The sequence below is a fragment of the Aquimarina longa SW024 genome (assembly GCF_001401755.1).
GTDB lineage: Bacteria > Bacteroidota > Bacteroidia > Flavobacteriales > Flavobacteriaceae > Aquimarina > Aquimarina longa.
In genome coordinates this window covers 1-57,671 of sequence record NZ_KQ474100.1, presented here as the reverse complement: position 1 = coordinate 57,671, position 57,671 = coordinate 1, and the positions used below count along the sequence as shown (strand labels likewise).

Below are 57,671 nucleotides of genomic sequence, written 5' to 3'. Positions count from 1 at the left end.
ATATCATTGATGAGGTTCATATGTTATCACAAGCAGCTTTTAATGCTTTTCTAAAAACATTAGAAGAACCTCCTAAACATGCTATTTTTATTCTGGCAACTACCGAGAAGCATAAAATTATACCTACCATATTATCACGCTGTCAGATATTTGATTTTAAACGCATCACAGTAACCGATGCTAAAAATCATTTAATGCAGGTGGCTACTCAAGAAGGAATTACTGCAGATGAAGATGCTTTACAAATTATCGCACAAAAAGCAGATGGTGCTATGCGAGATGCATTATCAATATTTGACCGAGTAGTAAGTTTTAGTGGAAAAAATCTTACACGCCAAGCTGTTACTGAAAATCTTAACGTACTAGATTACGAAACATATTTTAAAACTACAGATTTAGTACTAGAAAACAATATCCCTCAATTACTTTTAGAATTTAATGAGATTCTAGCACAAGGGTTTGATGGTCATCACTATATTTCTGGTCTGGCATCACATTTTAGAGACTTGCTAGTTTGTAAAAATCAAGCAACTATTAATTTACTTGAAGTAGGGGAACAAACAAAATCGAAATATTTAGAACAATCTAAGAAAGCACCTCATAGTTTTCTCATTAAAGGTATAGAACTCGCTAATGATTGTGATCTAAAGTATAAAACTAGTCGTAATCAACGACTCCTCGTAGAGTTATCATTAATGCAGCTTGCCTCTATCCTTATCGATGGAGAAAAAAAAAATGACAGACCGTACATAATTCCTCCTTCATATTTTAAAGATAAAGGTATTGAAGCCGTTACAATTTCATCAGAGGTAAAAGAAAAAGCAACAAAAAAAGTTGAATTAAGACAACAAGATCATAATTCACAACAAGCTAAAGAGCATCCTCAATCCCCTCCTTCCGCTACCAATACTAGTACTAAAACTACTGAAACCAAAGAAAACCTCCCACAAAAAGAGATTCCACCTCCTGTAGTCCTAGATAAAAAAACAAGCAGTATTCTTAATAAAAAACGACATACTTCTGGGTTATCTTTGAGCAGTATTAGAAAGAAAAAAGAACACGAAGAAAATAAAGAAGAGAAAATTGTCGATCCTCAAAATTTACCCAGAGAAGAATTTACAGAAGCACAAATACAAGAAGCTTGGATAGCATATGGTAAGATGCAGGATAAAAAAGGAGAACGTATTATTGGATCTATGTTTGCCATGAATATCCCAAAACTGAATAAAGAAACTATCTTATTAGAATTACCTAACCAATCAATGAAAGTAGATCTTGAAGCTGCGCAATCAGGATTACTACAATTCTTATACAAAAAATTAAACAATTATAGTATACAGCTTACTATTACTGTAAATGAAGAGGCTTCAAAAAAATATGCCTTTACACCACAAGACAAATACGATAAATTAAGAGAAAAAAACCCGCTTATAGATAAATTGCGTTCTTCTTTTGACTTAGATATATAAGTCAATAACCTTAGGGAAAACCTACGAAATATAAAAAAGAAAAAACTTTAACCATTTTGATACAAACATCGAACAATTAAACACGCTAGTGGGATTAGCACCAAATTAGTGAATATAGGAGTTAATTCTTTCCCTTTTTAGAAGGTCTTTTAAAACGGTTTCTATCTTTAATTTTGTTGTATAAAACTACAATAACCACAAATAAACCTAGCAATAACATTCCTCCTCTTCCTGTTAAGTAATCAAATATTTCCATTAAAAATTCTATTTTTCGAATTAGTAGCCTTTAAAAAAGAAAACTTACAATTCTAACTACTTATCATAAAATAATAAATGTTAGAATACCTTTATAGCATACCTTCATCTATTTAATCCGTGTTATGTAATAGAAAATCTAGTGTGTCTGAAATTGTTGCAAACACCATCGCTTTACTAAATTTTCAAGCGTTATAACTAAGTTGTATTACATCATTCGGGTTTACTCTATTTTGCCTACTATTCATAAAATTAATTGATTTTATGAATAGTATTAAAAAGATCAGTCTTACTTCTATATATTTGTGTAATTTTTTTTAAGAACCTTATAAAAGAAGATGTATGTTAGGCCTTAAACTCCCTACAGATCCTAGATGGGTAAATATCGTAGAAAAAAACATTGAAGAAATACTTACGGATCATGCTTATTGTGAGCAAAAAGCTACTTCGACTGCAATATCTCTTATTGTTAGTTTTCCAGAATATACAGAGCTAGTACAGGAGATGATTAAACTTGTAAAAGAAGAGGTTAGTCATTTTAAAATGGTACATGATAAAATCATAGAACGAGGTTGGGTTCTGGGAAGAGATAGAAAAGATGACTATGTAGTTCAATTAATTACTTTTTTTCCTAAAGGAGGAAGTAGAACTACCCAATTAGTACATCGGCTATTATATGCAGCATTGATTGAAGCTAGAAGTTGTGAGCGTTTTAAATTACTTTCTGAGGAATTAGAAGATAAGGAACTAGCTGATTTTTATAGAAGCTTAATGATTAGTGAAGCTAATCATTATACTATGTTTTTAAATTTTGCACGTACATACGGGGATCGCAATGAAGTTGATAAAAAATGGGAGGATTTACTAGTTTATGAAGCAAAAATCATGAAAGATCTTGGTAATAAAGAAACTATACACGGTTAATTTTAGTTTCTCTATTATTTTCTAGTCATCTAAAAACATTACTTATATAATATAGAATAAGGCTGTCAAAAGACAGCCTTATTCATTACATCACATATAGATTTACTAAAATCTGAACTGTGAAAACGGATTATTATACCGAATAATTTTCTAAAAACAACCTAAAAGAAAAAACATATTGATTAGTTCTAATTATTCATAAACCATATGTTGATGCATAGGTAATAAGTAACAGTTATCGTTCTATAGTGGTATAAAAGCAGATACTTTATAAAATTCGTCTGATGCACCTACATCAGTAACCAAGTTTGCTCCTCCAGAAAACCTAAAGGCAATACCATTATCTAATTTTACTTTAACAGATGCTCCCAGAAAACGATATACCTGAATACTTTTATTAACATCATCATTTTCTAAATTCATAAAAGCTAATTCTTCAAAAAACCCACCTACGACAAGGCGTTTACTAACATTTATACCTGGTGCTGCCCAGAAAAGAAAAAGATCTTTGCTCGAAGTATTATCAGTATCTCTGATTGATTTATAGTACGCTATGTATGCTTCTACATCAAAAATATTATCGTGATACGCTACAAATGTATTAGGTATTATTGATTCGCCTACTTTGGTTCCTTTTGCATCAGAAAAGAATTTACCGTGCCCAAATCCTATTCCTGGATTAAGGTACATTTTTCCATCTAATAATTTAAATCCAAGACCAACACCGGTTTCTAATAACTGATCACTACCTTTTTCTGGGTTACCAAAAGAGGTATTAGTCCAAAAAACACTATACATCGTAATATCAAAACTTTTATTGGTTTCAAAATTTCCAAAAAATATGGGCGAAAATCCTGCAACACTATTCTGTATAATCTTGGTTGCAAATGTTGTTTTCTTTTTTTCTTTTTTTTCTTGTGCCTGTACACAGTTCTGTATAAATAATGCTACTACTATTATTATTAATTTTTTCATGATTTTAGTTTATTATATGTGAGTTTACTTTTTAATAATTGGTTTATTTTTATAAATAATTTAATGTGTTTGAGTGATTTGATTTTGGTTAGAAGTATTAAAATCAGGAGCTCTTTTATCTACAAAGGCTTGCATACCTTCTTTTTGATGTTCTGTTGCAAATAATGCATGGAACGCCCTTCTCTCGAATAAAACACCTTCTCGAACTCCTAATTCTAAAGCTCTGTCTACAGTTTCTCTTGCTACCATAGTGGTTGTTTTACTATATGACGCTATAGTATGTGCACTTTCTATTGATTCTTCGAGTAATTTTTCTGAAGGAATAATACGAGCTACCAATCCTGCACGTTCTGCCTCTATAGCACCAATCATACGACCTGTAAGAATTAGATCCATTGCTTTGGTTTTACCTACAGCTCTTGTTAATCGCTGTGTACCTCCGATTCCTGGTATAACTCCTAATTTAATTTCTGGTTGTCCAAATTTTGCAGTATCTGATGCATATATAATATCACACATCATAGCGAGTTCACATCCTCCTCCTAAAGCATACCCTGATACGGCTGCTATTTTTGGTGTGCGTATTGCTGTGAATTGCTCCCATCCCGAAAAATAGTCTTCATGAAACATATCCATATAGGATTTATCTTTCATTTCTTTGATATCTGCTCCTGCAGCAAATGCTTTTTCTGATCCTGTGATCACAAAACATCCTACATCAGGATCTGTATCTAATTTCTGCATCGTAGATACTATTTCCTGCATCAATGCTCCATTGAGCGCGTTTAATGCTTTTGGTCGATTTAAAGTTATAATCACTACCCGTTTTCTTTGTTCGACTTTAATATTCATATTTCTAATTTTTATATAGTTATCCCTGTGGTATTTTCTTTATAGAAAATCCATATAGCTGTCATTCTTTTATATTTCTTAAATTGTATTCTGAAGAATTTATATTATGATGAGGTCATAACATATTTATTTTTTTAAGAATCCCATATTGCACCATATGCAGGTATGCCTCTGCTTTCCATACCATATACTACCTGCCAAGTCAGTTTTTTATTAGAAATACATATCACTGCTTCGGCATCAAAATCCTTATATGCTTTGTATGCTAACTTAACCATATCTGGTTTTCCAAATTCATCAGTATTCCAGATAATAGCTTCTGGTTGTACCTCCAAAATTTCGTCTACTAGATCATCTCCATACGTTTTTCTTGGGTTTCTGGTTGCCCAAATTAATCGTGCAGGTACTTCTTTAGAGAACAGATGAGGTAAACACGGCCCTATACCACTACCTGTTGCTACCCAAATTACTTTCTTAAAAAGCTTATCTACATTTCCTACACCAGCTGTAGTAATTCCTTTTACCCATAAATACTCTGGCATATCATCAATAAGATCTCCTGTCCAATCCCCTGCTCTAGAAATTGTTAATCTAAACCCTTCTTTTCCTGGTTCGGGTACATTCGCAAACGAATGCCACTCCATAAGAGGATCACGACTTATTGCTGTAGATGATCCTGCAAAAGGTGTATCTCCATAATTAAATCGTGCTAGAATAACATGATTAGAAGGTCTTGTAATATCTACTTTTACCTTTTTTAATCGCATCCATGGTAATGCTATACTTATTGTTATGACTACCAATAACCAAAAACTAAGAGAATTGAATACTACTTCTGAAAACTCTAAAGTTGAATTTTGAGTTCTTATAACAAGGATCATTTGTACCCAAAATAACACTAGTGCTGTCCATCCTCCAAAACGATGTGTTTTTTCAAAATTATTATGAAACTTTGCTCTTATACGTGGCAATGCCATACTGATCATAAAAATTAAAATTCCTGAAAGTAAAGAGGTTACCCATAATAGGGATATACTCTTAGGGGTATCTTTTAATTGATTAAAAAAATCATAATATAAGGATCCCATGAATACTAAAAACCAAAGTGTTCCGCTTACTGTTCCTCCAATATGAATTCCTCCAAAATGATATACTTTACCTGCTCTTCTCCTTATTGATAATGGCCAACTTGTAGGAATACTTGTTGCTAACCAAAACAAGAAATTAATTATATACTGCTGCCTGATAAGAATTCCAATCGTAAAATTAACTAATGTAATCTTTGATATAAGATCTAAACGTATCTGATCGCCTGACCACCAGTTACCCTCTACGATACCATAAATACCTATTCCTATATTCGCTAGTAGTAACAATGCAAATAAGCGATAATAGTGCATCAATTTTTCTCCTTTCCATGCACTGCTAAAAGATGATTTTTGTGGAGGTAATACTACTGTATCTAAGTTAGGAATTTCATTTTTTTCGATATTTTTTTGAATTATTTGTTTCACTTCTTTTGTTTGACTATCCTCTTCATTTTTTTGAGAAACCTGATCTAATAATTTTTTTTTATCTATTTTACCACGATTTGTCATAGGAAGTTCGGGCATTGCAACTACTATAGCAGGAACACAGTAATATGGTAATACTTCATCCACTTTCTTTTTAACTTCTTCTGGATCAACATTTTCTGGACTAACAAAAGAAACTAATGTTCTATTATCTTTTTTAAAAGTTATTGCTCTTTTGCATTCGGGCATTTTTTCTATAATTGAGGTTACAGAATCTAATTCTACTCTAAACCCGCATACTTTTACCTGATCATCTGTTCTTCCTAAATGTTCTAACTCTCCATCAGAAGTCCACCTTCCTAAGTCTCTAGTTCTAAACATTTTTTTACCATTTCTCAGAAAAGGATCATCAATATATCGCTCGTTCGTTAGCTTTTGATTATTAATGTACCCATGAGTGACACAATGTCCTCCTGCCCACATTTCTCCTGCTTCTCCTATCTTACAAGGTTCTAAGTTTTCATTTAAAACATATACTGTATTATTAGGAGTAGGTTTTCCTATAGAGAGTATGTCATCTGTTGGAAAAAATCGTTTTATAGTATTAACAATTGTCGTTTCTGTAGGGCCACAAGAATTATGAAAAGCACAGAATGATGCCCATTTCTCAGCCAAAACTCTAGGACAAGGCTCTCCTGCTACTATAGCAACACGTATATTTTTACAGAGCTCTACATCTAAAGAACTAAGAATAGTTGGTGTAGAAATTACTACATCTACTTTACTTACTGTCTCCTGAATATTTTTTCCTCGTATTACTAATGTAGCTCCATTTGCTAAGCTTCCTAGAATCTCCCAAACAGACATATCAAAAGCAATACTCAGAATTTGCGCTACTTTTAATCCTGGTTTCATTCCTAAGTTACCAGGTTCTGTTAGCAGTATATTACATGTATTCTCGTGTGTTACCTGAACTCCATTTGGATCTCCTGTTGTTCCTGATGTAAAAATTATATAACAAACATCTTTCTCAGAAATCGAAATATCCGGAAGGTTCACCTTTTTCTTAACATTCACGTTAGCTTTTAGAAAATCATCTATAACTATATGTTCTGTCTTATTAATATCTGGTACTAAATCTTTAAACTGAGAAAGTGTTAGTACTACATTAATAGATGCAGAATTGATAACATACCTTAACTGCTCATCTTTTGCTAATCCAATATGCTGAGGCACATAAGCAGCTCCAATTTTTAGAGTTGCTAATATTCCCACTAGCATTGGTATAGATCGTTGCACAAACAATCCTACATTATCTCCTTTTTTTACTCCTCTTTTAATTAATTCTAAAGCGAGTAAATTAGCTTGATCATCTAATGCTCTATAAGTAATAGATGTATCTAGATGATGAGCCGCAATAACGTCTGGACTAATTTTAGCATGAGCCTCAAAAGCATGATGTATACATCTGTATGGTATTCTAGTGATTGGTCCTTGTCCAAATCTTTGAAAAAGATATTGATCCGATAGTGATAAATTAGCTAATGGTACTTTTGAAAAAGTATCTCCAGGCACTATCGGTATTGGACCAAAAGTATCTCGCATTTCTGCTTCAGAAATAGCGTGATCGATTATTGTCTCCATAAGTTGATGTATTAATAGGGGCTTATTAATTGACAATAATTGAAAGATCTAATCAAATTGTTTCTAAAAACAACAAAAGGATTATACAGTGATAAATTTTGATAATTCATAATAATATATAATTAAGATTAATGAAATATTTAATAATGTCATAGCTCAAAATTATAGCAACCAAAAAAGTTTTGATATAAAAAATCTAACACAAAATCATCTATATATTACTTATCAGAAAGTCTATTTTATGGTTAACCCGTAAAAAAAATGCTTGTTAATTGGAAGAATATTATTATTAATATAACAATATTTTAACAACTACACTAGTTTATCCTTAGTTATACACATAAAAAAAAGTTAAAAAAATGAACTGGACAAGCTTAGAATTACTCAACATTCTAACAAAAAATGATATCTATATGCATAGTACATATACTCTAAATGAGTACATCGTACATAAAGAAGATATTGTGGATAATATATCTTTTATTGTAGAAGGTGTTGTAAAAGTTAGTTGTATTAATGAGAACGGACATGAAGTGATTGTAGCTATACTTCATAAAAATCAAACATTCGGAGGTAGTGAAACATTTAAAAACTCAAATGTTAGTTACAATTTTAAATCTATTGATAAAAAAACGATTATTCATAAATTTAGCATGAATAGTATTCATGAAATTATACGCCAAAATAATCATCTTCAAAAAGATTTATTTTTAATCTGGAAAGAGAAACATCGTTTATTTGAAGAACGAATTAGAGTTTTGAATATTAAATCTACTCCATTAAGATTAATAGAAGTTTTTGTAGAATTTAAAGAAAAATTCGGGCATTCGTGCCCTGACTCAGAAAATATAATAATCAATTCTCCTTTAGATCAGGAAGAACTCGCTAACTATATTAGAACATCAAGGGTAAGTGTTAATATTATTATACAAAAACTAAAATATAAATCTCTAATAAAATATCAGCAACAAAAAATCGTCTTAAAAAAAGAGTTTTTCAATTACTTATCTGTATAATATCATTTCTAAAATGAATCAGATTAGTTCTCGTTTGAATTTATCTTAAAAGAAAAAGAAAGCATTTATTGTAATAAATTAGAGTAAACAAAATATTGTATGAAACACTATTAGAACTATAACTTATTCTTATGCTAAAAAAGGTTTTTCCCTGAGCTTAAAAAGTAAAAATGATGAGTAGGTATACCTTATATACTTACTCATCATTTTGTTTTTCATTATACAATGATTTTATAATTCCATCAGACAGTCCTATTTTGGGAACATAAATTTCTCTAGCACCACTCCACTTCATAGCAGAGAGGTAGATCCGAGTTGCTGGAATAATAACGTCTGCCCTATCTTGATTTAAATTAAGTTGCCAGATTCTTTCCTCATAAGTTAGAGAATTCAGTAATTTATAATAAGAGCTTAGATACAAAAATGATAAGGTTTTACCTGTAGTTTTATTGCTATTCTTAAAAATATTATTAATGTTTCCTCCTGACCCAATTAGTGATATTGCTGTATAATTTTTTGTATTTTCTTTAATCCATTGCTCTACATCCACCCATATATCACTAGAAACCAAATTATTAAGAAGTCTCACTGTACCTAATTTAAAAGATTTAGAGACAATCGTATTTCCACTATCATAAAGAGTAAACTCAGTACTACCTCCTCCTACATCTACATATAAATAAGTAGCGTCTGTATTAACTAATTCATTAAGGTCTGTCATCGCAATTATAGCTGCTTCATCCTTTCCATCAATAATATTTATCTGAATACCTGTTTTTTCCTTTATCAGCTGAACTAACTCTTCTCCATTCTCAGCTTCTCTCATTGCTGATGTAGCACATGCTTTATATCTAACAACTTTATGTGTTTTCATTAATAGCTGATAAGCTTGCATTGCATCAATCATTCTTACAATATTTTCTGAAGAAACTCGCTTGGATTTAAAAACATCTTCTCCCAACCGTATAGGCACACGAATAAGGCTTGTTTTTTTAAACCTAGTAACCTTACCTTCTTCTTCGTGGATACTGCTTATCAATAATCTTACTGCATTAGAGCCAATATCAATAGCTCCATATTTTTCTATAGTTAACAAAATAATTAATTTCCTAGTTTTTTTAAATAATAGTTATATGTTGCTATTTGTGACCTTACTTTAGGTTTATCATTTCTAATGTACGCATTATCTTGGTTTTTAGAAAGTTTTCTAGCTTTGACATTATCACTCCAGCAAATATCAAAAGTTTCCATTAATTCTAATTTAATATCTTCATCATAGATCGGACAAGATATCTCCACTCTTCTATCTAGATTACGTGTCATCCAATCGGCTGATGATATATATACTTTTGGATCTCCTCCATTATGAAACATGTATAATCTAGGGTGTTCAAGAAATTTATCGATTATACTTATTACTCTTATATTTTCGCTCATCTCTGGAATGCCTGGAACTAAACAACAAATACCACGTATAATTAAATCTATTTTTACTCCTGCTCTGCTAGCTTCATATAACTTATCAATCATATCATAATCGCTAATACTATTCAGTTTTAGCTTAATCCATGATTCTTTACCAGCTTTAACATTATCAATCTCTTTATCTATTAGTTTTACTAAAGATGATCTCGTATAATGGGGAGAAACTAATAAATGCTTATATCGGTATACTTTATAATTTATTTCAAAAAACTTAAAGATCCTATTTGTTTCTTTTAAGATTGCTTCATTTGTGGTAAACAGTGTATAATCTGTATAGATTTTTGCTGTAGACTCATTAAAGTTTCCTGTACTTATAAAACCATACCTCTTTAATTTTCCTTTTTCTTCTCGTTCAATTACACATGCTTTGCAATGAACTTTTAACCCTGTAACACCAAAAATTAGGTTCACACCTTCTCTTTGCATTTGCTCTGCATAGCGGATATTGGCTGCTTCATCAAAACGAGCTTGTAATTCTATTTGTACAAGTACTTTTTTTCCATTCTTAGCGGCATTTATTAAAGAACTAGCTATATGTGATATGCTAGCCAATCTATATATTGTAATTTTTATACTTTTTACTTTAGGATCAATTGCAGCTTCTCTTAAAAACTTTACGGTATAAGAAAAAGTATGGTAAGGTGTATACTGTAAAAAATCTTTTTTAGCTATTTTATCGAGTAGACTACCTTGTAAAACTAATCCTGGTATTGCTAAAGGTTTTATTTGTTGATATACCAACTGTAAATCCTGTAAATCTGGAAAATTCATGTAATCTCTACGATTATGATATCTTCCTCCAGGTATTATACTATCTGTATTATCTACTCCCATTTTTTGCATTAAAAAATCAAGAGTATCTTTTTCTATAGTTTTATCATAAACAAATCGAACTGGTTCACCGTCTCTTCTAGATTTTACGCTACTAGAAATTTTTTGAATAAAACTTTTACTTAGATCATTATCAAAATCTAACTGCGCATCTCTAGTAATTTTAATCATATGAGCTGATGCGCTTATATAATCAAAAATACTAAAATTAATATGCATACAGTATCGTATTAAATCATCTAAAATGATAATGTATTGTTTCCCTTCTTTTTCTGGAAGTACTACAAATCGTTCTGTATTCTTAGGGATTTCAATCAGAGCATATATCTTCTCTTTAGTAGTTTGTTGCAATATTTTAGAAATTCTTCCTTCTTTGGGGATCATTTCTTTTAGAACAAGTTTTACTGCTAGATATGCTACACTATCTTTTAAATGAGGAAATTTTTCAAGATCATTAAGAATATAAGTTACTAGAGCTGGACTAACTTTAGTCACAAAATAATTACGGATAAAGGCATCCTGATCTGGAGTTACTTGATTTTCAGTAATAATAAAAATATTACGTTTCTCTAGTTCGTTTTTTATTTTATCAATAGTTTTAAGGCTTTCTGCTTGTTGTTTAATAACAATAGCTGTTATTTTTTCTAATAACTTACTAGCTGTTGTACCTTTTAATACATTTTTGCCATCTTTTCCTGCCAGATCAATCCTTTTAATAGTTGCATATCTAACTTTAAAAAATTCATCTAAATTATTTGAGAATATCCCAATAAAACGTAGTCTTTCTAGTAACGGCACTGTATTATCTGCAGCTTCTTGCAAGACTCTAGCATTAAATTGCAGCCAACTTAATTCTCTATTAATATACTGATTATTAACGTTTATCGACATTATCTTAAAATTTTAGGGGTAATTACTCTTAGGGTTTTTCCTACAGATATAGTACTCCATTTATCATCTTCAAATTCCATCACTACTACTCCTGTTGTAGGTAAATTATCTATATGTTTATCTCCAAAAAAATTAGCTATAGAAGTAAAGGCATGATTATGCCCGAATATCATTAAAGAATTAATCTGATCATTACATTTTTTTATGATATCAATAACCATACTTCCTTCAAAATCATATAGATTCGGTTCTAAATGAAATATACCTTCAGAAATATCTAAATGACTTGTAATTATTCTTGCAGTAGTACGTGCCCTCTCTGCTGGGCTACACAAAACCATATCTAATGATTTTATCAGTGTTTTCAGCTCTTCGCCAACTAATTCAGCATCTCTCAATCCTTTTTCATTAAGTGGTCTTTTAATATCAGGTAAATCAAATTCCCATGAGGATTTTGCATGCCTAATCATATATAAAGTTTTCATAACCCCAATACTATTTTTATAGAAACATAGTTATTTTATACAAGTTTAAGGATTCGATTTTACAAATCTTACTATTAAGTGCATAAAATATCATTTTTTGTATAAAAAATAAAATGATAATTCTTGCTTTTTAAAATCTCAAATCGTAATAAAAAGCAATTTAAAAAAAGGTAAAATAATGAAAATGAATAGAATACAACCTATGGCTTTAATCGATAAAAACAGCATTTACATCGAAAATGTGTTTTTTTTCTAACAAAATCAAATGTTAAAATATAAATTTACATACGGTTTTCCCTTAAATCATAGTGTTACCCCCAATATTATGAGTACAAACTCATAATATCGATTATTATAGGGTTATAAAAAAGCAAAAAAGTGGAAAAAGTTATTTCTAATAAAAAAAGCCTTGTATGGTTTTATAATTCATGGATAATAGTTCTTCTATATTTCCTTGGATTGTCTATGATGTATAGTCAGGTAGAAGTACCTCTTAAGAAACGTACTGAATTAACGCTTAAGGGAGATTTTAAATTTGTATCTAACACAATTTTAGGCAAAGTAAGTAATGATGATGGATCTGGCATATTCGATCCTAATAAAAGTTACAACAATGGTGGATTAAACAATCAATTTAGAATGGGGTTTATCGATATTGATAATGATCCTAGTACGTTTAATTCTAGTAGCGCAGATCTAAATATAAACTCTAAATGTAATACAATTAAACATGTAGGTCTATATTGGACCGCTGCTTATGCTGATGAAACCAGAGAACATGATATTACCTCTATAAAAATAAAATATCCTGGACAAAAATCTTATGTTACTATTAATGATGGTAAAGTAATCCATGACTATTACAAAGATGATAACTCATTGTTTCAGCAATATTCATGCTATAAAGACATTACTGCAGATGTATTAGGTCTAGAAAATCCATTAGGCACATACACTGTTGCAAATATTCCTGCTACAACATCTGCTATAAATGATGATCAATCCTTAGGTAATGGTCTAGCTGCAGGATGGACAATGGTGGTTGTTTATGAAGATGATACCAAACCTCGAAAAAGATTTTACATATATGATGGGTTTGTAAATATTGATTCCAAAGCAAAACCCGTAGCATTCTCTTTTAATAATTTTCAAACCATCCCAAAAGGAGCTGTTCATGGTAAAATAGGCGTAATTGCATATGAAGGTGATAAAGGAATTATTGGAGATCGTTTTCAGGCATTATCTAATGAAAGTAATAAATATAAAAGTCTTGCAGATGGTGTTAATCCTATGAATAACTTTTTTAATGCCAATATAACCGAAAACGGAAAAAATATTACATCTAGAGTACCTGCTAGTCAGAATACATTAGGATATGATGCTGATCTATTCGATATTAAAAATATAAGAAACAGTATCATTGGTAATAACCAAACTGAAGCTAAATTTAGATTATCAACCAACAATGATGGGTATTCTGTAATGGCAGTAGCATTTAGCATAGAAATATATGAGCCTGCTATACACATTGTAAAAAGATCAAAGCATACTGATAATAATAATTATATCAACCCCAATGATGTTTTGACTCCCAATCAAGAAATAACATACAATCTTACGGTATATAATGATGGTAATGATGACGCTAAGAATACTATTATTAAAGATATTTTACCTAAAAATGTAATCTTTTCTGAAAAATCATTAGTAGTACCAACTAAAAAAATTAAGGTAAATTTTGATAAAACTTCGAGAGTATTAAAATTTATTATACCCAATAAAATGGTAAAAAAAGATAGTGAGCCTTTTAAAATTAGTTATAATGTTATTGTTGATACTAGTTGCGAGTCAATCAACACTATAGATGACATAATGGTAGTGGATCAACCTATTACAGCTGAATTTAATGGAACATTAAATGAAACTGTTAAATACTCTAAAGGCTATAACCATATTAATTCTTGTAAGCTACCCGATTTTTATCAATTTAAATTAGCTATTGATATTAGCACATTAAACTGTCCTAATGTAGATCGTCTTGTATCTATTTCTAAAAAGAAAATCAATAATCAGTTTAATACAAATATCCCTGTAGAGACAGATAAAATAAGTAAATCTGGAAATACTAAAAGTGGAGGGATCACCTCTGAAGATATCGTACAATATCCTACTACTCCAAAATCATCCTTAAAATCAGATGTAAAATTAAACAAAACAATAAATGATCTTATAAATTTAAATGAAATTTATTTTGATTTTGATAAATGGGAAATCACTCAAAAAGCAAAAACTGAGCTTAACAAAGTGGTACGAATTATGAAAGAAGATTACCCAAACATGGTAATAAAGATAGAAACACATTCTGATAGCCGAGGAGGAGAAAGTTACAATTTAACTCTTTCACAAAAAAGAGCTAAATCAATATATAACTACCTAGTTAAATGTAATATATCTAAAAATAGAATTCTATCATATATTGGTTTTGGGGAAAGCAAACCTGTTAATAATTGTAAAGATGGTCAAAATTGTTCTGAAGATCAATATCAGAAAAATAGACGATCTAGTTTCGTAATCATGTAATACCCATCTTATCTCTATGTAGTAAGTATAACCTAAAGATTAGATTATCGTAGTATCATGGTGATAATCTTTCTTTTATCCAACTCCCTTTTTGATTAGAAAATCGAATACGATCATGTAACCGATTGGCTCTACCTTGCCAGAATTCGAACTCTATAGGTTCAATACAATATCCTCCCCAAGATTGAGGTTTTGGAATTTCTTTATCTTTGTATTCACTTTCTAGTGATTTTAATCTTTTTTCTAAATACTCTCTAGATTTGATCACATTGCTCTGATCAGAAGCCAAAGCTCCTAATTGACTTCCTCTAGGACGTGATAGAAAATAACGCAAACTAATCTCTTCTTCTATTTTTAATGCAATTCCTTTGATTATAACTTGCCGTTCTAAATTAGGCCAAAAAAAAGAAATACAAACCTTATTATTATGTGCTATAGCCTTCCCTTTTTCTGAATCATAATTGGTGTAAAACACAAAACCTTTTTCATCAAAATGCTTAAGTAATACTATTCTAGCCTTTGGATACCCATCCAATCCTGTAGTAGTAATTGTCATTGCATTAGCTTCTTCAACACCACCTGCTGCCTCTACTTGTTTAAACCAATCAGAAAAAAGTACAACAGGAGATTCCGGAAGATCTTCTTCTTCTAAAAAACTTTTTTCGTATGACTTTCTATATGCTGTAAGATCTCTATTCATAATTAAAAAATAATATGCAATTTACTTATTTTTGAAGCACAGAAAATAATAATCAGTTATTATTTTTTATCAGTATTCAATAGTTAAACACTTTACCATCATCTGCTATTTCCACGTTATCAAAAACAGTTTTAGCTTCATCCTTAAACATTTCAATCGTATTGTATCTAGTAGAATAATGCCCCAGAATTAAGGTTCCTACATTAGCTTTTTTAGCAATACTGGCCGCTTCAATAGCTGAGCTATGCCCTGTCATAGCACATAAATGTTTATGGCTTTCTAAAAAAGTGGATTCGTGATATAATACTGTAGCGTTTTTGATCAATGCTATTTTTGATTCATCATACTTCGTATCACTACAATACGCATAGCTTTTAGCAGGCTTAGGAGGACCTGTAAGCTCTTTATTAAGGATTACATTACCATTATCTAAAATAACATCTTTTCCTCTTTTAATTGACTTATAATAGGCTTTATCTATATCATAATTCAGTACTTTATCAATCAATAATGTTCGATCTCCTTGTTTTTCCTGAAACAAAAAACCATTACAATAGATTCGATGTTGTAAAGGTATTGTACGTACCACAACTTTATCATCTTCGTAAATAATTTCTGATTCCGAAGCAGTAAGTTCATGAAAATGAAGAGGGTAATCTGTCCAAGAGTTAGATAACTTTAATTGTAATGTAATTACCTCCTTAATGCCTTTAGGTCCATAAATATGAAGTGGTGTATCTCTACCAAGCATTCTAAATGTAGATACTAAACCAATCAATCCAAAGAAATGATCACCGTGTAGGTGTGAAATAAAAATATGTTGTATTCTAGAAAATCGAATTTTATTTCTTCTTAACTCTACCTGAGTTCCTTCTCCACAATCAATCAAAAAAAGATGATTATTGATATCTAGTACCTGAGATGTAGGATTCGTAAATGTTCTAGGGGTGGCAGAATAACAGCCTAAAATGGTAAGCTTCAAAATTTTTTTTTATTTATTGAATAGGTTGTGAATATAATTCAATCTTATCTGTAAATCAATCTAATACTGAAAAGAATTAAAAGAAGTTAATAAAGCTATGTAGCCATTCGCATCTAGATCTCTTCTATATCCCGTTACTCCTAATACTTCTCCTGTTTTATTTATAACTAAGATTACAGGAAAAACCCATTTCTTATTATATCTTTTAGCCAATTTCTCATTCTTCTTTTGTTGGATACGAGAAAGTCTATTTTTTTTTCGTTTTGGAAAATCAGCCTTTACCCAAATAAAGTTTTTAGCAGCAAAATCTATAAATTCTTCCTTAGAAAATATAGTCTTTTCTAGCTTAATACAAGGGGGACACCAATCTGATCCGGTAAAAAGTATTACAATATTTTGATTTGTTTCTTTTGCTATTGTTTTTGCTTGATCAAAATCATATTTCCAGTCCTGAGCAATACCATTTTGGGTAAGAACTAAAAACAATAGTACTACTGTAAAATGTATTAATCTATTCATAATACATCAGACGAAAAACACTATTCATAATTACAAAAATGGTTGGTTTTCTTATAAACCAAGATCTCTTTCTATCTCTTCCATTTCTACTAAATCATATGCTTCCTGCAATGTTGGCACAATTGTAATTTCTTCTAAAATCTCTTCATAAGAAATTTTATTGGTAACAATTACAAATGAATGTTTGGATGCTTTATGAGTATTAGAAATTCTTAAGAATTCATTAATATCATCTACTGAAACTCCTGCTAGTGAAAACAAGTTAATGATAATATTATCATTTTTCAGAGTATCATATTTATTCTCTATTCCTTTAACAAATTCAACAATTGTAGTTTTTTCTTGTGTAATTATAGTTAAAGAACCTTGCTTATTAAAAATCATAAATTATTGTTTAATTTTTGAAGCTAAAAGATATATTACAGCCATTCTCACTGCCACTCCATTCTGTACCTGATCTAATATAATGGCTTGACTAGAATCCGCTACATCACTCGTAATTTCTACTCCACGATTGATCGGACCTGGATGCATGATCACAATTTCTTTATTCAAACTGTCTAACATCTTTTTATCTACTCCAAATTGTTGTGTATATTCTCGGGTCGAAGGGAAATAACTAATTTCCATTCTTTCATTTTGTACTCGTAACATATTAGCAACATCACACCACTCTAAAGCTTTCCTAAGGTCTGTTTCGACCTGAACTCCTAATTTTTCGATATACTTAGGAATAAGAGTTTTAGGTCCACAAACCTTTACTTCAGCTCCTTGTAGTTTTAATGCAAAAATATTAGACAATGCAACTCTAGAATGTAAAATATCTCCTACTATAACAATTTTTTTTCCTTCTACTTCCCCTAATCGTTCTCGTATAGAATAAGAATCTAATAAAGCCTGAGTAGGATGTTCGTGTGCTCCATCTCCTGCATTTACAATACTAGCATCAACATGCTTAGAAAGAAAAACTCCTGCTCCTGGATTAGGATGTCTCATTACTACCATATCAACTTTCATAGAAAGAATATTATTAACGGTATCAATCAGAGTTTCACCTTTTTTTACAGAGGAAGATGCCGCAGAAAAATTAATTACATCTGCAGAAAGTCTTTTTTCTGCCAACTCAAAAGACAATCTTGTTCTTGTACTATTTTCAAAAAAAAGATTAGCTATAGTAATATCTCTAAGCGAAGGAACTTTTTTGATTGGTCGATTGATCACTTCTTTAAAGTGATCAGCCGTTTCAAAAATCAAATTTATATCTTCTTTATTTAAATATTTTATGCCCAGTAAGTGATCTACACTTAATTCGCTCATTCGCATTAATTTATATTTTTAAATATACAGTTTTTATATTAAAAAAGCCTCTAATTATCGATCAAATACACTGCATCTTCTCCTCCATTTTCTATCCAATCTACTTTTACCTTTTCTTGATTTATAGCATCAACTTGTCTACCTCTATAATTTGGTTGTATTGGTAGATGTCTACTAAAACGTCTGTCTATCAATGTCAATAATTCGATTTCTTGTGGTCTTCCAAAAGATTGCATAGCTGTTAAAGCTGCTCTAATACTTCTTCCTGTATACAACACATCATCAATAAACACTATTCGTTTATCTTCTACTATAAAATCAATATGAGTTTTATTAGCTTCTAGAGTTTTTTCTCCTCTTCTAAAATCATCTCTGTAAAATGTAATATCTAGATATCCTAACTTAACATCAGTAACTTGATAATCTTTTACTAGAATATTTTTGATGCGATCTGCCAAAAAAGTACCTCTAGGCTGAATTCCTATTAGAACTGTATCATTAAAATGAGTGTGATTCTCTATTAATTGACAAGCCAAACGGTGCAGAATTATATCAACCTCTTTCGCACTAAGTAATAATTTTTGACTCATAATTTCCTAATGATATTCAAGAATACAAAAGTAATCAAAATTTCGAATTTTAATAGCGAGTAGACAGTTATTAGTTTTTTTGATTTTTCAATAAAGCCACCAAAAAAAAGAACGGTAATCAATATCTAGTGATAAAACTTAGCTATTCACTAATGCATTAAGCATAAATTTACATTAAAAATTATGTTAAATATCATCATTTTAGATATATTTAATGCAAAAATCATTTTAAATAAACACTTTTTTATGAAAAAACTCACGCAATTTATAATCGCACTATCCACATGTCTGTGTTTTTCACAACAGACTATAACAGGAGTTGTGTCAGACTCTAGTGGTTCTCCTCTACCCGGAGTAAACATTATTGAAAAAGGAACTACTAATGGCTCTGTAACAGATTTTGATGGTAAATATAGTATCGAAGTTAATCCTGAAAGCGTTTTAGTTTTTAGCTATATAGGCTTTAACACAAGAGAAATTACTGTAGCTAATCAAACCGTTATCAATGTTTCATTAGGCAATGGAGCACAACTTGAAGAAGTTATTTTAGTAGGATCTAGAGCCTTACCAAGAAGTAATACTACTTCTGCGCTTCCTGTTGATGTATTACCTGCAAAAGAATTGGCTTCTACTGGTCAAATTACATTCGATAAGGCGCTACAATATAAAATACCTTCCTTTAACACTGTTCAGACCCCCGTAAATGATGCCACTTCATTACTGGATCCTTATGAAATTAGGAATATGGGACCTAGTAGAACTTTAATCCTTATCAATGGTAAGCGTAAAAACCTGAGTGCTCTATTATACACACAGACCTCTCCAGGAAGAGGTGAAACAGGCTCTGATATTTCTGCTATCCCCACAGATGCCATCAAACGTGTAGAAATACTAAGAGATGGTGCTTCTGCCCAATATGGTTCTGATGCCATTGCAGGGGTAATGAATATTATCCTAAAAGATAACCCTGACGAAGGTTCTGTAACGATCAAATCAGGAATCACTTCTGAGGGAGACGGAGAAACCATCGGTATTAGCCTAAATAATGGAGCTTCTATAGGAGAAGATAAAGGTTTCTTTAACTATACTGTGGATTTTTCTAAAGTGAATCTTGCTAATAGACCAGGAACAGTAGACGCTGACGGAGAATTTACTGATTTTGCATTTACAGACCCTGATAGCTATAAAAATTATTTAAATCCTGATGGTAAAACATTAGAAGGCGTTGGGGATTTGACTGGACGAAGTGAAGAACAAGCCCAACAAGATTTTGTTAATTCTTATGTTGGAACTCCTGCACATGCAACAAGATTAGCCCAGATCAATAGTGATAATACACAAGGTAGAGCTGATGTTAATGAATTTTTAGCTCTAAAACCTGATGCTGGAAACGTTAATGGATCTCCAGAAACAGCAGCAGCAAAATTCTTGATCAATGGAGGGTATAATATTAATGAAAATACACAGATATACCTAAATGCTGCTTATGTTTATAAAAAAGTAAATAGTTTTGCTAATTACAGAACTCCTTATTGGAGAACATTATCCGATTTTCCATATTTACAAAACTTTTTCCCTGATGGACCAAATGGTCAATATGTAGGATATGCTCCTACCTTCGAAGGAGATCTTAATGATTACAACGCCACTATTGGGTTTAAAACTAAAAAAAATGGTTGGAATTACGATCTTAGTTATACTACTGGAGGTAATACACAAACCTATACCGTAAACAATTCTCATAATAGAAATACAGTGTACTCTCCATCAACATGGACTGATAGTAACAGTAATGGGAATATAGATCAAGGAGAAATAACTGAAGGATCTCAATTATATAGAGAAAATAGTCCTATATCATTTGATCCAGGAGGAACTGGATTTAGACATAGTGTAGGAAATATAGATATTGCTAAATTATTAACTGATAAAATTAGTCTTGCTTTTGGTGCTGAGTTTAGAAGTGAAACCTTTGAAATTATAGAGGGTGATTTGGCTTCTTATGATGGAGGTGGAGCAGATTCTTTTGCAGGAAATAGCCCAGAAAATTCTGGAAAATTTAATCGTTACAACTTTGGTGGGTACTTAGATCTCGCAGTAGATATCACAGAAGATTTTTTGGTTAATGGTACTGCACGATTAGAGGATTATAGTGATTTTGGGGAAGCATTCGTATGGAAGATTAGTTCTCGATATAAATTTTTAGAAGATAAGATATCTATAAGAGCTTCTATATCTACAGGATTTAGAGCCCCTACACTTCATCAAATCTACACCCAAAAAGCACAATATAGTTTTGTCCCAGGAAAAGGAATACAAGTTGGGGGATTAGTAAATAATGTATCTCCACAAGCTCGATTACTAAACCTTGATAAATTAGATGCCGAAAAATCAACAAATATTACAGTTGGTCTTGGAGCAAAGATTAATAGCAATATCAATTTTACCATTGATTATTATAATATTGAGGTAAAAGATAGAATTATCTTAAGTACTGAAATCGGAAAAACTGCCACTGATGCAGTAGGGAACAGTATTGGTAATACCAATCTTGACAAGCTATTAAATGACAATAGTTTAAATGATTTGAGCTTTTTTGTCAATGCGCTTGATACCAGAACTTCTGGTGTTGATTTTGTCGCTAATTATCGAAATATTAGCATCGCCAATGGGCAACTCGACTTTAGTTTATCTGGGAATTACACTATAGAGAATAAAAGAATTGGTAATGTTAAAAACCCAAAAATAGTAGCAGATGCAGGTCAATCTGTAGTTAATGAAACTCAAGAAGCTTTGTTTTTTACCTCTAGACCAGAGACAAAATGGATCTTGGGAGCTAATTATGAAATAGGCAAATTTGCATTCTCAATAAACAATACTTATTTTGGTAAAACAACATTTAGACAACAAGGTTTGGGACCAAATCTAAAAACAGAATTTGTACCAAAAATTGTTACCGACCTAGGTATTAACTTTAATGTTACAGAAAAATTTACTGTGGCTGCAAATGTTAATAATATTTTTAATGTTCTACCAGAATGGAAGTTTAAAGCACTTAATGATGCAGGTAGAGCTACACTAAATGATCCGGCTGCAACTAAATCAGTCTCTAACTTACTAACCTTTAATCAAAGATACTCTCAGATGACTTATGATGGGTTTCATTTTAGTCAATTAGGAACAATGTTTAGCCTATCATTAAACTATAAATTATAAATAGACAAAATCAGAATACCATAAGTAATTATAGTTCTTTTTAATCTTATACTATAGTATATATAATTTTAAAACCCTTTATTTATCATGATAAATAAAGGGTTTTATATATCTCTAAATATTTAACAGCAAAATCTTTCATTTTATTAGTCTTTTCCATTGTTAGAATCTTATTTTTGTATGAAATTTAGTTGAATTATTTATGAAGGATTTAACCCGCTACTTCTATAACCTTTTTATATCTAAAGGTCTTTCAGAAAATACAGCAGAATACTTAAACCTTTTTATAGGAATAGCTATACTCATTGTTATTCTCTTTATATTAGATTTTCTGACCAAAAAAGTATTTGTCAGTATTTTTAAAAGTTATGCCTCTAGGTCTAAAAACACTTTTGATGATTATCTGGTAAAGAATAAAACTTTTGATTATCTGGCTCATATCATACCGCTATCCATAATAGTATGGGTTGTTCCTATATTATTTATCGCTTTTCCTACAGCAGAAAAATATCTAGAAATCCTTTTTAATAGTATGGCTATTATTTTAACCATCTGGATTGTAAGAAGTATTCTCAGAACATTTAGAGATTTTTTAAAATCTTTAGATTCTTTTAAAGATAAACCTATCGATAGCTATGTACAGGTATTTATGATATTTGTTTGGTTTATAGGAGCAATCCTTATCTTTTCTTTACTAACAGGGAAATCAATTTGGACATTCCTAACTGCTCTTGGAGCAATGTCCGCTGTTATTCTTTTGATTTTTAAAGACACTATATTAGGATTTGTAGCTAGTATACAAGTTGCTGTAAATGATACGGTTAGGATTGGAGATTGGATTTCTATGGAAAAATATGGGGCTGACGGAGATGTTGTAGAAATTAACCTATCTTCTGTAAAGGTTCAGAATTTTGATAAAACCATAACTACAATACCAACATATTACCTTACCTCTCAATCCTTCAAAAACTGGAGAGGGATGATGAATTCTGGAGGAAGAAGAATTAAAAGAGCACTCCTTATTAAAACATCTAGTATTAAATTTTTATCAGAAGAAGATATTGATCAATTAAAAAAGGTAGAATTAATTAAAGGATATCTTGATGGGGTTCAGAAAAGTATAGATACTCATAATCTAGAACAAAATGTAGATAAAAGTATATTAATGAATGGTAGGAACTTAACTAATATGGGAGTTTTTAGAAACTATGTAGAATTATATTTAGAAAATCATCCATCCATTAATAAAGATATGACGATTATGAGCCGTCAATTACCTCCTTCTGCACAAGGAACTCCTTTAGAAATATATGCTTTTAGTAATAATAAAGTATGGAAAAACTACGAACATATAATGGCTGATATCTTTGATCACTTACTATCTGCAATACCATATTTTAACTTAGAAGTATTCGAATTAAACTACGCAACAGAACAATAACATATCAAATAATACTAAATTTATGATTTCCAGTTTTAGAATAATCAGTTACCTAGAAGGTATCTCATATTTATTAATCCTATTCGTAACTATGCCATTAAAATATATGTTCGAATATCCAGAGCCTAATCAAGTCATTGGAATGGCACATGGTTTTTTATTTCTAATCTATATTGTATTTGCTATTCTTGTAAAATATGAAAAGAACTGGAATTCTAAAACTTTAGCTATTGTATTACTTTGCTCTGTCATTCCTTTTGGGACGTTTTGGATGGATAAAAAGTATTTAAAACAATAAGGTAGCACAACTAAAATTTGATTACTATATTATTTATACTCCTCCACGAGTATTTTGATTTACTGCTAACGTATTATTTATTGTAGAAAAAATAAAATCTGTAGTAGGATCAAAAGTATAAACCAAATACATCAATAAATTATTCTATTACTCTGGATATTCAATTCTAAGGTGGTATATATTGGTTAGTTTTCGTTTAAATACTTTTTTGATCTGTTGGATTTCTTTAAAAGTAATATTAGCGTTTAGAAACTGATCATTTTCCATTTGCTTGCTTACAATTTTTTCTACAAAAGAATCGATTAAACTACTGGTAGGGTTTTTCAAGCTTTTTGAGGCTGCTTCTACACTATCACTCATCATTAAGATAGCGGTTTCTTTGGAGAAAGGTCTAGGTCCTGGGTATTGAAAATCTTTTATATTCGCATTTTCATTATTTTCTTTTTCTTTACTATAAAAATAATATACTGTACTTGTTCCATGATGGGTTCTGATAAAATCAATTATGCGATCTGGTAAATTATGTTTTTTAGCAATTTCTATCCCTCGTATAACATGGTTGATAATAATTTTAGCACTTTCTTTAGGTGATAATACATCATGAGCATTACCCGAAGCTGATTGATTTTCTGTAAAATAGGTAGGGTTCGCCATTTTTCCTATGTCATGATACAAGGCCCCTACTCTAACCAACATTGCATTAGCACCAATCTCATTAGCAGCAGCTTCTGCGATATTTGCTACATTAAGAGAATGATGAAATGTTCCTGGTGCTTTATTAGACAATTCTTTAAGCAAAGCTGAGTTCGTGTCACTAAGTTCTAATAGAGAAACATCAGAAATAAGTCCAAAAACCTTTTCATAAGCATAGATCAATGGATGTACGATAAGTGTTGCAAATCCACTAATGATAAACAATCCCACTGTAACCCAATCGATATTACTTATACTCCCCTCGTGAATAACATGAAATGAGATATATGCTAATATATAAATCAGTGTAATCTGCCCTACAGAAATAAATAGATTAGCTCTCTTAAACGATTCTGAAATGGTAAGTATGGTTACAATCCCTGCTATAATTTGTAAAAACATGTATTCATAACTATTAGGAACCACAAAACCTAAAATAAGTACTGTAATGACATGAGTAAACAATCCTAATCTAGAATCAAAAAAGGCTTTTAATATCAGTGGTAGAATACATAATGGAACTACATATATATATTCTGATTTATATTTAATAACAAGTGTTGTTATCAATACCATGAAAAGCACGTTGAAAAAAATAAAAGTTACCTGTGTATTATTCTCATATATATCCGCTCTATATTTTTTAATAAACAACAATAACATCATCAATGCCAAAGAAACCAGAAAGCAATACCCTAATACAATCCAGTAGAAATTCTTATCACTCCAAACCTGAGATTCATATTCTGCTTTTAATGAATTCAATATTTGTAGCTTATCTCCTTCTACAACCTCTCCTTTGGCTATAATTCTACTCCCTCTAGAAATCCCTCCTCTTGTTGTAAGCACTTTTGTTAATTCATTATCTAAAGCACTCTGTGTTAGTTTTTCATTTAGTCTTACATTTGGCTTTATCAAATCATAAAATAAGGATACATAATCACTTTTAAACTTTGCATATTCACTTTTATCAATACGTGAGTTGATGATCTTAGTTAATGCCTGAGGTGTTAAAATCTGGCTATACGTAATTGCTTCTGCAGTATTACCTTTATTAAGAAATATCTGCCTTTGATCATTATAAGTATATTCTTCATATAATACTCCATATCGATAAATATCGTTTAGTAATATCCTACCAAAAAGTTTTGCTTGATCCTTAGCACTACTTTGATCAAAAACTTTTAGATAATTAGAGAATGCTTTATCATACAATTCTTTAGCACTATTAGCTATTACAGTATCATACTCAAAATATGGAATTACATTATCAGTAATTCGTTTTTTTTCTGTTTCAATTTCGGTTGCAGTCTTGGCTATTGCAAAATCAAATGGAGCGTATAAATTTTCATACTGCCAAGGTTTTCCTTTCGTAAGTTCGTACTTAAATATCCCTCCTTTAGGAAATAAGTATACAATAAGAACTGTAGTACATAAAAATAGAAAGATCCTATATATTGAAGATTGTTTTTTATATAATGTATTTAAGAATCTTTTCATTCATTAATTATTTATTGAACTCATTAAGGCTTATATTTTTAAGTAAAAAAAATAGCTTAAGAGATTTACTATTATTTTTTATGAACTGAGCATAGCTGCTTTTATCTGTTTAACGATTTCGATATGATCTAATCCAAAATCTTTCCAAGCTAGGTTCAGTTCTTTCATATCCACGTGTTTTACAATAGTGCCATAATCAGCACGCTTTCCATCAATAGTAGGATACCCAATTACATAAATACTATCTGCTAGCTCTACTGCTAATTCTATATCATGAGTAGAATAGATAATCGTATTAAACTCATGGGTAGAAGTAATTAGATTAAATGCATTTTTTACATCTTCTATATTGCCGACATCTAAGCCCGAGAAGGGTTCATCTAAGACCATATAATGTCCTGAACATAATATTTGCTCTATAATCGCAGTACGTTGTCTTTGCCCTCCTGATAACTCATTAGGGTATTGATCTTTGGCTTTTTCTAAACCCCAGTCTGCAAGATAATTCATGATCATGGTATGCTTCTCTTCTTTAGACATCTCTTTTTTACGAAGTGCAAAAAGTAATGCCTGATAGACTGTTTTATTTCTAAACAGTGTGTATTTTTGATCTACAAAACCTATATCACCTTCATGTACTTCTTTTGCATCATTTTCTGAGTCCGTAGTGGTATCGGCTATTAGTATTTTTCCTGTAGTTGGTTTTATCAAGCCTGTCATTGCTCTAAACAAAGTTGATTTACCTCGTCCAGAACGTCCTACAAAAGCAATCACCTGTCCCGTAACACTTCCTTCTCTTATAACATCTTTCTCTACAAAATTAATATCTTTTATTACTGTCTTATCACCATATGCAACACTCAAATCGCTTACATATAATAGTGTATTTTCTGTTTTATAAGCCATCGGGTTATATTTTGGAATATCTAAAAAATGTTTTTCTAAGGTAATTAAGAACAAAATCAATTGATAAACCAACTACTAATATTACAATCTGCAGAGCTATAATTCTACCATGATTCATAAATTTATCAGAGTTCTTTATCAAAAAACCTAGTCCTCCTGCTGCTACAAGAATAGATTCTACAGTCACTAGCATCATCCATACAATGGCTAAGTTTTGCCTAATTACTTCTATTACATGGTCTATTCTTCCTTTTATTACAACTTCCCATAGTACTTCCCAACGATTACATTGTAGTGATCGTGCATGATCAAACTCTTCTTGTGGTATTGAGCTAATCATACTTAACAATGATGTCGTAAGATAAGTCGCCATAAAAACTACTAGTACCCATACTTGCATTGTTCTGGCATCACTGATAATGATAGCCAAATAAAATGATATTCCTGTAAGTGGGAGGTAACGAAGTTTACTTAACGTTCTGGCTATTGGTTGTAGTACAGGGATTGTGGATAGATAAGCTACTACTATAGAAATTAGGACTGCAATTAGTATTGCTTTTATACATAGTAATAATGAGCTTCCAATATGTACCACAAGTCCCTCATTATACAGTTCTGTAAATCCTGTTAATACTTGTTTTGGAGAGGGAAATAAATGCCGTTCTCCCATACTAGATATAAACCAGAAAATCAATACTATTGCTATCCATGAAGATACAATAAGTATTCTACTATTTTTACTAACTTTTTCAAACGGTTCAAATAAGTGCCTTATCATAAACTTGGTATTAAAGAGAGAGCCGTCTTATATGTGAAATAATATTTGACACATAAATAAGACGGCTCTTATTAATTTGATATCATGCTATTTTAAAAGTGTAATCACTACCCTTCTATTCTTAGCTCTACCTCCACCAGTAGTGTTACTTGCTATTGGCTCATCTTCACCTTTTCCTATCACAGATTGAAAACGTGATTGAGGGATTCCTTTACTTCTTAAAAAGCTTACTACTGATTGTGCTCGTCTTTGAGACAGGTCATAGTTTGATTCTGTAGACCCCGTATTATCAGTATGTCCTTCTAATCTAAGCTTAGTATCTTCTGCCTGGATAAGTAGGTTATATATTGTTTCTAAAGTACTTGCTGATGATCTGGATATATTTGCACTTCCTGTATCAAAATTAATATTCCATTCTCCTGAGGCTAATACTTCTTCTGCTTCTTTGGTATAATCTGCTTTATAAGCTGATCCTGCATCAATATCATTTATATTTTTTATAAAATATAGATTCACTGCTTCGTCGTAAGGTACAATTCTTTTAACAGACTCATTAAAGCCAAAAGGATTGAGTTCGTTTAGATAAGAAGATACTTGATTATATACTGCCTTATATCTATTAGTTCCGTCTGTAATCCCATAATATTGCATTACATCTGCATAGTTGAATACTCTTGATCCTCCCATATTATAATCAATACCATTTTTACTCCCTTTTTGTCCTTTAAACATATCATACCAATATTTAGGGGTTTCTAAATCGTATGTTGTTGCGATGGCTTCAGAAGCTCTAACTCTCCAATCATCGTATTGTTTCATTTGATTAGAAGCTGTTAGGGCTGATTTTAATATATTACTTACAATATCTGGATGTTTTACTGACCATTCTTTTACTGCAATCACTGTAGTTGCCATCTGGTTATTAAACTCACGGGTGGATATAATATCTGTAAAGCCGTTTAATGCATCAAAAACCATTTTATCACCAGGTGTCCAAGTAGCACAACCGTCCACTTTTTTATTGATCGTTTTCCCTGTTAATTTTCCATTTTTCACTTCTTTAAGTGGGACTGTCCAACCTGCTTTTTGGGATTTTATTAGTTCTTCTGCTGACTTTATGTAATCATCATCTTGGGATGGATAGAAGTTTACTGCATCTGGATCATAAGTAGTCACGTCTGGATTTACTTTTAAACCATTAGCAAAGGCATAATTTAAGGCTGTTACCCAATCTCCATCACCAAGTACAGCAGATATTAAGGATCCTTTCATGCTTTTAGGGTCAACTTTCCAACTTGGTGGACCGATTAACTTATCCTCTCCATAACTAAGACCAACAGCTCCAACTACTTGCACATGGTATTTATCTTTACCAAATTTATCATCCAAAGCTTGTTGCATGGTACTGATATAGAAAGGAGCTCCATCCCCCATCATCATAATCGCAAATGCACTCTTATCTGCATCAGGAAACTCTTCTCCTCTATCAAACTCTTCAATAAACTTCATTTGCATGTTTCTCAATTCAGAAAGCCAGTCTTGGCGAATGATTTCTAAATTTACTCCATTCTGCTCCATCAAAGAGCCTTTAGTCGTTTTTGGACCTCCATTAGACACAATAATACCTGATTGAGCATTCCAAGCATAGGCAGCCATTCTTACTAACGGCTTATCCTTAACACTACTTGATAAACGTGTAGATGGTAATTCTATTTTTTCTGAAGTGGTTACATTATCTACTTCGTCCTTATTAATATTTAACTCATTTAATTGCTTAGCTTTTCCTACCGTAAGCCCTGGTGCAAAATAATACACAGCTCCTAAAATAGCTGCTAATAAAATAATTACAATAAGCAGTTCTGAGAATGTTGTAAGCTTTTTTGTTCTTAAAATTTTACCCATTTTTTATTTTTATTTCTGTTTTTATTTCTATTTAGTCAAACATATTTCCAAAACCACCACTAGCCTCTTTATCTTCTGCTGATAGCTCATAGTTAGGGTTTCTGTATTTTCCTGCATCAGGAATATAATCTTTACCTGTTTTTATATTATCAGCTAGTGTGTCTAATTGAGAATATAACTCATCACTATCCATATCATACTTAGAGGTTAACATATCTATATCTGATAAGTTCTCTTGTGTTTTTGCTATATCCATAGCTATTGTTTCTGAGATTACATCTAATGCATATTCTAACTCCCAATCTTTTGTAAATAACATTGCTGATTTAGCTCCTTCTGTTGCTGCTTTTGCTGATTTAGCAAATTCATATTCTTTTTCCAACATCTTTATAGTAACTTCAAAATCAGATATTTTAATATCTATTGCTGTACCTGCTAATGTTAATTTACGATCTAATTTACCCATTACATTAGCTCTACTTCCATATTTTTGGATAAAGCCTTTACTTTGTTTTAGCTGGTGTGCTACTTGTTGTGATTGTGATAATTTTTTTGCTAAAGTACTATGTAAGTTTACATACTCATCTGTATCCTTACCTGCAGCTCCTTTCTGAGCTACTATTGCTTCCATTTTACTTCTAATTTTCTCTGCTTGTTTTTGCAACGTGACCACTTGATCCTGAAACTCTTTAGATTCTCTCTCTGCTTTTGAAGCTTCTAATTCCATATTGCTTTTTAAAGCTTTAATCTTGGCTTTAGAATCTTTAAAAACCTTTCTATTCATAAGCATTTTTTGCTTTTGTTCTTGTAATTCTCCGAATGGATCGTGTTTTATTAACGACTTATGAATCCCTCTTGTTACTCTACGTAAGAACTTAAAAATTACGGGAAGCATTAGTATAAAGAATACAACAAATATTCCTACTCCTGCCAATGCTATGACTTGTCCTAATGCTGTGAATAAAGGAGGTAATATATATACCCATGCGGCATATCCTAGTCCTGCAAATAATGCAATTTTGATAAAAGTATTTAGTCCTTTTTCTCCACTTCTCCAATTCTTAGGGTTTAAAGAAACCTCTCCTTTTTCATCATCGAAATGTTTAAGAATTGGTAGATCTAATAAGTGGTTTTTTGATTCCTGATCCATTAATGTATTGCTTATATATTACTTTTAATCCCGTCTACAACGGTTACTATTGTTTCCAAAATTTTTGACCTCGCTATATCATTAGCAGCTATTTTTTGGTCTATATTGGATACTTCTGACATTTGATTTGCATCAAGAGATTGAAGTTTATTTTTTTTAATACTAATCTGATTTTGAATTTCTAGTAATTGTTTTTCTAAATCAGAAATCTCTTTATCTAAAAGGTCTTTTTTAGTTTTTTGATCATTTAGTATTTTAGATTTCTTTGCATTTCCTTGTGATTGATATTGCTTGTATACTTTTTCTATTTCATTAATATAAAAATCTGCTTGGGATAGTAATGAATTTTTAGTGATACCTGACTCTACACTCTGTGCCATTGTTAATGCCATTTTATATACAGAAGGGTCATTAGACCCTACTGCTTTGATAGCTTTAAAGAACTCATAAAAATCATACCCTGGCTTATTTAATGATTCAAAACCAGATTCGTACATTTCTATAATAGTATTAAGTACACTATCACTTACTACAGTCGACTTAGATGTATGATCCGGAAATTTAGAAACTGATTTACTTGATTCTGGAAAAGAGGTAGTGCTACTACTTGGTTTAGATATTGATACTTTTTCTTTAGATTTTTCTTCCTCAGAAGTTTCTTCGTTAATAAAAATACCTTTCCAATTAAATTTTTCTTTAGCCATTTAAAATATATTTAATAAAATCATTAGTGCTAAAATACTAATCACAGAGGTAAAGTTATATAAATATTACTATTTTTTCATCCCTGCTATGATTACAATTTAAAAAATATGGGGCAAAAAAAAATGATTCCATAGTAGTTTACAAAACATTACCATCTTAATTAGTAGTATAGATTTATAAATTGTTACAATACACAACGCTCATGCTTTATATACAAATTCACTCCTAAAGTACTAAAAATACATATTTTTATAGCATTATAACAATAAACATATTGAAAATAAAGCTATTATCTATTATTAAAAAAGCTCACTTATTTGCATACTTCTGCTCAAAATCAAAAAATATAAATGTTTTTATTTAGTTCTATTAGATTTTAACTTATTGCTTTTTAACATAAAGAATAGTACTTTTTATTCATCTTCATCAAAAAGGATAATTTCTTTTACTGTTTTTAGTATTTCTGGGATATCATCTTCTGTTAATGTTATTAGAATTTCTTCTGTAATCGGTGTAATTGTTACTATTCTATTAGCTTGTCGTTCTATAATTTTTTCAAACAGATTTCTTATTGTTCTTGCATTACCAAAACTTCTATGCCTCTTTTCATATAGCCTATCAAGGATCTCTAATAGTTTTTCTTCGGCATCTTTTGTTAATACAAAATCTGCTTTTTTTGCAAATAGTCTAAAAATATCTAATAATGCTTCTGCTGTAAAATGATCAAATTCAAAATACCTATTGAATCGTGATTGAAGCCCCGGATTTGTTTGTATAAACCCTTGCATTTCATCGGGGTATCCTGCTACAACAATAACCAAATTATCTCGATGATCTTCCATACGTTTTAACAATACTTCTATTGCTTCTGTACCAAAATCATTAAGCCCTCCTGAGGTAAGCGCATATGCTTCGTCGATAAACAACACCCCACCTATTGCCGATTTAATAATTTCGTCTGCTTTGATTGCTGTTTGCCCAACATAGCCAGCTACCAGACCAGATCTATCTGTTTCTATTAAATGTCCTTTCTCTAAATATCCTAAATGTTTGTATATCCTACCTAACATACGGGCAACTGTGGTTTTACCTGTACCCGGAGGTCCCATAAAAACAGCGTGTAACGAATTATTGGAAGTCTTTAACCCTTTCTCTTCTCTTATTTTTTGTATGTTTAGGAAATTGGTCAAATCCTGAATATTTTTTTTAATAGCACTAAGACCTATTAATTCATCAAGTTCGCTAAGAACGATTTCTAATGTATCATTATCAAGAACTTCGTTATACTTTGCTTTTTTAACAACTCTCTTTGGATTATTCACTTTATTTGATACTTGTGTTAAAAATACACGTTCTTTATCAGTAATGGTATGATCTGCATTGACCATTAAGAAAGTGACTCTATTAATAAATGAATTTATACGTAATGTATGTTCATTTTTAGTTTTCTTTAAAATTACTGGAAAAACAAATTCTGATTTCATCCCCACAATAGGTTCAAAAAAAGAAGTGTTCCTAATTGTATTTATATTCTTATTAAACTGAGATGACAACGGAAGCTCATTAAGCTTTGTCAGATCATAAGAAATACTTAAGTCTCGACCTTGTAGTTTTTCATAAAAATACACCAAGATAAATTTAACTTTCAATGGTACTTTAGAATCATCACTAAATAGCCCTATATAACCTTCATATATTTTTACAATATCGTGTAATAGAATATGTTCAGCCTTATACTGTACTCCGCTATAATGATCATCTACAATAGAGTATATTGCGTTTTTTAATTCATTATTCGTATTTAAATCGTGACAAATTGCTATTACTTTGTCGCCCTCTTTTTTGAGAAGTTCAAGAAATGATGAAGAAATTTCCAATAACTTTAGTTTTTAAAAGTTTATCCGTAGCAAAGTATATTTCTTTACAAGTAAATATTACTCTCCCACCTATTTTTAACAAATATAATAATCCCAAAGTTATTAAAGAGATAGAGTATCAAATAGGAATAGTAAAATAAAAAGTACTGCCTTCTTCTTCTTTGGATTTTAACCAAATTTTTCCTCCATGAGCTTCTACTATTTTTTTACAATGAGCTAATCCAATTCCTGTTCCTTCATATTCTTCTCTGGAGTGCAATCGTTGAAAAATAGCAAATATTCGATCTTGGTATTGTTCTGATATCCCAATACCATTATCTTTTATCGAAAATTGCCAAAATCCTGTATCTTCATTCTGTGGATTATTTTTTTTGATGCATGAAACAGTAATTTCAGGAATTGTACTAGGTTTAATAAACTTCATACCATTACTAATAAGGTTTTGAAATAATAAACGAAGTTCTATTTCTGAGCCTTTAACAACAGGTAAGTTTTCTATATGTATTTTTGTTTCGGTTTTTTCAATTATACTTTTTAAATCACTCTTCAATTCTTCTATTATTGTATTACAATCAACAGCCTCATATGTCTTAGTTCTTCCTAATCTGGAATACTCCAATAATGCATCAATCAGTTTTTTCATGCGAATACTTGCTTCTTTAATATAACTCATACTCTCTTTTCCTACATCATCAAAGCTTTCTCCATACTCTAGGGACATTAGATCTATAAAGCTAGCTATTGTATTAAGAGGTTCTTGAAGATCATGACTTGCTATATAGGCAAATTGTTCTAGTTCTTTATTTTTTGCTTCAAGTTCAATTGACTGATTATAAATAGAGTGATTTTTGCTTTTTAATTCTTCATTAAACCTTTTCTTAGCTATATATCCTCTATAGATAAAAAATACAGCGCCAAGAATAAGAATAACAAGAGTCATTAGTAATAGATTTACTTTTCTTTGAGTATTAATTTCTGAAGCTTGCTGATCCAAAGTGTTTTGTTGTTCTTTGATCTTATCTATTTGCTGATGCAAAAATTCATTTTGCTTATCTATTTCTAGATTACGTTGCTGTATCTTTTTCTCTTGATTTTTTATAAAAGTAATTTGCTTCTCTATATTTTTTTCCAGTTCTCTTTCAATTACAATCTTTTCTTTATACTTTTTTTGTTGTATTTCACTTTTAGTATAAAGGTTTTTTATTTTTTCATTCCGTTGATTAATTTCTCCTTCTTTATAGTCTATTTCTTCTAAATGATCTGTAATCTTATCTTTTTGATATTGTATTTGTTGTTCTTTACTCTTTAAAATATCTTCTTTTTCTTTGTTATCTTTCTCTACTTTATCTAAAGTTTTTTCAGTTTTTCGATACAGATGTTTCCATTTTTCGGAAGAAGTAATGGCATGTTTTTTCAGTATTGGTGCTAATGTAAACCCTTCTCTATTAATTCGATCTTCATTAATTTCATATTCAAAAGAGTCTCCAACATTAACCATATTAATCATGGAGGTATTAAAATTATAATCCTCACTCACTAATACTATATTTTTTCCTGAAATCTTACTTAGAATATAATCAATACTATAGTTATATTTTTCATTAACATATAATAACTGAATATTCTTTATCTCTTTTACAAATTGAAATCGTACAATTTCTACAGTTTTACCGTTTATTTTACGTCTTTGACTCATTGCTTGGAGATCCAATATAGTTCTATCAGGTCCTAAAACACCTATTTTGAAGTTTGGTTCTTCTATATTCGGCCACCTTATTTGCTGAGCAAAATTAAAAACAAATATAGCTCGCTGTACCCTTTTTACTTCTTCTCTATTAAATTCTTGAGCATTTAATGTAATGACAGAAGATAGTGTCATAAGACATAAAAAGAATGGAATCAAATAAGTACGTTTGATTGATATATTTTCACCTCCCCATATCATAATCTAAGTAATACTCGTGCATAATAGTTTGATCCATTAACTCCGAACTGCTGTACTCTTCTACTATATACAAAATTACCATCTTCTCTATTAGCTGTATGTTTATGAGTATCAGGATATATATCAAAAATATTGTTTCCTCCTAAGGTACACTTGATATAATCATTAATCTGATATGATACTGCCATATCTGTCACCAGTTTTGGAGAAAACTTTTGATCTCTGGTTTCTTTTTCTCCTGTAAAGTCATTTACTACCCAATTAAGAGGATCATCATCATTAGGATGAATAAATTTAACTTCTCCAAAAAATGTATTTGTCATCTGAAATTTAAACTGATCATAATCATACGAAAATAACGAGCTAATTTTATAATTAGGTTGTGCATGCTCTACCCTAGCTATTTCTTCTCTATTAAATAGTACTTTTTCTTGCCCTACTAATGCTTTAGAAACTTTTATAGGACCTTTTACTTTAGTTTGTGTAACATTAGCTCCTATCGAAGCATTAAATTCTCCTGTACCTAGTGTTCTCTTAAAGAATAGAGACATATCGATTCCTGATGTTTTAGAATCTATTGCATTGGTAAAAAATTGAGCTGCACTAACATTAAATGGTTTTAATAGTTCTTCATAACCTTCTGAAAATCTACCTGAAAGAACAATTCTATCTTTTATATCAATTTGATAATAATCAAAGCTATAGGTAATATTATCACTGATTTTTCCACTAAGACCGACACTTAGGTGACTTGACAGTTCTGGTTTTAATTTCCCTATATCAAAAGCTTCTGTACCTACTATGGCACTTTCATTATTAAATGTACCTACTTGCATACTTTCTCCATTAACAAACTGAGTGCTAATATTCTGAAAAAAAACTTGATGAAGCGATGGAGCTCTAAATCCTGTAGAATAACCTGCTCTTACACTAATCTTATCTTTAATTCTATATCTACCTGATAACATCCATATCGTTTGTCCTCCAAAATCATTATATGCTTCGTATCTAGTTGCTCCTCTCATCAACAATTTATCTGTTATATTCACTTCAATATCTAGATAACCAGAGCTATTTGTCCTAAAACGACTTAATTCATTTTCTGGTTGAAAACCAGGAAAAACTTGTGCTCCTACTATTCTAGGTAATTCTATACCTAGATCATTAATATACGTCCTTTCATTATTAACATAAGAAGCTTCTTCTCCTGCTACAATTTCATAGTTCTCTACTCGTAATTCTGCTCCAAAAGCAATATTTACACCACTAAGCCAATCAAATGTTCTTGAAATATCGAGGTTCGTAGTATTTTGTTTATATCTAAAACCTCCTGCATAAAAAGTTGTTGGTGATGCTACTCCTAATGAGGCATTATTCGAATTATTTACAGTATAATCTAATCTATTAATACCTATAGAATGACTAAAATCTACATCCCAATCGTTTTTGACTCCTCTTATACCTCCAGAAATTGCATCATCCTGAATATCTGTAAGGATTTCTGGAGAAAATCCATTTGGAAATAATTCTAAAACCACCTTATCTTGCTCCTTAGGGAATCGATAAAATCCTTTTGATTTGCCTTCTCTATAATTTCTTCCTCCATGCATATAAAACACTGCATAATCAGACATCGTTAACTCTCCATTAAATGATAGTGCAAGATTCTGTGTTTCTGCACTTCCGATCTCCATTACTCGTTTATCAGCATATCCAGTTTGATCAAAAAAACTATTTTTTTCGATTAATAATTGATCTGCACTAGTATCATTAGAATAAACTGTACCCGTATAATCTCCTGACCTATTGACAGCTTCTCTATCTTTATATTCTGCGGTAACATTAATAAAGCCTGCCTTACCAATTTTTAATCCAAAATTTGCAGAAGAGTACCTATTAAGTCCATCTCCTTTTGTATTTATTGCAACTCTATTATCTAATTGAATAATTTCTATTTGTTTTTTTAGTATAATGTTGATCACTCCTGCGATTGCATCAGAACCGTATTGTGAGGTGGCTCCGTCTCTTAATACTTCGATACGTTCAATAGAAGCTATTGGTATCGCATTAAAGTCAGTACCTACCGAGCCTCTTCCTACAGTACCATTAACATTTAATAAGGAACTATTATGTCTACGCTTACCATTAATGAGTACTAATACTTGATCTGGACCTAGTCCTCTAAGTGTTGCTGGATCAATATGATCGGTTCCATCTGCTATAGTCTGATTTGTAGAGTGATAAGAAGGAATTAAATAATGTAGAATATGACTTAGCTCAATCTGAGATGAACTTGTTAATTGCTGAGGCGAAATAATATCAACAGCCGCGGTATTTTTTAAAAGTGATTTAGGCTTGGCTCTAGATCCTAAGGAAACTGGTTGATCTATTGAGAATCCTGTTTCTAAGATAAAATCAACAGTTATTGTATCTCCAACTTTTATATTTACTGTTTTAGAAATCGGTGTATACATTACAAATTTAGAGGTAACCACATACTCTCCTTCATCAATTTCAAAATGATAATTACCATTAACATCTGTTGTTGTATTTTTTTCTGTACCCTCAATAGAAACTCTAGCTCCAGGAAGGTTCCCAAATTGATCAGAAACATTACCTTTTATAACGGCTATTGGTTGAGAAAAAGTTACTGAAACAATACAGAAAAAGAATGCAAAAATAAAAAGCAATCTACTCCTAATCAATAACCTGCTATGTGTTTTTAGTATTGTATTTTTGATATGTTTATTTCTTTTCTAGGGGGAATTATAATAAAATTAATGTTCTTAAATTTATAAAATAAGTATTGATCATCACATCTGTGATGTTAAGCTTTTAGATTTAGAGCATAAAACAGAATTTATATTCTCAAAATATGTAGATATAATATCACAAACAATTTCTTTAGTAAGCATTTTGTCTCTAAATTCTTTTATTTCTACCATATTTCTTGCTTTTTCTATATCTTCTTCAGCAAGTTCTGTACCAATCATCAAAATAATAATAGTTTTTTCTGAAGTGTTGTTTAGTTTTCTGTAGGTATCCAAAAATTCCCACCCATTCATTACAGGCATATTAATATCCAAGAAAATAACTTCTGGTATCACTCCTGATCTAATATACTCTATAGCTTCTGCTCCATTTTTGGCAATTAATACTTCCTCAACACTTTCCGTTTTTTGGATAATTGTTTTATTAAAGAAGTTAGTAGAATTATTATCATCTACTAAAAGAAATGTTTTAATTTTTTTCATTGTATTCAGAAATAAAATAACCTTGTGATCTTATCTTTCTTTTTACATTTTAATAAAATATCGACACCAAAAATAGTTTGATACAAAAGAAATTAAAAACTTAATATTTTAAAAATAATCAAACGTCATTATTTTAGGGTTAAGTACACAAATAAACGATAAAACATAAATATTCTTGCTCATTAAATGAGAAAAAATACTACCTATATTTTTATTAACAATATATCACTTCCCCAAAAAAAATATTTACTTCTTATATTTAATTAAAATGTTTAATTAATATATCATCTAACAACTCTAAAGACAGGGGTTTATTTATAAAATCATCAACCGAGTGATTTTTAGCAGATGCCATCACATCATCCGGATTAGAGGATGTTGATAATAAAATTATTTTTATACCTTCTGTCAATTCATGATTTAGTTTAGAAAACTCTACTAAAAATTCCCATCCATTCATTGCAGGCATATTAATATCCAAAAAAATGAGATTAGGTTTAATGGCTTCGTTTTTTTCTACAGCACTGAGATATTCTAAAGCTACTTTCCCACTTTGTACCGTATATACTTTACAAAAATTTTCATGTTTAGTTACAACTCTTTCGTTAAAAAAATTTGTAGCCTTATCATCATCAACTAATAAGACACAATTTACTTGTATATTCATCTAATTCCCCAATTACCGTCTAAAGGAAATAAACTTATTTGACATATACATAACAAAACTAAATTTTATGAAATAGTTTTCGTTTAAAAACATATATTTAACGGTAAAAAGTATGATTTAAAAAAATACATATAGTTAAGAATATAACTATTCGTAATCTTTTTTTATTATTCTTCTATTACTAGTTTTAACTTACTTTTATATAAAAAAATGTAATTTTGAAACACATTGGGCTACAATCTATCTAAAAAGTCACGCTAAGAAATATATGCTTGAAAAAATAAAAATTAATTGTAAAACGACTTCATTACAATATGCATATTATAATCATACCAATCACACATCTTTTGTACTTGATAGTGCAATAGATTCAAACCACATTGGTATTGATTATAGCTATAATACATCTCATCCTATTTATCAAAAAATGTTATATGATTACGTAGATTTAGCAATTACAAAAAAAGTTCAGGAACTTAGGCTAGGAAGAACTGCAGAAATTATAAAAAGTTCTTTAGGTGCTAAACCAGTCGAAATGAAATTGTATGTACAACATAGAAATTTAATCTCCAATGCACTCTTAAAACCTTTGGTTGAACTAATTTCGCTAAGTGAATATGAAATTAGAACCCCTTTTAAATTTCAATTATACTAATGGATTCATTGACTCAAATTGTATTAGGTGCCGCTGTAGGAGAGGCTGTTTTAGGCAAAAAAGTTGGGAATAAAGCTATGCTATGGGGGGCCATCGCAGGAACTATTCCGGATCTGGATGTATTATCAAAAGTTTTTGTAGATAATATTACCGCAAATGAACTACATCGAGGTTTTTCACATTCTATTCTTTTTAGTATTCTGGTAGCCCCAATACTAGGTTTTTTGATATCTAAATTATATAGAAACAAAGATGCCGATTGGAAAGATTGGTCTAAGCTTATGTTTTGGGGCATTTTTACACACCCTATTCTAGATGCTTTTACTACATGGGGAACTCAATTATTTTGGCCCTTTGCGTATAAAGTTTCATTTAAAAACATATTTGTGGTAGACCCTTTATACACTATCCCCTTTTTAGCGTGTTTGATTATAGCAATGTTTTATAAACGTACTGATCCCAAACGATATAAAATAAATACTCTTGGGTTGTATATTAGTAGTGTATATATGATTATAACACTGGGATTAAAATGGTATACTTATGGTGTATTCCAAACTAATTTAGAAAATCAACATATCCGTTATAAAGAAATACAAACAAAACCGACTCCTCTAAATAGTATTTTATGGACTAGTAATGTAGAAACAGAAGATTCTTTTTTAATTGGTTATTATTCTATATTAGATAAGGACCCTATTATTACTTTTATAAAGTTTCCAAAGAATCACCACTTATTAGGAAAAATGAAAAACGACCCTTTGATTCCTCGATTAATCAAATTATCAGAAGGTTGGTATACTATCGAAAAGAAAAATGATAAATTATTTTTTAATGATTTAAGGTTTGGACAATTAGGTATTGATAAAGGTGCGAGTCGATTTGTATTTAGTTATGAATTATTTTATGATAACAATAATACCCTTATGGCAAAAGAAAGAGAAAGAAATATGGAAGAAGTTTCTCCTCTTCTAAAAAAATTATTTAGTAGAATTTTAGGTAATAAATCATAATTTTTAAAGCCCCTTATGAATTTTTAAAAATTCATAAGGGGCTTTTACATCTATTTTTATACTTTTTAAGTTCTAAATTCTACAAAAAAAATGTTTTTTCTTACCCTAAAGTATTAATTAAAAAAGGAATTTTAAATCGTTATTTTATTTTCTAAGAAACGATAGTATTCTTTTTAAAAAACTACTTTTTCTATAGTAAATGTTTCTACGGGAGGATTTGCTCCTCTAAATAGATCGTCTAGTGAACTATTTATCACATAAGTGGTCTTAAAATACGCATTAGCAAGCGTAGTAGGAAAGTCACCTTGTACTGTATAAGAACTTCCTAATTCTATAGTCCGCCAAGCATCATTACTTTTATATTCGATTACATTAGCAAAATTACTAACTGCATGTATCGTTCTAAAATCAATAATCTGTAATCCATCAAGACCGCCTACCGGAAGATCAATAGCAGTAAAAGACTCTGGTTTATTGATTGGTACTCTAAAGATTTTCGCATCGCTACTTGCCACCAATAAAAAACCAAATGGATGGTATGTAATTCCATTAATACCAAAACCTACAGATGGTTTCAACTTTTCATCTTGTAAAAATATAGAAGCTTCTCCTTCAGTATTTATTTTATAAAGTGTTGATGTACCTGTATCTGTAACGTATATATTTCCTTCAAAATCTGTAATCAAATCATTAGGAAAAGGATTCGTATTAGGTATCAAACCTACTAAATCCACATACAAAATTCGTTTTCCTGTTTTAAGATCATAGCCAGCAACACCAGCTATATTTTGAAAAAAACTACCAATAGTAACATAAATTCTATCACGTATATTATCAATATGAACCCCTACGGTAGCTGTTAATATCTCGTCTTCAATAAAAGGTACATACTCCCCTTCATTAGTAACAATCCCAATAGTACCTTGAGTAAATGAACTTACATAAAATCGATTTCGTCTAAAATCAAACTCTACTCCTTCTGGATACAAGCCTGGAGCTGTAAAAGAAACTTTATCCGGTAAAAATGTAAGACGTTTGCTTGTTGAAGCCAAGTGCGAATAATCTTCAAAAAAAGGCTGGTTATTTTCTATAACTTCTTTATCTGGTACAGAAGATACTTCCTCTACAAGGTCATTGCTGCAAGAAGTTGCCATAAAAATAGAAAAAAAGCCCATAAAAATTAAATGTTGTGTTTTCATAAAGTTGGATTTAAGATTTTCTTAAAGGTATATAAAATTCTACGTTATTTTAATAATCTTAAATGATTGTATTAAATTTTTAGGATTAATGAGATATCTAAGTACACCCATTGAAAATATCCAAAAAAAACAGAGATCAAACATAAAATTTATAACGTAATAATAGCAACCAAAATAAACTATGTGTACTAATCCAAAAACATTATAAGTGTACTAATTTTGAGATTTAAAATATGTATCAATGTAGTAATCTAATCTATATATCTAAATCCTTTTCTTTCGAACAGAGCATTGGTACCTATCCTACCATAACACCATATAAAGCCCCATGTCCAAAACTTCTAAAATTAGTACCATATTTATCATATATTCCTGAGCATATAGGTAAACTTCTGTACTATAATCTAAGTATAGTAAAAATGAAAAAGGCTAAATATAAATCTCAAGCCCTTTAAAACCTTAGGATTTTGAGGCTTAAACATCATAAATTACCAAATACAGCAAAAACAAAGGGGGTAAAAAAATTAACTCCAAATCCTTTTATAAAAAATGGTTGTTTTCTTAATCAATTAACAGAGACATCAGCCAGTCACATCATTTTTTTCATACAATAATTAATCCCTAAAACAAAAGGAATTAGACTCCTCCATACTACCGACTCAAAACTGATTTTGTTCTGTAAGCATAAAAGAAGAAAGTCCATAATAACACGCATACTATATCATTAAAAAATATACCTAATACTAGTGCTACTAATGCTTTAGATCCAAATTAAAGACTTACTATTTAATAACAAAAAAAAGACGGAAACTATAAAAATGATCATTCCTAACCCTAGTATAAAACCTTCCAAAAATGATATAGGAATTATTTAATGATTACATTCTTATAAATATAATTTATTGTAGCTTTTTTCTCAGAATTTAGATATGATGCATTGTTCATCCATACATATCAAAAGAGTATTACTTAAGCTATTTTTAGTATGGTATATATAGAAATCAGGTATAAACAATGTAAGTCCTTCTACTAGATTTTAATCTGAGTCTAAAAAAGGGGTTTGACATTTCAAACCCCTTTTTACTTTTCTTACGAATAATTTTAATGAGTTAACAATCATAAGCCCCTTAATTAGATATTAAGTTATAATTGAAAAAACCTAAAAATATTCAATTAATTTAGATAACAAATGATTATTGGCATCCAAAAAGAGGCTTTAAATTAGCTGGGATATGATCACAGATATCAAAATCTCCTCCACCATTATCTCCTGTTGAGCAATTAGAGCTTACACTAGAATTTTCACAAACAAAAGAATCAATTACAGCTCCTTCACCGTTTTTAACAATCACATTTGTTCCATTATAACTTACAGAAACACTATTAGTCTGATAAGTTTTAGTTACACAATCTGTTGTTACAGTACAATCCGCGTGTGCAATCCCTACAAAGGCTATTGCCATTACTAATGTTAAAAATTTGATTTTCATAATATTTAAGGTTTTAAAAATTAATTATAGTGCTAAATTATATGAATAGTTATTTGAAATACCTCTACTTTACACGAAAGCACCTTTTGAGTGTATTTAATATGCATATTCTTGTATAACAGGTTTTTTTAGTTCATAAAACCATGAGGTATAACAACTTGTATCGAGTTAGTAGAACTTGCTATCTGATCACTATTATCTTAGGGTAATCCTACACCATTACTTATTATAGTATGAAATAATTATATAGGAATAAGAAAAACCTATGAAACAAATAAGAACTCCCCAAAAAATAGGACTAATATTGTTATCATTAGAACTAAAATGAGCTATTATAAATATTAAAAATTCAGGAGGTAAAAACACTAAAAAGTGAATAGTGTTTATAGTAACTTTAAAAAATTAAAGGCTATTATACCTACTCTATTATTAAAATCAAAAAGGATGAAATACATACTAAAAAGTATTATTATTGATGATGAAAAAAAAGATAGAGAAAATATAAGCTTGTTACTCGATATGTATTGTCCACAAGTAACGATTATTGGAAAAGCTAATAACAAGACTTCTGCTCATAAATTATTGTCTCAATTAAACCCTGATTTAGTTTTTATTGATATTCAATTAGGAACAACAATGGCTTTTGATATTCTTAATGAATTTGAGAGTTTCAATTTTACTATTGTTTTTGTATCTGCTCATGAAAAATATGCTGTTAAAGGATATCAATATAATGCAATAGATTATATCTTAAAACCTATCGATATCAACAAACTAATTAAAGTGGTTAATAAAGCTTACATAAAAAAGGCTACTTCTCTCGTATTTAAAGAAAATCTTCTTAATGATTCTAAAAAAACACATTCTGATTCAATACCTTATAAAATATCAATAACAGATGCAAAAGAAGTTCATGTCATAGCTCCTTCAAAAATACTATACTGCTCTAGTAATAGAAATTACACCATTTTTACACTTGATAATGAAAAAGAAATAGTTATCTCTAAAAATCTTAAACATTTTGAGAACAAACTAAAACATTATGATTTTTTACGTATCCATAAATCATATTTGATAAACCTTAATCATGTAGATTACATTATAAAAGAAGAAGGAGGAGCGGTAATTATGGATAATAGTAAAAGTCTTCCTGTTTCTAAAAATTATAGAAAACAATTATATGATAAAATAAATATTATTTAATCGTAATTTCTTAAATATGACTATAATTCAATAATGAATTCTCATCATATTATCCTATATCATACGATCTCCCAAATTATAGATTGATTATAACTTTTCTTTTTTTAGAATTTTGACATGGAATATTAATCGTTTTACATAAAATTGAAATAAATAAACTTCTAATTATTATCTGGTTCTTTTTAATATCTATATTTATCTTGCAAATCAAATATTCACACTTATGAGTAGTACATACAAAACTAAAGTCAATAAGAAATTTGAATTTGAATTTACTGAAGAAGATATTTATAAAATAGATATTGTAACTAATTCAGATTCGAATTATCATTTAATACAAAACAACACATCTTACCATACAGAAATTTTACGATCTGATTTTAATTCCAGAAATTATGAGGTTAAAATTAACAATAACACCTACCAGATTGAGGTTGCTAATCAATTAGATTTAAAGATTGCCGCAATGGGATTTTCTATTGGAGGATCAAAACAAGTACATGCTATTAAAGCTCCAATGCCTGGATTATTGTTAGATATTCAAGTTACGATTGGTCAGGAAGTAAAAGAAGATGATCCTTTACTTATTTTAGAAGCCATGAAAATGGAAAATAATATTCTATCTCCTAGAGATGGAGTTATTAAGTCTATTGCTGCCAATACAGGTGATGCTGTAGATAAGGGGCAATTATTAATCGAGTTCGAATAACTTATAGTAGACATTAAAAAAGAATTAAAACACATGTATACCTTTTAAACTATTCGTTTTTAATAGGTAGTACTTAGTTTCAATACAATTAATATGAAAAAAATATTAGTAGCAAACAGAGGTGAAATTGCAATTCGGGTGATGACTACAGCTCGTAAAATGGGAATTAAAACCGTAGCAATATACTCTACTGTGGATAGAAATGCTCCTCATGTAAAATTTGCTGATGAAGCAGTTTGCATTGGAGAAGCTCCATCTAACCAATCTTACCTATTAGGTTCTAAAATTATTGAAGTTGCTAAACAACTTAATGTAGATGCTATACATCCTGGATATGGGTTCTTAAGTGAGAATGCCGATTTTGCAGAAGAAATAGAAAAAAACAATATCATTTTTATTGGTCCTAAGTCTAAAGCCATTAAAATTATGGGAAGCAAGTTAGCAGCCAAAGATGCTGTTAAAGCATATGGCATCCCTATGGTTCCGGGTATAGATCAAGCTATTACAGACATTACTAAGGCTAAAGTTATTGCAGCAGAGATAGGGTTTCCAATACTAATCAAAGCTTCTGCTGGTGGTGGTGGAAAAGGAATGCGCGTGGTAGAAGAAGAAAAAGATCTGGAGTCACAAATGAACCGAGCCATTAGTGAAGCTACCTCTGCATTTGGTGATGGTTCTGTATTTATAGAAAAATATGTAGCTTCACCTCGGCATATAGAAATACAAGTGATGGCAGATAGTCATGGTAATGTAATTCATTTATTCGAAAGAGAATGTAGTGTACAGCGACGACATCAAAAAGTGGTAGAAGAAGCTCCTTCTGCTATACTTACACCAGAATTACGTTCTAAAATGGGTAATGCAGCAGTAAAAGTTGCCAAAGCATGCGATTACTTAGGTGCAGGTACTGTAGAGTTTTTATTAGATGAAAATCACAACTTCTACTTTCTAGAAATGAATACCCGACTACAGGTAGAACACCCTGTTAGTGAACTCATTACAGGAACAGATCTTGTAGCGCTACAAATACAAGTTGCTAGAGGTGAAAAACTACCTATCCAACAAGAAGATCTTTCTATAAAAGGACACGCATTAGAGTTAAGAATATATGCAGAAGATCCCTTAAATGACTTCTTACCTAGTGTAGGTACTTTAGAGACCTACAAGATTCCTATTGGAAAAGGAATTAGAGTAGATAATGGTTTTGAAGAAGGTATGGAAATTCCGATCTACTACGATCCTATGCTTGCCAAACTCATTACATATGGTACCACCAGAGAAGAAGCTATACAATTAATGCTTCTGGCTATTGAAAACTATAACATTAAAGGAGTACAAACCACATTACCTTTTGGAAAATTTGTGTTTGAGCATGATGCTTTCCGTTCTGGTAATTTCGATACTCATTTTGTAAAAAAATACTTTACTCCTGATATCATACAGTCCGAAATAGAAAAAGAAGCCAAGATTGCAGCTTTAATTGCTATGAAACAATATATAGAAGATCAAAAAACATTACGCATACCAACACTATAATAGTTATGGATTCAAAAATAAAAATACTACAAGATAAAGTTACTCAGGCAAAATTAGGTGGTGGTCAACAACGTATCGAAAAACAACATCAAAAGAAAAAATTAACCGCTCGTGAGCGTGTCGAATATCTACTCGATGAAGGTTCTTTTGAAGAAATTGGTATTTTAGTAACACATCGAACCACTGATTTTGGGATGGATAAAGAAATCTATTATGGGGATGGTGTTGTTACAGGATACGGAACTATACATGGACGATTGATCTATATTTTTGCGCAAGATTTTACCGTTTTTGGCGGAGCATTATCAGAAACACATGCCGAGAAAATTTGTAAAATAATGGATATGGCAATAAAAACAGGCGCACCAATTATTGGTCTTAATGACTCCGGAGGTGCTAGGATTCAAGAAGGAGTTCGCTCTCTAGGAGGGTATGCTGATATCTTTTATAAAAATGTACAAGCCTCTGGTGTGATTCCTCAGATCTCTGCTATTATGGGACCCTGTGCCGGAGGAGCCGTATACTCTCCTGCCATGACTGATTTTACGATGATGGTAGAAAATACCAGTTATATGTTCGTTACAGGACCTAATGTAGTAAAAACAGTAACTAATGAAGAAGTTACTTCTGAAGAACTGGGAGGTGCCAGTACCCATTCTACAAAATCAGGAGTCGCACATATTACTTCTACCAATGATATAGAATGCCTAGAAGATCTAAAGAAATTACTGAGCTATCTTCCACAAAGCAATAAAGAGTTACCAAAAAAAATAGCGTATACGTTAACTGACGAAGTTAGAGATACACTTTCTACTATTATACCTGATAATCCTAATAAGCCTTATGATATGCATGGGGTAATTAGTGGAATTATTGATACCGATTCATTCTATGAAATTCATAAAGACTATGCAGAAAATATTATTGTAGGTTTTGCCCGCCTAGGTGGAAGAAGTATCGGGATTGTAGCCAATCAGCCTCAATTTTTGGCAGGAGTTCTCGATGTTAATAGTTCTAAAAAAGCGGCACGATTTACACGTTTTTGTGATTGCTTTAATATTCCACTATTAGTATTAGTCGATGTTCCTGGATTTTTACCAGGTACCGATCAAGAGTGGAATGGTATTATTGTACACGGCGCTAAATTATTATATGCACTAAGTGAAGCTACAGTACCTAAAGTAACTGTGATCACTCGTAAGGCCTATGGTGGTGCTTATGATGTAATGAATTCTAAGCATATTGGTGCTGATCTTAACTTTGCTTGGCCTTCTTCAGAGATTGCGGTAATGGGAGCTAAAGGAGCTAGTGAGATTATTTTTAGAAAAGAAATCAAAGATGCTGATGATCCTGCAGCAAAGCTATTAGAGAAAGAAACCGAATATGCAGAGAAATTCGCAAATCCATATCGTGCTGCACAACGAGGTTTTATAGATGAAGTAATCTTACCAAAAGATACCCGAAGAAAACTAATTAAAGGGTTTAGTATGCTCGAAAACAAAACGGTAGAACGTCCTAAAAGAAAACATGGAAACATTCCACTATAATTAATTATAAACTACCTCACAGGTCTTTAAGACCTGTGAGGTTATAGTATCGATAATAATTATTGCTGTTTTTCTAATTCTTTTAATAAATTCATCTCCCAAAAATTAGGTATTGTCATATTAGACAATATAATTATAGTCAAATTTTTATCAGGGCATCTGGTTAATCGAGAACTATATCCTGGTTGCCCCCCAGTATGTGTTTCTATTTTTCCAAAAACTGGCGAATCATGCAATAACCACCCGAATCCATAATTTTCTCCCCAAGCTTTTGCCTTTTTACCATTGTTTAGTAGCATAGGTGACATTGCTTTCTTAAGACTCTCTTCTGATATTATTTTTCTTTCATAAAGCGCTTTATCCCATACTAATAAATCATGTATGGAACTTACCACCGAACCATCTCCATAAAAACCCCCTAACCAATAAACAGAACTATATTGTGGTAACTCGTATGCAACCTTCATTGAGTTCGAGGCTGTATCAAAATGATATCCCATACTCAGGTTAGAGGTTTTGATTTTTCTATAATCAGTCACTAACTGAGCAGTAGTATTCTTCATTTGCGCTGGCTCAAATAATTTAGCTTTCATAAACTCATTAAATCGAACTCCGCTTATTTTCTCTATCAAAGTAGCTAAAATGCAATAACCAATATCACTGTATTCGAATTTACTCCCAGGCTCCCACTGTAGCGAATACTTCTTACTTTTTAGCATCGCAAGCATGTTTTCATTACCATTGACCACTGTAGTATCTAGATCTTTCCACATGCTATCTACAAAATTGGGTAACCCAGAGGTATGTGACATTAAGTGTTTGATCTTAATCTTAGAAAAAGGAAAATCTTCTAAATATTTAGAGATCGGATCATTGATACTTAATTTTTTTTCTTGCTCCAAAATTAATATCCCAAAAGACGTAAACTGCTTAGAAACAGAAGCTATCTGAAACTTTGTTGAGTCTGTAAATCCAGTTTTATGTTCTATATTGGCATAACCATATTCTTTTTTGTATAAAATTTTATGGTTCTGAGCGATAAGTACTACTCCATTAAATCGATGAGAACGATACTGCTGATTAAAAAAATTATTGATTTGTAATGTGTCTATTTTTATGTCTTGCCCATTTGATATCAATGGATTTAATAATAAACTTAAGATAAAAAAGAGTATATATTTCATTATTTTTAATATTGACTAATAGTTTTTTTATATAAAATTACAGCTAAAGATAAGATTCTGCTTTTGTTCTCCTATTCTTTTTTTTGCTCGTAAGTAGGTTTAAATTTTTCAGGGAGTTTTTTATTCTTAAAATCTAAATATTCTCCTGTAAACCAACCTGTAAAACCAAATAAAGGCCCTAGTAATGTTGTTGTAACAGAGAGATCTAAATAAAAACGCTCTGTAGTATCATCATACCATTCTAATAATTCTATATTGCCTCTTATAAATGAGGGGATCTTGATTTTTTTTCCTAGAATAAACACATATTGATCTCCAGAAATAAATTTAATGGCTCCATGTTCTGCTACAGATAATCCCATTTTAAAAAAGATTTTTTGATCAAGCCCTAGGTATTCAATGATCTGATTATTACGATCACTAAATAGTGCTGTACCATCAAATCGCTGTTCTTCATCATCAAAAAAGAATACACGATTCATAGAATGTACTTCTCTGTTAAAACGATCTTTATATGGATAATTATGAATTTCATATTCAATATTTTCTCCCTCTCTGGGAAATAATATATTTGATTTTGACAATAACTTTAATAAAGATACTGTCAGTTTATTTCCTGTCCAGATCTTTTCCATCACTCCTTTACCAATAAAAGCAATAGCATTATCTGTAGAAAAATCAAATCTTTTTTGAATTTCTGGGTGTAGTTTTAAATACTCACTCCCCATTTGTTGTTTATATGCCGACATATCTCCAATTTTAATTGCGCGTCGTCTTTTAATTAAAAACTAAAGTATATCTACCGCTTAAAATTCATTAGTCATTTTTCCTAAGTTTATTTTTTGAGCTTTTGTAAAGGTTATTTCTCTTACATATTCCATTTTTCCCCACAAGTAAGTATTTCCTTTTAATCCTTTAGTAGCTTTCATTCTTCTATTCAATCGGTTTGTTTCTCGATCTGTAGCCTTTCTTCTACCCCCTAATTGACCATATAGTTTAATTGCAGGCGGGGTGCTGAACTTTTCTCTAAATAATGCTTTTATCCAAAAAAAAGTATTGCTATTCACTCCCAATATACATATGTTTTTATTTGCTTCTGCATGAGTAGGTAACTTCGAAGGGAATTTTTCAAAATAAAAGCCTGTTTGATTATCATTCAGAAATAATGAACCTATTGGAGTTACGGTTGGATTACTATCAGAATCTACAGATGCTATGGATACATGAAAATTAGATCTAAAACTTTGATTAAAATGTTTTCTTATTAGATGCCAATGAGTTTTTATATCCATATATCCTAAGTTTATTTATTTTGATTATTGTATTATGATTTAGAGTTTTAAATACAAGTTAATTTTTAGTAAACTACCTCGGGACAAGCCCAAAGGCATTCGTTTGAAAAATATTTTTGGTATCGAGGCAAGCCTCGGAACATAAAAATCTCACTTAGTGAATAAATTCTCCTTTTTAGCTCATTTTTCTTTTGATTCGCATGTAATCCAATTAGTATGATTTTTTTGTAGTCTCAAAGATAAAACAACAAACCGATTATAGGGTAACCTATTATAAAGAATAAGCTAACAGCCCTATCCAAAGGGTTTAGGTCGATCCTAACCTCTCGTATTGCGTTTATACGCTGTTTAAACTAACCCTGATGATCTTATAGGTTTTTGAGTGCATATAAAAATTACTTTTAAAAATAACAGATGTGGAAGTGATGATTAGCTTTCATTTTCATCTATTTTAAAACTTATATCATATTTGGTCTTTAGATATGTTATCATTCTTTTTTTACGCTCTTCGATAAAATCTATTGGATTATCCCATATTTTATCATTAAAGTTTATTTGATTAGTGTCTTTAACAGGAAATAAAAACTCATACTCGCTTATATATTTGCTTCCAATTATGTTTTCTCCTTTCGTATTTACAGCTTTATCTGTAAAAAATATTTTTGGATGAATATTAGTTTTAAAACCGTTGATTTCTCCTTTTGTAGGTTGCATATTCCATACGATATCTACATATTTTTTATAATCATTATCGCTATTTTTTAGTTTTTTAGGGAATATGTGGTCTATTTCGGGGTTAAAACGTCCTTTAATATCTGGTTCAAACTGATAGGCTCGTTCTGGGATAAGAATTTTTAATACAAACCAACTATATCCTACAAATGTATCTTCATAAATTTCTGTATTACGTTTTTTCTTTTCAGAAATAAAGTCTTCTATTTTTTGTAACGGAAACTCAAATATCTGATCTGTTAATTGTGATTGCTCTATAATGATTCTACTAAAATTGTCTATGAAACTTTGTAAATTCCAGTCATTAATTTGAGATTTTATAAAGTACTTATTTATGTTATTGAGGTTAGTGCTTGAAATATTTTTGAATTTAGCTCCTTTATTAAATATCTCATAAAAATAAACCATGATAGGTAATAATGCTAAGTTTCTTGGTATAATCGAGTTTTTATTTATTTTGAATTGTCCCCATAAATAGTCTGAAAAAAAAAGATTGTAAAGGGTTTTCTAACTTATCCCATATTGTTTTAAACAATTCTATTTCATATAGTTTTACTTTTCTTGGATCTATTCTAACTCCTTTTTTTACTAACAAATGAATCAGTTGAAGAATATTATAGGCGTTAAATAAGTATCCTTTTCCTGTGATGTTATATATATTTTTGGAACATCCCTGAAGTTTTTCCTCAAAATCATAATGTTCTGATTTAATTTTAGAAAATAATAAGTCTGCTAGTGAAAGAGCTAATCCTCCTGTATTAAGTCTTTCGAATACTTCATTAACCACTTTTTCTCTTGTGGTTTCTATAGAAAAATAAGCCAGTGATTTTTTTTCAGTCTTAACGAATATATCCCAAAGAACATCAATATTATTTTCAACTAATGTTTCTTCTTCATCAGATACGTTCTCTTTTAGTTTTAATATTGATTTTCTATATGCTCGTTTTTCATCATCAGGTAATTTAGAAAATAGTTCATTCATTCTAATATAGTTCCATTGGAGGTCTGTATTCTTTGTGACAAATAAAAACCCCGTATTTTCAGGATCTTTTTCATCATTTAAATTATAAAGCAAATCATAAACAAGAACTTTTCCCTGAAATGTATACTTTAAACAACTGTATAATGTCTGAAGTCTTTGTTGACCATCATAAACAAGGTGCTTATCTGCTCTACCATGCAAACCTTTATCAACAAGTTTCGGGACTTCTCCACTGTAATAATCTGTAATAAATTCTCGATAAGGAACTTTTTCTTTTGTATTCCATAATATCAATCCACCTATAGGGTAACCTTTTAAAATTGAATCAAATAATTTACAAATATAAATTTCAGTTTCATACCGACTCCCCCATACATACGGTCTTTGAATCGCAGGTAAAAACCATCCGTTCGTTACTCCATTTATAGTGTTGATTGCTTCTTTTACTGATACCCCTAAATATGACATTCGATTCTTTTTGTAGAAAAATACAACTAAAAAAAACGGCTACTATACGGAAACTCTCAATGCAACTACACTCTTTTTTTATACACCCGATAATAATCATTCCCTTTTCTTACAAAAAAACTTTTTTTTTCATTTTTCTTTGTAAGAAAATTCTTCAGTTTCAAAAAATGAAACTGAGACATACTATTCTTGCATAAGAAATTAACAAATAATACAAGTAATACATGTCTAAAGAAAATTATGATGCCAAGCTAGCAGAGCTAAATGAGATAGCTCCTAATGAAGTAAAAACTCCTAACATGCCTGTAGATAACGCTCTACAAGAGGCGGAAAATCTACATGTCTGGTCAGGTGTTGATAAGAATATTCTGATCAATAAATCTGGATTAAATTGGAAACTATTCGGAGAAGATATTCCTATACGTGCTGGTGCTTTGCGTCATGCTCAATCACTATGGGTAAGCGAACGTTATAGCCAAGAAGAAGCTAACCGAATGTGGAAAGAAAAATCTCCTAATGCCTATGAAATGAGAGATGATCTCTTAAATGATTTTAGATATGCATTTAGAAAAAATCCTGAATTATTAAGTCGTGTACGTGAGATTAATAACGGTACTGGTAATGCTGATATGATACAGGATCTAAGTGATCTAAGCGCTCTAGGAAAAAAAAACGCAGAAAAGTTAACTGCTGCTAAATTCGACCTAAGAATATTGGATATTGCCGCTAAGTTATCCAATGATATCGCAAAATTATTAGCAGAGGCTAATGGGGCTACCCAAGAAAACTCTAAAGCTAAAGTATTACGCGATAAGGCTTTTTCGCATCTAAAAGAAGCAGTAGACGAGGTACGTATGGCAGGAAAATATGTCTTCAGAAAAAACCCTGAACGCTATAAAGGATATATCAGTACCTATTACCTGTAATCGATCCTAGAAATACTAGTATTTAGCTATTTATATAAGGAAGGCTTAGACCTTCCTTATATATTTTTTAGGATTGTATTATTGTATAATCAACAACCTCGAAGTAAGCTTACGAGGTATGCTTACGAAAAAAATATTTTAATGTTGAGGCAGGTCTTAGGGAATTAAACCCTAGTATAACTGTTCCTAGTACTATAATACCTCTTCCCGGCGATAGTATAATTGCTCCCGGCACTATAATACCCTTTCCCGGCGATAGTATAACTGCTCCCGGCACTATAATACCTCTTCCCGGCGATAGTATAACTGCTCCCGGCACTATAATACCCTTTCCCGGCGATAGTATAATTGCTCCCGGCACTATAATACCTCTTCCCGGCGATAGTATAATTGCTCCCGGCGCTATAATACCTCTTCCCGGCGATAGTATAACTGCTCCCGGCACTATAATACCTCTTCCTAGCGATAGTATAATTACTCCCAGTAGCTAGNTAATTTAAAAAATAAACAGAATAATTAATTCTTATTATTGCTACACCAAGTTGTAGAAAATAATCTAGTAGGTTATAAATATAATTCATTTTCCTACTACGATTAGCAATAAATTGCTCATTACTTTATTTTAAGGAGTACCCACTTACATTTAGTTATCGTAGAATCGATACACTTATCAAAAAGGAAATGGTAGAAGTCTTTAGACCAGATACAGCAAGAAGTCGTCAGATATATAGACTAACTCAAAAAGCACAAACCATCGTTCGTCACTTTTATCAATACTTATCTGGTGAAAAAAAAATCCCTACCAATAGACAAAATAACCCTCTTATGGCTAAACAACCAAAAACAACAAGAGAGCAAATGATACAAGAAATGATTATCAAAATGGCTAATTCTAAAGAGCATAGATTTTAGAATTATGAGTAAATCACATTAAAAATAGTGCTATCGTAATACACTGTTACGGCTTTAACGTAATTTATTTAAGGTTTTGGTATACAGTTACATAAGGTGTTTTTTCATGTTTGATCTTAATTTTAACTACAAAACCGCTCTGCCTTGTCGTTTTTCCTATATTTTTGAGTAGATCTATCCTTATAATCAGGAATTTTTCCCCAAAAAAACTACAAAAATACTTTTAAAAAACAAGAAACACATTATCTTTTTTTCAAGAATTAATAACTATTTTTACCCTGTAAATCAATAACTTAAATGAATTTTGATCTACAGAATAAAATTTATAAAATCTTAAAATTCACATTATGAAAATCAAAACATTTTTTTTACGTATTTTTTTTTTAATTTTCTGCGCATCTATTTTATTAATTAGTTGTGAAACTCCAGAAAATGAAACAAATGAAATTGAAACGCGAGGTGTTGACAGGGAAGTTATTCGACCAGGCGACCAAAACACTAAATCAAATAATAAACTTATTCTTGAATGAAGAAGTATCATTTAAAGGAAGAGTAACTGGAACTGTATTAATTGTTTTCTCTGGTGCGTTGCTTTATCTTGATAAAATTTTTTTACTATTAGGTATTAATAGCTCTATAAACTACGGATTTTCTAGTTTCTATAATTTTGTATGGGTGCTTATGCAAAGTTTAGCACCCATTTTTATTATACTTGTTGGGATTTATTTAAAGCCATATAAATTTTCATATTTAGTTCCTCTATACTGTTATTTGATACAAGTAATATGGAGTTTTAATCCTCAATATGCGGACGATTTTTTGTTAACGATTAAATATTCTTCAGGTCTTATTGTCCTCATAATAGGGATCATTATGGTATTAAAGAAATTTATAACTTTATTTAATATTAAAAAAAATAGAGATGAAGAATTTATTCAAGATGCAAAAGAAGTGTTGGATATCTTAAAATCAAAAATCTTAAACAATAATTCTTAACCATACATAATAATAATATATTATGAACTCTATAAACCTAGAAATAAAAAAGTTAAAACAATTACTTAAAAAAGATCAAATCGAGATTTCCGAAGCTGCAAATATTCTCACACAAATTTTAAATAAATATAATAATGAGTTCGAAATTAGTCAAGACCAATTAATACTACAAGGTATTTCAAAATTTAATGTTTCAATAAAATCATTACTTAATGATAGAAAAAAGGTAACAGAAAGAATAAATAGTTTAAATACTATTATAATTTTTCAAGAATTAGGGGTTACATTTTCAGAGGATGAATTAAAAGATTTATTAAAAAAGTAGTTTAATTACTTTTTTGAAATATTTTCATTATTCTTCAAAATAATATGCTTTTCCATTAATTCTGCTTTAGCATCTTTTCTTTCATAATCAATTAGCAATTTAATTTCAGGTATTTCCATAAAATTCTTTTTATGTTTTATGCAAAATTGGGCTATCTCTTCCAAAGAGACTTTATCCTTATTTGTCACATCCATTTCAATCTTTGAATTGCTATTAAAGATTGTATTTTTTGCTTTTCCTCGTAACAATTCTGCTATAGCCAATGAGATTGTCAAGTTTCCATATTCATACTCTTGAACGGTACGAGGAGATATTTCAAGTAGACTAGCCAACTTAGCTTGTGTCAGCTTTAATTTTTTTCGGAGTATTTTAAATTCTTCTTTATCCATTAACGATAAATACACATTTAATGTGTTTTTTTATATAAATTTATTTTTTTATACACATATAATGTGTAAATTAGCATAAACTTAAAGTAAATATACGTATTTATATGGTATTCATAAGTGGCGTTTTATAAAGTTTTTACTTAGGCAATTGCTTCTAAAACTCCGAATGTATTCACACAATATAATAATATAAGTTCTTTGAGTTTTATAAATAATAAAATCAATTGAAGTGAGTAAAATTACCCCATAACTTCTCATTTCTTATCTATTTAGTTTTTTAAATTAATTATTTAAAATATAAAGCTTTATGACAAGAAAAAAAGGATTAAGAATAAATGCAAAGAGAAAAAGGGTAGAAAATTTTTTAAAAAAAAACAAACCATTTCTAAATATTACTGGGTTAGAAAGAAAAGTAAATCTTCCCAAAGGATCAATTCAAAAATTTCTATCAGAAGAAGAATACTTTATAAACAACAAACGAATATTAAAAATTGATAAGTTTATACTAAATGTATTCATTGAATATGAAGAAATTTTATAAAAATTATTTCCGAATGAAATATAAAGGCATGATTTTTCAAACCTAAACTAAAATAACAACCCTAAATAGATATGAAACCAAGTACCACACAAGAAAAAGAAAGGAGAGTACGTCTTTTTGAAGAACGCGTATTCGATCAGTTAAAAATCAAACAATCTCAGTTTAGCTGTTGTGTAGAAACTTATAGCGGTTATGCCCTATTATTACGCAG

General features: G+C 30.4%; 51 protein-coding genes (1 of these 51 running past the window's edge). 18 read left to right on the top strand and 33 right to left on the bottom strand.

Annotated elements, in window-relative coordinates:
- Positions 1-1,469, top strand: partial view of a DNA polymerase III subunit gamma/tau gene (locus N456_RS12770; protein ID WP_062058626.1) — the 3' portion only. 334 nt of this gene lie to the left of the window's left edge; 1,469 of the gene's 1,803 nt are visible here — the last part of the coding sequence; its start codon lies off the left edge, out of view; its stop codon occupies positions 1,467-1,469.
- Between the two features lie 121 nt (positions 1,470-1,590).
- Here N456_RS12770 and N456_RS25165 read toward each other — a convergent pair whose 3' ends face one another.
- Entirely contained in the window at positions 1,591-1,725 is a 135-nt protein-coding gene (locus N456_RS25165; protein ID WP_262482838.1) for a hypothetical protein, read from the bottom strand.
- Positions 1,726-2,066: 341 nt separating this feature from the next.
- Here N456_RS25165 and N456_RS12765 point away from each other — a divergent pair, with 341 nt between their 5' ends.
- On the top strand, positions 2,067-2,648 hold the full coding sequence (locus N456_RS12765; RefSeq protein WP_062057658.1) for a MiaE family protein: 582 nt from the start codon (positions 2,067-2,069) through the stop codon (positions 2,646-2,648).
- 243 nt (positions 2,649-2,891) lie between these two features.
- Here the strand turns inward: N456_RS12765 and N456_RS12760 are convergent, their stop codons facing one another.
- The 3 genes from N456_RS12760 to N456_RS24870 form a co-directional block, all read right to left on the bottom strand.
- The gene (locus N456_RS12760) at positions 2,892-3,623 is read right to left on the bottom strand and encodes a DUF6733 family protein (RefSeq protein ID WP_062057655.1); all 732 of its coding nucleotides are present in this window, start codon (positions 3,621-3,623) and stop codon (positions 2,892-2,894) included.
- A 60-nt stretch (positions 3,624-3,683) separates the two neighbouring features.
- On the bottom strand, positions 3,684-4,475 hold the full coding sequence (locus N456_RS12755; protein WP_062057652.1) for an enoyl-CoA hydratase: 792 nt from the start codon (positions 4,473-4,475) through the stop codon (positions 3,684-3,686).
- Between the two features lie 134 nt (positions 4,476-4,609).
- Positions 4,610-7,633, bottom strand: a complete 3,024-nt coding sequence (locus N456_RS24870; protein ID WP_205410272.1) for an amino acid adenylation domain-containing protein — start codon at positions 7,631-7,633, stop codon at positions 4,610-4,612.
- Positions 7,634-7,992: 359 nt separating this feature from the next.
- Here N456_RS24870 and N456_RS12745 point away from each other — a divergent pair, with 359 nt between their 5' ends.
- On the top strand, positions 7,993-8,649 hold the full coding sequence (locus tag N456_RS12745) for a Crp/Fnr family transcriptional regulator (protein ID WP_062057649.1): 657 nt from the start codon (positions 7,993-7,995) through the stop codon (positions 8,647-8,649).
- A gap of 196 nt (positions 8,650-8,845) precedes the next feature.
- On the opposite strand, the gene N456_RS12740 is transcribed toward N456_RS12745, so the two are convergent.
- The 3 genes from N456_RS12740 to N456_RS12730 are packed head-to-tail and all read right to left on the bottom strand — an operon-like array spanning position 8,846 to position 12,341.
- Positions 8,846-9,745 carry a Ppx/GppA phosphatase family protein gene (locus N456_RS12740; protein WP_062057646.1) on the bottom strand — a complete coding sequence of 300 codons (900 nt, stop codon included), beginning with the start codon at positions 9,743-9,745 and terminating at the stop codon, positions 8,846-8,848.
- Between the two features lie 5 nt (positions 9,746-9,750).
- A complete protein-coding gene (gene ppk1, locus N456_RS12735; protein WP_062057643.1) occupies positions 9,751-11,856 on the bottom strand; it encodes a polyphosphate kinase 1 in 2,106 nt (701 codons plus the stop codon).
- Positions 11,856-12,341 (bottom strand): SixA phosphatase family protein, encoded by a 486-nt coding sequence (locus N456_RS12730; RefSeq protein WP_082422525.1) that lies wholly within the window; start codon positions 12,339-12,341, stop codon positions 11,856-11,858. Before N456_RS12730 ends, ppk1 begins: the two co-directional genes overlap by 1 nt.
- 378 nt (positions 12,342-12,719) lie before the next feature.
- Between N456_RS12730 and N456_RS12725 the strand changes: the two genes are divergently transcribed.
- Positions 12,720-14,921, top strand: coding sequence for an OmpA family protein (locus tag N456_RS12725; RefSeq protein WP_062057637.1), 2,202 nt, complete (start codon positions 12,720-12,722; stop codon positions 14,919-14,921).
- A 55-nt stretch (positions 14,922-14,976) separates the two neighbouring features.
- Here N456_RS12725 and pdxH read toward each other — a convergent pair whose 3' ends face one another.
- The 6 genes from pdxH to pyrR form a co-directional block, all read right to left on the bottom strand.
- On the bottom strand, positions 14,977-15,621 hold the full coding sequence (gene pdxH / locus N456_RS12720) for a pyridoxamine 5'-phosphate oxidase (RefSeq protein WP_062057634.1): 645 nt from the start codon (positions 15,619-15,621) through the stop codon (positions 14,977-14,979).
- A gap of 76 nt (positions 15,622-15,697) precedes the next feature.
- Entirely contained in the window at positions 15,698-16,603 is a 906-nt protein-coding gene (locus tag N456_RS12715) for a ribonuclease Z (protein ID WP_062057631.1), read from the bottom strand.
- Between the two features lie 60 nt (positions 16,604-16,663).
- Entirely contained in the window at positions 16,664-17,122 is a 459-nt protein-coding gene (locus N456_RS12710; RefSeq protein WP_082422524.1) for a thioredoxin family protein, read from the bottom strand.
- A 51-nt stretch (positions 17,123-17,173) separates the two neighbouring features.
- Entirely contained in the window at positions 17,174-17,506 is a 333-nt protein-coding gene (locus tag N456_RS12705) for a hypothetical protein (protein WP_062057628.1), read from the bottom strand.
- Between the two features lie 3 nt (positions 17,507-17,509).
- Positions 17,510-18,439 carry an aspartate carbamoyltransferase catalytic subunit gene (locus N456_RS12700; protein ID WP_062058621.1) on the bottom strand — a complete coding sequence of 310 codons (930 nt, stop codon included), beginning with the start codon at positions 18,437-18,439 and terminating at the stop codon, positions 17,510-17,512.
- A gap of 50 nt (positions 18,440-18,489) precedes the next feature.
- Positions 18,490-19,029, bottom strand: a complete 540-nt coding sequence (gene pyrR, locus N456_RS12695) for a bifunctional pyr operon transcriptional regulator/uracil phosphoribosyltransferase PyrR (RefSeq protein ID WP_062057625.1) — start codon at positions 19,027-19,029, stop codon at positions 18,490-18,492.
- A gap of 246 nt (positions 19,030-19,275) precedes the next feature.
- Between pyrR and N456_RS12690 the strand changes: the two genes are divergently transcribed.
- From N456_RS12690 to N456_RS12680, 3 genes are all read left to right on the top strand, one after another.
- Positions 19,276-22,245 (top strand): TonB-dependent receptor, encoded by a 2,970-nt coding sequence (locus N456_RS12690; protein ID WP_062058618.1) that lies wholly within the window; start codon positions 19,276-19,278, stop codon positions 22,243-22,245.
- A 202-nt stretch (positions 22,246-22,447) separates the two neighbouring features.
- A complete protein-coding gene (locus N456_RS12685; protein WP_062057622.1) occupies positions 22,448-23,686 on the top strand; it encodes a mechanosensitive ion channel family protein in 1,239 nt (412 codons plus the stop codon).
- Positions 23,687-23,708: 22 nt separating this feature from the next.
- Positions 23,709-23,984, top strand: a complete 276-nt coding sequence (locus N456_RS12680; RefSeq protein WP_062057619.1) for a DUF3817 domain-containing protein — start codon at positions 23,709-23,711, stop codon at positions 23,982-23,984.
- A 147-nt stretch (positions 23,985-24,131) separates the two neighbouring features.
- Here N456_RS12680 and N456_RS12675 read toward each other — a convergent pair whose 3' ends face one another.
- The 11 genes from N456_RS12675 to N456_RS12625 all read right to left on the bottom strand — a co-directional run bounded on the left by N456_RS12675 (position 24,132) and on the right by N456_RS12625 (position 39,361).
- The gene (locus N456_RS12675; RefSeq protein WP_062057616.1) at positions 24,132-26,177 is read right to left on the bottom strand and encodes an HD family phosphohydrolase; all 2,046 of its coding nucleotides are present in this window, start codon (positions 26,175-26,177) and stop codon (positions 24,132-24,134) included.
- 78 nt (positions 26,178-26,255) lie between these two features.
- Complete coding sequence (locus N456_RS12670; RefSeq protein WP_148639320.1) at positions 26,256-27,083, bottom strand: ATP-binding cassette domain-containing protein; 828 nt, start codon at positions 27,081-27,083, stop codon at positions 26,256-26,258.
- Positions 27,084-27,087: 4 nt separating this feature from the next.
- Positions 27,088-27,861, bottom strand: coding sequence for an ABC transporter permease (locus N456_RS12665; protein WP_062057611.1), 774 nt, complete (start codon positions 27,859-27,861; stop codon positions 27,088-27,090).
- Positions 27,862-27,948: 87 nt separating this feature from the next.
- The gene (locus tag N456_RS12660) at positions 27,949-29,763 is read right to left on the bottom strand and encodes an OmpA family protein (RefSeq protein ID WP_062057608.1); all 1,815 of its coding nucleotides are present in this window, start codon (positions 29,761-29,763) and stop codon (positions 27,949-27,951) included.
- 31 nt (positions 29,764-29,794) lie between these two features.
- Positions 29,795-30,913, bottom strand: a complete 1,119-nt coding sequence (locus tag N456_RS12655; protein ID WP_062057606.1) for a TMEM70/TMEM186/TMEM223 family protein — start codon at positions 30,911-30,913, stop codon at positions 29,795-29,797.
- An 11-nt stretch (positions 30,914-30,924) separates the two neighbouring features.
- On the bottom strand, positions 30,925-31,617 hold the full coding sequence (locus N456_RS12650) for a coiled-coil domain-containing protein (protein WP_062057604.1): 693 nt from the start codon (positions 31,615-31,617) through the stop codon (positions 30,925-30,927).
- 414 nt (positions 31,618-32,031) lie between these two features.
- The gene (locus N456_RS12645) at positions 32,032-33,495 is read right to left on the bottom strand and encodes an AAA family ATPase (protein ID WP_205410271.1); all 1,464 of its coding nucleotides are present in this window, start codon (positions 33,493-33,495) and stop codon (positions 32,032-32,034) included.
- 118 nt (positions 33,496-33,613) lie between these two features.
- Positions 33,614-35,440, bottom strand: a complete 1,827-nt coding sequence (locus N456_RS12640) for a YfiR/HmsC family protein (protein ID WP_062057602.1) — start codon at positions 35,438-35,440, stop codon at positions 33,614-33,616.
- Complete coding sequence (locus N456_RS12635) at positions 35,437-38,145, bottom strand: TonB-dependent receptor (protein WP_240315524.1); 2,709 nt, start codon at positions 38,143-38,145, stop codon at positions 35,437-35,439. The genes N456_RS12640 and N456_RS12635 overlap by 4 nt, the downstream gene beginning before the upstream one ends.
- Before the next feature lie 108 nt (positions 38,146-38,253).
- Complete coding sequence (locus N456_RS12630) at positions 38,254-38,694, bottom strand: response regulator (protein WP_062057600.1); 441 nt, start codon at positions 38,692-38,694, stop codon at positions 38,254-38,256.
- Between the two features lie 259 nt (positions 38,695-38,953).
- Complete coding sequence (locus tag N456_RS12625) at positions 38,954-39,361, bottom strand: response regulator (RefSeq protein ID WP_062057597.1); 408 nt, start codon at positions 39,359-39,361, stop codon at positions 38,954-38,956.
- A gap of 268 nt (positions 39,362-39,629) precedes the next feature.
- On the opposite strand from N456_RS12625, the gene N456_RS12620 reads away from it, so the two are divergent.
- On the top strand, positions 39,630-40,016 hold the full coding sequence (locus tag N456_RS12620) for a hypothetical protein (protein ID WP_062057594.1): 387 nt from the start codon (positions 39,630-39,632) through the stop codon (positions 40,014-40,016).
- The gene (locus tag N456_RS12615) at positions 40,016-41,029 is read left to right on the top strand and encodes a metal-dependent hydrolase (RefSeq protein WP_062057591.1); all 1,014 of its coding nucleotides are present in this window, start codon (positions 40,016-40,018) and stop codon (positions 41,027-41,029) included. Before N456_RS12620 ends, N456_RS12615 begins: the two co-directional genes overlap by 1 nt.
- Before the next feature lie 173 nt (positions 41,030-41,202).
- On the opposite strand, the gene N456_RS12610 is transcribed toward N456_RS12615, so the two are convergent.
- Both N456_RS12610 and N456_RS12605 read right to left on the bottom strand, forming a co-directional pair.
- Entirely contained in the window at positions 41,203-42,228 is a 1,026-nt protein-coding gene (locus N456_RS12610; RefSeq protein ID WP_062057588.1) for a hypothetical protein, read from the bottom strand.
- 1,193 nt (positions 42,229-43,421) lie between these two features.
- On the bottom strand, positions 43,422-43,718 hold the full coding sequence (locus N456_RS12605) for a hypothetical protein (RefSeq protein WP_062057585.1): 297 nt from the start codon (positions 43,716-43,718) through the stop codon (positions 43,422-43,424).
- A gap of 444 nt (positions 43,719-44,162) precedes the next feature.
- Between N456_RS12605 and N456_RS12600 the strand changes: the two genes are divergently transcribed.
- The 4 genes from N456_RS12600 (at position 44,163) to N456_RS12585 (ending at position 48,713) form a co-directional block, all read left to right on the top strand.
- The gene (locus tag N456_RS12600) at positions 44,163-44,921 is read left to right on the top strand and encodes a LytR/AlgR family response regulator transcription factor (RefSeq protein WP_062057582.1); all 759 of its coding nucleotides are present in this window, start codon (positions 44,163-44,165) and stop codon (positions 44,919-44,921) included.
- 223 nt (positions 44,922-45,144) lie between these two features.
- Positions 45,145-45,630, top strand: a complete 486-nt coding sequence (locus N456_RS12595; protein ID WP_062057579.1) for an acyl-CoA carboxylase biotin carboxyl carrier protein subunit — start codon at positions 45,145-45,147, stop codon at positions 45,628-45,630.
- Between the two features lie 93 nt (positions 45,631-45,723).
- Positions 45,724-47,166 (top strand): acetyl-CoA carboxylase biotin carboxylase subunit, encoded by a 1,443-nt coding sequence (accC, locus tag N456_RS12590; protein ID WP_062057577.1) that lies wholly within the window; start codon positions 45,724-45,726, stop codon positions 47,164-47,166.
- 5 nt (positions 47,167-47,171) lie between these two features.
- Positions 47,172-48,713: an acyl-CoA carboxylase subunit beta gene (locus N456_RS12585; protein ID WP_062057574.1), complete on the top strand. Its 1,542-nt coding sequence runs from the start codon at positions 47,172-47,174 to the stop codon at positions 48,711-48,713.
- A gap of 59 nt (positions 48,714-48,772) precedes the next feature.
- Here the strand turns inward: N456_RS12585 and N456_RS12580 are convergent, their stop codons facing one another.
- The 5 genes from N456_RS12580 to N456_RS12560 all read right to left on the bottom strand — a co-directional run bounded on the left by N456_RS12580 (position 48,773) and on the right by N456_RS12560 (position 53,371).
- Complete coding sequence (locus tag N456_RS12580) at positions 48,773-49,897, bottom strand: serine hydrolase domain-containing protein (RefSeq protein WP_062057571.1); 1,125 nt, start codon at positions 49,895-49,897, stop codon at positions 48,773-48,775.
- 71 nt (positions 49,898-49,968) lie between these two features.
- Positions 49,969-50,646, bottom strand: a complete 678-nt coding sequence (locus N456_RS12575; RefSeq protein ID WP_062057568.1) for a DUF4166 domain-containing protein — start codon at positions 50,644-50,646, stop codon at positions 49,969-49,971.
- Positions 50,647-50,703: 57 nt separating this feature from the next.
- Positions 50,704-51,189 carry a hypothetical protein gene (locus N456_RS12570; protein ID WP_062057566.1) on the bottom strand — a complete coding sequence of 162 codons (486 nt, stop codon included), beginning with the start codon at positions 51,187-51,189 and terminating at the stop codon, positions 50,704-50,706.
- Between the two features lie 429 nt (positions 51,190-51,618).
- Positions 51,619-52,329, bottom strand: a complete 711-nt coding sequence (locus tag N456_RS12565) for a hypothetical protein (protein ID WP_062057563.1) — start codon at positions 52,327-52,329, stop codon at positions 51,619-51,621.
- A gap of 40 nt (positions 52,330-52,369) precedes the next feature.
- Positions 52,370-53,371, bottom strand: a complete 1,002-nt coding sequence (locus N456_RS12560) for a DUF262 domain-containing protein (RefSeq protein ID WP_062057560.1) — start codon at positions 53,369-53,371, stop codon at positions 52,370-52,372.
- A gap of 224 nt (positions 53,372-53,595) precedes the next feature.
- Between N456_RS12560 and N456_RS12555 the strand changes: the two genes are divergently transcribed.
- A complete protein-coding gene (locus tag N456_RS12555; RefSeq protein WP_062057557.1) occupies positions 53,596-54,297 on the top strand; it encodes a hypothetical protein in 702 nt (233 codons plus the stop codon).
- 109 nt (positions 54,298-54,406) lie between these two features.
- Here N456_RS12555 and N456_RS12550 read toward each other — a convergent pair whose 3' ends face one another.
- Positions 54,407-54,742 (bottom strand): hypothetical protein, encoded by a 336-nt coding sequence (locus N456_RS12550; RefSeq protein WP_062057554.1) that lies wholly within the window; start codon positions 54,740-54,742, stop codon positions 54,407-54,409.
- 236 nt (positions 54,743-54,978) lie between these two features.
- On the opposite strand from N456_RS12550, the gene N456_RS12545 reads away from it, so the two are divergent.
- The 3 genes from N456_RS12545 (at position 54,979) to N456_RS12535 (ending at position 56,530) form a co-directional block, all read left to right on the top strand.
- Positions 54,979-55,209, top strand: a complete 231-nt coding sequence (locus N456_RS12545; RefSeq protein WP_062057551.1) for a hypothetical protein — start codon at positions 54,979-54,981, stop codon at positions 55,207-55,209.
- Positions 55,210-55,641: 432 nt separating this feature from the next.
- Positions 55,642-56,205 carry a hypothetical protein gene (locus N456_RS12540; protein WP_062057549.1) on the top strand — a complete coding sequence of 188 codons (564 nt, stop codon included), beginning with the start codon at positions 55,642-55,644 and terminating at the stop codon, positions 56,203-56,205.
- A gap of 22 nt (positions 56,206-56,227) precedes the next feature.
- Positions 56,228-56,530, top strand: coding sequence for a hypothetical protein (locus N456_RS12535; RefSeq protein WP_062057546.1), 303 nt, complete (start codon positions 56,228-56,230; stop codon positions 56,528-56,530).
- A gap of 5 nt (positions 56,531-56,535) precedes the next feature.
- Here the strand turns inward: N456_RS12535 and N456_RS12530 are convergent, their stop codons facing one another.
- The gene (locus tag N456_RS12530) at positions 56,536-56,919 is read right to left on the bottom strand and encodes a helix-turn-helix domain-containing protein (RefSeq protein ID WP_062057543.1); all 384 of its coding nucleotides are present in this window, start codon (positions 56,917-56,919) and stop codon (positions 56,536-56,538) included.
- A gap of 307 nt (positions 56,920-57,226) precedes the next feature.
- On the opposite strand from N456_RS12530, the gene N456_RS12525 reads away from it, so the two are divergent.
- Positions 57,227-57,460 (top strand): hypothetical protein, encoded by a 234-nt coding sequence (locus tag N456_RS12525; protein WP_062057540.1) that lies wholly within the window; start codon positions 57,227-57,229, stop codon positions 57,458-57,460.
- Positions 57,461-57,671 lie beyond the last annotated feature (211 nt).

Coding starts and splice junctions, on each gene's coding strand:
- N456_RS12705 (WP_062057628.1), bottom strand. CDS start 17,506: ATGATTTTTAATAAGCAAGGTTCTTTAACTATAATTACACAAGAAAAA.
- N456_RS12630 (WP_062057600.1), bottom strand. CDS start 38,694: ATGAAAAAAATTAAAACATTTCTTTTAGTAGATGATAATAATTCTACT.
- N456_RS12710 (WP_082422524.1), bottom strand. CDS start 17,122: ATGAATAGATTAATACATTTTACAGTAGTACTATTGTTTTTAGTTCTT.
- N456_RS12760 (WP_062057655.1), bottom strand. CDS start 3,623: ATGAAAAAATTAATAATAATAGTAGTAGCATTATTTATACAGAACTGT.
- pyrR (WP_062057625.1), bottom strand. CDS start 19,029: ATGAGTCAAAAATTATTACTTAGTGCGAAAGAGGTTGATATAATTCTG.
- N456_RS12545 (WP_062057551.1), top strand. CDS start 54,979: ATGGTAGAAGTCTTTAGACCAGATACAGCAAGAAGTCGTCAGATATAT.
- N456_RS12660 (WP_062057608.1), bottom strand. CDS start 29,763: ATGGGTAAAATTTTAAGAACAAAAAAGCTTACAACATTCTCAGAACTG.
- N456_RS12615 (WP_062057591.1), top strand. CDS start 40,016: ATGGATTCATTGACTCAAATTGTATTAGGTGCCGCTGTAGGAGAGGCT.
- N456_RS12610 (WP_062057588.1), bottom strand. CDS start 42,228: ATGAAAACACAACATTTAATTTTTATGGGCTTTTTTTCTATTTTTATG.
- N456_RS12640 (WP_062057602.1), bottom strand. CDS start 35,440: ATGATATGGGGAGGTGAAAATATATCAATCAAACGTACTTATTTGATT.
- N456_RS12700 (WP_062058621.1), bottom strand. CDS start 18,439: ATGAGCGAATTAAGTGTAGATCACTTACTGGGCATAAAATATTTAAAT.
- ppk1 (WP_062057643.1), bottom strand. CDS start 11,856: ATGTCGATAAACGTTAATAATCAGTATATTAATAGAGAATTAAGTTGG.
- N456_RS12685 (WP_062057622.1), top strand. CDS start 22,448: ATGAAGGATTTAACCCGCTACTTCTATAACCTTTTTATATCTAAAGGT.
- N456_RS12580 (WP_062057571.1), bottom strand. CDS start 49,897: ATGAAATATATACTCTTTTTTATCTTAAGTTTATTATTAAATCCATTG.
- N456_RS12655 (WP_062057606.1), bottom strand. CDS start 30,913: ATGGATCAGGAATCAAAAAACCACTTATTAGATCTACCAATTCTTAAA.
- N456_RS12555 (WP_062057557.1), top strand. CDS start 53,596: ATGTCTAAAGAAAATTATGATGCCAAGCTAGCAGAGCTAAATGAGATA.
- N456_RS12585 (WP_062057574.1), top strand. CDS start 47,172: ATGGATTCAAAAATAAAAATACTACAAGATAAAGTTACTCAGGCAAAA.
- N456_RS12680 (WP_062057619.1), top strand. CDS start 23,709: ATGATTTCCAGTTTTAGAATAATCAGTTACCTAGAAGGTATCTCATAT.
- N456_RS12650 (WP_062057604.1), bottom strand. CDS start 31,617: ATGGCTAAAGAAAAATTTAATTGGAAAGGTATTTTTATTAACGAAGAA.
- pdxH (WP_062057634.1), bottom strand. CDS start 15,621: ATGAATAGAGATCTTACAGCATATAGAAAGTCATACGAAAAAAGTTTT.
- N456_RS24870 (WP_205410272.1), bottom strand. CDS start 7,633: ATGGAGACAATAATCGATCACGCTATTTCTGAAGCAGAAATGCGAGAT.
- N456_RS12600 (WP_062057582.1), top strand. CDS start 44,163: ATGAAATACATACTAAAAAGTATTATTATTGATGATGAAAAAAAAGAT.
- N456_RS12595 (WP_062057579.1), top strand. CDS start 45,145: ATGAGTAGTACATACAAAACTAAAGTCAATAAGAAATTTGAATTTGAA.
- N456_RS12525 (WP_062057540.1), top strand. CDS start 57,227: ATGACAAGAAAAAAAGGATTAAGAATAAATGCAAAGAGAAAAAGGGTA.
- N456_RS12575 (WP_062057568.1), bottom strand. CDS start 50,646: ATGTCGGCATATAAACAACAAATGGGGAGTGAGTATTTAAAACTACAC.
- N456_RS12665 (WP_062057611.1), bottom strand. CDS start 27,861: ATGATAAGGCACTTATTTGAACCGTTTGAAAAAGTTAGTAAAAATAGT.
- N456_RS12690 (WP_062058618.1), top strand. CDS start 19,276: ATGAAAAAACTCACGCAATTTATAATCGCACTATCCACATGTCTGTGT.
- N456_RS12570 (WP_062057566.1), bottom strand. CDS start 51,189: ATGGATATAAAAACTCATTGGCATCTAATAAGAAAACATTTTAATCAA.
- N456_RS25165 (WP_262482838.1), bottom strand. CDS start 1,725: ATGGAAATATTTGATTACTTAACAGGAAGAGGAGGAATGTTATTGCTA.
- N456_RS12540 (WP_062057549.1), top strand. CDS start 55,642: ATGAAACAAATGAAATTGAAACGCGAGGTGTTGACAGGGAAGTTATTC.
- N456_RS12765 (WP_062057658.1), top strand. CDS start 2,067: ATGTTAGGCCTTAAACTCCCTACAGATCCTAGATGGGTAAATATCGTA.
- N456_RS12535 (WP_062057546.1), top strand. CDS start 56,228: ATGAACTCTATAAACCTAGAAATAAAAAAGTTAAAACAATTACTTAAA.
- N456_RS12560 (WP_062057560.1), bottom strand. CDS start 53,371: ATGTCATATTTAGGGGTATCAGTAAAAGAAGCAATCAACACTATAAAT.
- N456_RS12625 (WP_062057597.1), bottom strand. CDS start 39,361: ATGAATATACAAGTAAATTGTGTCTTATTAGTTGATGATGATAAGGCT.
- N456_RS12565 (WP_062057563.1), bottom strand. CDS start 52,329: ATGGTTTATTTTTATGAGATATTTAATAAAGGAGCTAAATTCAAAAAT.
- N456_RS12745 (WP_062057649.1), top strand. CDS start 7,993: ATGAACTGGACAAGCTTAGAATTACTCAACATTCTAACAAAAAATGAT.
- N456_RS12730 (WP_082422525.1), bottom strand. CDS start 12,341: ATGAAAACTTTATATATGATTAGGCATGCAAAATCCTCATGGGAATTT.
- N456_RS12605 (WP_062057585.1), bottom strand. CDS start 43,718: ATGAAAATCAAATTTTTAACATTAGTAATGGCAATAGCCTTTGTAGGG.
- N456_RS12755 (WP_062057652.1), bottom strand. CDS start 4,475: ATGAATATTAAAGTCGAACAAAGAAAACGGGTAGTGATTATAACTTTA.
- N456_RS12530 (WP_062057543.1), bottom strand. CDS start 56,919: ATGGATAAAGAAGAATTTAAAATACTCCGAAAAAAATTAAAGCTGACA.
- accC (WP_062057577.1), top strand. CDS start 45,724: ATGAAAAAAATATTAGTAGCAAACAGAGGTGAAATTGCAATTCGGGTG.
- N456_RS12620 (WP_062057594.1), top strand. CDS start 39,630: ATGCTTGAAAAAATAAAAATTAATTGTAAAACGACTTCATTACAATAT.
- N456_RS12675 (WP_062057616.1), bottom strand. CDS start 26,177: ATGAAAAGATTCTTAAATACATTATATAAAAAACAATCTTCAATATAT.
- N456_RS12670 (WP_148639320.1), bottom strand. CDS start 27,083: ATGGCTTATAAAACAGAAAATACACTATTATATGTAAGCGATTTGAGT.